Source organism: Achromobacter agilis, assembly GCF_900496965.1.
In the GTDB taxonomy this organism is placed as follows: domain Bacteria; phylum Pseudomonadota; class Gammaproteobacteria; order Burkholderiales; family Burkholderiaceae_B; genus Achromobacter; species Achromobacter agilis.
This window is the reverse complement of sequence record NZ_UFQB01000011.1, coordinates 110,645-167,719: the sequence shown is the minus strand read 5'-3', so window position 1 is coordinate 167,719 and position 57,075 is coordinate 110,645. Positions and strand designations below refer to the sequence as shown.

Sequence of the window (57,075 nt, the reverse complement as noted above, 5' to 3'; positions counted from 1 at the left end):
GAAGCATCGTCTCAGGGGTGTCAGACACAAGAACAGTGGCCACTGCCAGGCGGCCGACGCCGCGATCTCAGGCCAGCGCCGCCCGCTGCGCGCGCACCAGGCCGGCGATGCCGCCTTCGGCCAGTACCAGCATGGTGTCCAGTTCGGCGCGGGTGAAGGTCGCGCCTTCGCCGGTGCCCTGCACTTCGACGAAGGCGCCGCTGCCGGTCATGATGACATTCACGTCCGCATCGCAGGCCGAATCTTCCTGGTAGTCCAGGTCCAGCACCGCGCGGCCGTCCACCAGGCCGACCGACACCGCGGCCACCGCGTCGCGAATCGGGTTGGCGGCCAGGTCGCCGCGCTGCATCAGCAGCGCCACCGCGTCGGCGGCCGCCACCCAGGCGCCGGTGATGCTGGCGCAGCGCGTTCCGCCGTCGGCCTGCAGCACGTCGCAATCCAGGTGCAGGGTGCGTTCACCCAGCGCCTTCATGTCGAACACCGCGCGCAGGCTGCGCCCGATCAGGCGCTGGATTTCCTGCGTGCGGCCGCTTTGCTTGCCGCGCGCGGCCTCGCGGTCGCCGCGCGTGTGCGTGGCCCGCGGCAACATGCCGTATTCAGCGGTTACCCAGCCTTCCCCCTTGCCCTTCAGGAAAGGCGGTACTTTCTCCAGTACGCTCGCCGTGCACAGCACATGGGTGTTGCCGGCCTTCACCAGCACCGAACCTTCGGCGTAGCGCGTGAATCCGCGTTCAAGGCTGAACGGCCGCAATTCGTCGACGGCGCGGCCCGAGGGACGGGCGATAGTGGGGGCGATGGTCATAGGCAGGCTCCAGTCATGGCGTTGATTGGCGGCATTGTACGGGCTGGCGCCGCAGGAAGCTGCCGCTTGGAGTATCCTGCCGCGATATATCCGGTTCGGCGCCCCGCCCCCTCGGCATTCAAGGGACCGCGGCATCGGCGCAACCGGTCTCCGATACAAGCATCACCAGGACACGCACATCATGATTCGCAGCATGACCGCCTTCGGCAACGCTCGGGCAGATCTGGAACAAGGCACGCTGGCGCTCGAATTGCGCAGCGTCAACAGCCGGTTCCTGGACCTGTACTTCCGGCTGCCCGACGAGTTGCGCCACGTGGAAACGCCGCTGCGCGAGCTACTGACCGCCAATCTCGGGCGCGGCAAGGTAGAGATCCGCGTTTCTTATACGCGCAACGCCAGCACCGACCTGTCCAAGTTGGATCCCGCCTGGCTGGAAAGCCTGGCCGAACAGCTGCAGGCCGCCCGCCGCATCGTCCCCGACATCGCTCCGCCGCGCCTGGTCGAACTGTTCAACTGGCCCGGCCAGCGCGCCAATGACGCGCTGGACCCGCAAACGTGGGGCGCGGCATGCATGCAGGCCGCCCAGCAGGCGCTGACGCAATTGCAGGAGGGCCGCGCGCGCGAGGGCGAACGCCTGGCGGGCATGATGCGCGAATGCGCCGACGGCGTGGCGCGCATCGTCGAAACCGTGCAGACCCACCTGCCCCAGTTGCTGGCCGATCACCGCGACAAGCTGGCAGCCAAACTGCGCGAAAGCGTGGAATCCGCCTTCCCCGGCGGCTTCACGCATATTTCCGGCCACGAACTCTCGGAACGCCTGTCCCAGGAAGCCAACCTGTTCGCGCTGCGCATCGACGTGGCGGAAGAACTGTCGCGTTTGCGCTCGCACCTGGAAGAACTGCGCCACCTGCTCACCGACGGCGGCGGCAAGCAGTCCGGCAAGAAGCAGGCCGGCAGCGCGGGCAAGCGCCTGGACTTCCTGTTCCAGGAAATGAACCGCGAGGCCAACACCCTGGGCTCCAAGGCCGGCAGCATGGACGTCACCCGCGCCGCCATGGACCTGAAGCTCCTGATCGAGCAGATGCGCGAGCAGGCGCAGAACATCGAGTGACGAAGCCGGGCAGCCCGCAAGCTTCATAAGAACCGTGCCCTGCCTGGACCGCCACGGCCACCGCGCGCCTGGCTGGGCGCGCCCTCCCCCTTCCGAATCGCATATCCGGCAATGCCTGGATGTCGCGCAGCAAAACACCCACACACACTGTCTGCCCGCCTTGCCGCCAGGCAAGGCATTGGGCGATCGTCTCGCAAGGATGACGAATTCGCCTCGGGCTCCCTGGCCGACCCGTTGTTTCTCAATAGAATCCGCGGATAGCCGGATAGCGGCTTGCCCGACTCGCGCTCGATGGCACGCTGATCCTCATCCTCCGCTTGCTTTTGAGCGCGGAAGAACGCCGAGACCTGATCGACCAAGGCCAATCTGACCAAGGCCGAGCGCAACGAACTGGCTGGCCTGGTCGATATCCTGGTGGCCATCTGGAAAGGACGAGCGAAATCATGAGCACCGCATTCGACGACATCAAGCAAGGCTTGCAAGAAGCGATTGCCCACGCCAAGGGCGATGCTCGCGGCGTGCGCGTGCACCGCCCTCGCGTGGTCGACGTGAAGGCCGTGCGCGCCAAAGTGGGCATGACCCAGGAACAGTTCGCGGCCCGGTTCGGCTTCTCCGCGGCCACCTTGCGGCATTGGGAGCGCGTCGATCGCTCTCCGAGGGGGCCCGCGCTGGTTCTGCTCAATGTGATTGAACGAAACCCCCAGGCCGTCATCGAAGCCCTGGAATGAACCTGGCGTTCGTACTACTTCAGCGCGCTTCCCCCGCCGCGGGCTCGCCCCGCAACGCCGAATCCAGGTACTCGCTGCGCGCCCGCGCATCCGGGAAACGCATGTCGCGGTAGCTCACGAAGCGCGACCCGCGCGTCAGCCGGTAGCCTGCCCAGATCAGCAGGAACAGCGGAATGCCGATATAGGTCGCCACCACGCCGCCCCAATCGATCTTGTCCTGCAGGAACGCCTGGTAGTTCTGGCCCAGGGTGATGACCAGGCACAGCACGAAGGCAAAGATCGGGCCGAACGGGAAGAACGGCGATACATAGGGCAGATCGGCCAGGTTGTGGCCTTGCTTGAGGTAGCCGCGGCGGAACCGGTAATGGCTGATCGCAATACCCAGCCACGCAATGAAACCCGTCATCCCCGACGTATTGAGCAGCCAGATGTAGACCGCGTTGGGACTGAAAATGAAAGTGAAGAAGCACAGCGCCGCCACGGCCGTCGTGGCCAGCAGCGCCCACAGCGGCACCCCGCTGCGCGAGATGCGGCCGAAAATGCGCGGCGCCTTGCCTTCACGCGCAAGGGCGTAGAGCATGCGCGTGGCTGCGTACATGCCCGAGTTGCCCGCCGACAGCACGGACGTCAGCACCACCGCATTCATGACCGAGGCCGCGCCCAGCAAACCGGCACGTTCGAAGATCAGGGCGAACGGGCTGACGCTGATGTCCTCGACCTCATTGCGCAGCAGGTGCGGATCGGTATAGGGAATGAGCAGGCCGATCACGAGGATCGCCATCACATAGAACAGCAGGATGCGCCAGAACACCTGGCGCACCGCGCGCGGCAGGTTGCGGGCCGGGTCCTTGGACTCGCCCGCCGCGATGCCGATCAGCTCCGTGCCCTGGAAGGAAAAGCCCACCACCATCGCCACGCCGATCAACGCGGCGAAGCCGCCGGCGAACGGCGCGTCGCCCACCGTCCAGTTGGCCAGGCCGCCCGTTTCCCCGCCGCGGATGATGCCCAGCAGCATCATCACGCCCATGGCGACAAAGCCCAGGACCGCGACCACCTTGATCAGCGCGAACCAGAATTCGGCCTCGCCGAAGCCGCGCGCCGACATCGCGTTCAACCCGAAGGTCAGCGCCAGGAACAAGGCGCTCCAGTAAAAGCCCGGCACGTCCGGAAACCAGTACGCCATGACCAGCTGCGCGGCCACCAGGTCGACCGCGACGGTCACCGCCCAGTTGTACCAATAATTCCAGCCCAGCGCGAAACCGAACCCGTCTTCGACGTAACGGGCGCCATAGGTGGAAAAGGAGCCCGATACCGGCATGGCCGCGGCGAGTTCGCCCAGGCTGGTCATCAGGAAATAGACCATGATGCCGATCAGCACGTAGCCCAGCAGCGCGCCGCCCGGACCGGCACGGGCGATGGTCGCGCCCGAGGCCACGAACAGCCCGGTGCCGATGGACCCGCCCACCGCGATCATCGTCAGGTGCCGCGCGGACAGCGAGCGGCGCAGCTCGGATGGCCGTTCGACCTGCGCTCCGCGCTTGCCGCTCGCGCGGCGTTCATCGTTTTCCGATGGTGCCAAAATGCATTCCTTCAGGTCATGAAGGCACGGGCGCGACGCGCGCCAGGTGCCTTGGGATTTCCAAGCAACCGGCGAGAATAGCGCAAGAGGCCCCGACAGGCGAAATGGAGCATTAATGGGGGCAGACCAAAGGCCGCCGCGCCGGCCCTGCCCCGGGCCTATTGGAAGGCCGTCTCCATGAAAGTGCGCAGCTTGCGCGAATGCAGCCGTTCCGGCGGCATGCCGCGCAGGCGCTCCAGGGCCCGGATGCCGATCTCCAGATGCTGATTCACCTGGCGGCGGTAGAAGACGCTGGCCATGCCGGGCAGCTTCAGTTCGCCATGCAGCGGTTTGTCGGACACGCACAGCAGCGTGCCGTAGGGCACCCGGAAGCGGAAGCCGTTGGCCGCGATAGTGGCGGACTCCATGTCCAGCGCGATCGCCCGGGATTGCGCAAAGCGCTCCACCAGCTCCAAGTGGTCGCGCAGCTCCCAGTTGCGATTGTCGATGGTGGCGACCGTGCCCGTGCGCATGATGCGTTTCAGGTCCCAGCCCGACAGCCCCGCCACCTCTTCCACGGCCTGCTCCAGCGCCACCTGCACTTCGGCCAGCGCGGGCACGGGCACCCAGGTGGGCAGGTCGTCGTCCAGCACGTGGTCTTCGCGCACGTATCCGTGGGCCAGGACGTAGTCGCCCAGCCGTTGGGAATCGCGCAGGCCGGCACAATGGCCCAGCATCAGCCAGGCATGCGGCCGCAGCACCGCGATGTGGTCGGTAATGGTCTTGGCGTTGGACGGGCCCACCCCGATATTCACCAGCGTGATGCCGGAATGATCGCCGCGCACCAGATGGTAGGCCGGCATCTGCGGCAGGCGGACCGCCTGGTCTTCATCGCCCGGCCCGCTTTCGCCGCGACGCGTGATCCGGTTGCCGGGTTCCACCAGCATTTCGTAGTCTTCGTTGCCGCTGGCCATGAGCGCGCGGGCCCGCGCGCAAAATTCGTCGACGTAGAACTGGTAGTTGGTGAACAGGACGAAGTTCTGGAAGTGCGCCGGAGCGGTCGAGGTGTAGTGCTGCAGCCGGTGCAGCGAATAGTCCACCCGTTGCGCGGTGAAAGGCGCCAGCGGCTTGGGTTCGCCCTCTTTGCCGCGCCAGGAACCGTTGACGATCGCGTCGTCCGTCACCGCCAGGTCCGGCACGTCGAACAGGTCGCGCAAGGGGCGCTTGAGCGCCTCCAGGTGTTCGCCCTCGACGTACGCGCCTTCGGGGAAGGCGAAATGCAGGGGGATCGGCGAATCCGATTCGCCGACCTCAACCGCCACGCGGTGGTTCTGCAGCAATTGGCCCACCTGTTCGATCAGGTAATCGCGAAACAGCGCCGGCTGGGTGACGGTGGTCTGGTAGATGCCGGGTTCGGCCACGTGGCCGTAGGAAAGCCGGGTATCGATCGGGTCGTAGGTTTCCACGACGATGCGGATGGCCGGATAGTAGGCCCGGGCGCGCTCGCGGCCATTGCCGGCGCCCTTCAGGACGTCACGGAAGGCGGCGCGCAGGAAAGCGGTATTGCGTGAGTAGATTTCGATCAGCCGATCCACCGCCGACACGGCGTCCTGGAAAGGCGCGAAGGGCATGGGGTCGGGCCGGTTCATGGAGGACAACGGGTGTACTGCGTTCATCATCGAGCTTTGCTCCGCTTTCTTATGGGTATCTCTGCGGCCGCTCGCGGCTTGCCATGCCGACGGGGCCGATTCCGACGATTATGCCCGACCCGGCAGTAGAAAAAACGTCACATTCCCGCGCCGGCCGGGCACCCGCGCCAGCGGCCTTTTCCCGGGCGTTGGCCCGTAACGTCCGCGGACAAGAATGCTGCATAGCACTACAAATGTAATGAAACTTTATTCCATTACAATGTCATGGCATTCCGGGGCCGTGCGTCCTGGAATCGCCCCCTTTCCGCCGGCTTGCCCCTCCAGGCAAAGCCATGCCGCCCACTCCGATTCCTGAAGTGACGTAATGACGCCGCCCACGCGAAAAGCCCGAATTGCCAATTTCCGCATTCCCGTATTCCTGTCAGCGCCCATCCTGGCCCTGACTCTCTCCTGGATCCCCGACGCCGCGCAGGCGTCCCTGCGCTCCCAAGAAGCCCGTCCGACGCTCAGCGGCTTGCGCCTGGCGCAAGAGCCCACCGTCCCCACCCTGCGCGAACGCGTCGTGCAGGCGGGCCTGGAAGCGATCGGCACGCCCTACAGCTGGGGCGGCGACGACGCCGAAGGCTTCGATTGCAGCGGCCTGGTCCTGTATGTTTTCCGCGAGATCGCCGGACTGGAGCTTCCCCGCACGGCCCGCGCGCAACGCACCGCCGGCGAATCCGTCGGCAACAAGAAAGAACTGCGCCCCGGCGATCTGGTCTTCTTCGCCACCCGCGGCCGCGGCGTTACGTCGCACGTCGGCATCTACATCGGCCAGAACCGATTCGTCCATGCGCCGCGCCGCGGCACCAAGGTCCGCGTGGATGAAATGCAGAATTCCTATTGGTCCAAGCGCTACGTCGGCGCCCGGCGCTACCTGGATACGAAACAGGGCCAGATGCTGGCCGAAGCTTCTCCCCGCTAACCCGGCAGCAATCGGGCGGCGCGCAACGCGCTTCCCAGGGGCGGTACCGCAGCCTGCCGCGACGCGTCGTGATCGACGTGCCGCCGCAGACTGATGGCGTTTTCAGCCCCGCCCGACAAAGGGCATGTTGGTGGCCATGATGGTCATGAACTGCACGTTGGCCTCCAGCGGCAGGCGCGCCATGGCGGCAACCGCCTGCGCCACGTGGGCCACGTCCATGCGCGGCTCGACCTTGGTGCTGCCGTCCGCCTGCAGGATGCCCGCCGCCATGCGCTCGGTCATGTCGGTTGCCGCGTTGCCGATGTCGATCTGGCCGCAGGCGATGTTGTACGGCCGGCAATCCAGCGAGATCGATTTGGTCAGCCCCGTCACCGCGTGCTTGGTGGCGGTATAGGCGATGGAGAACGGCCGCGGCGCATGCGACGAGATCGAGCCGTTGTTGATGATCCGGCCGCCGCGGGGGTTCTGCGCCTTCATGACGCGGATCGCGGCCTGCGCGCACAGGAACATGCCGGTCAGATTGGTGTCGACCACGTCGCGCCAGACCGAGACCGGTAGCTCTTCGATCGGCATCGCCGGCGCGCCGCGCCCCGCGTTGTTGAACAGCACGTCCAGGCGACCGTACTCGCGCTGCGTCGTGTCGAACAGATCGCGCACGGCCTGCTCGTCGGATACGTCCGTGGGTACCACCAGGGCCCGCACGCCATCTTCGCCCGCCGCCGTGCGGGTCGCCTCGAGCGGATCGCGCCGGCGGCCGGCCAGCACGACCCGATAGCCCTGAGCCAGGAATTCCAGCGCCACCGCGCGGCCAATTCCCGTGCCGGCGCCGGTGACCAGCGCAACGCGCGGGGGTTCGATCTCGTTCGTCTGCATCGGATTCTCCTTGTTATCGACCGGCGAAATGCTACCCGAATCGTGTTGCCGATACTGCAAGCGAAGGTACCAGCCGCGACACACTTTCCGTGAGTGGCACGCAAGCAAAAATTTCGCTTTGGTGTTGATCCGTCACAAGTATTTATATAATTTCTGGAAATTAACTTATTACCAAAAATCCAATAAACAACCTGGAGCAGTTTCCATGATCCCACGGTCTCTACCCGGCATGCTCGTCCTGGGCGCGCTGTTCGCCGCCGCGGCCCCCGCCCAGAGCGCGCCCGACGGCAAGCAGATCAGCGCGCAGGGCGCGAACGGCGCGCCCGCCTGTATCACCTGTCATGGCGCCCGTGGCGAAGGCAATCCGGCCGCCGGTTTTCCGCAATTGGCAGGCATGGGCGGGCGATACCTCGAGGAACAGTTGAACGCCATGGCCAACGGGTCGCGCGTCAGCCCCGTGATGGCCGCCACCGCCAAGGCGCTGGACCCGGCGCAACGCCAGGCAGTGGCGCAATACTACGCCGCGCTCCCCTCCACACTGGACACCGACCAGCTTGCCGCCACCGCGATGCATCCGTCCAAGCCGGCCGACACCGGCGCCTGGCTCGCCACCCGCGGCGCCTGGGACAAGAACGTGCCCGCCTGCAACCAGTGCCACGGCCCCGGCGGCATCGGCGTCGGCGAAAACTTCCCCGCCCTGGCCGGACAACCCGCCGCCTATATCGCGGGCCAGTTGCGAGCCTGGCGCCAAGGCCAGCGCCCGCCCGGCCCGTTGGGCCTGATGCCGGCCGTCGCCACCCGCCTCTCCGAAAGCGAAATCGACGCCGTGTCCGCCTACTATGCCGGCCTGCCCACGGCAGCCGCTCAGCTTGCCGCGCAAGCCAACGCCCCCGCGGGAGCCAAACAATGACCGTCATCCGCCTGCGCTTCCTGCTCGCCGCCGCCGGCCTCGCCGTATCCGCGTCCCTGCCCGCCGCCGAACCGCGCCCGGTTTTCACGCCGCCGTCGGCCGCCTCCCTGCCCGACACCGAATTCGGCAAGGCCGTGCGCGAGGGCGAACAGATCTTCCTGCACACACCCCAATTGGCCGGCAAGTTCGTCGGCAACGACCTGAATTGCGCCAGTTGCCACCTGGACGCCGGCCGGCGGCCCGATTCGGCGCCGATGTGGGCGGCCTACGTGCTGTATCCCGCCTATCGCGCCAAGAACGGCCACGTCAACACGCTGGCCGAGCGCCTGCAGGGCTGCTTCCGCTTCAGCATGAACGGCAAGGCGCCGCCCGCCGACGACCCGACGCTCACCGCGTTGCAGACTTATATGTTCTGGCTGGCGAGCAAGGCGCCCACCGGCATCGTGCTGGAGGGCCAGGGCTACCGCAAGCTGCCGCCGCCCGCCCGCAAGGCCGATTACCTGCGCGGCGGCGAGGTCTATGCGCAGTACTGCGCTGTCTGCCACGGCGCCGAAGGCCAGGGCCAGAAGAACGGCAAGCACTGGGTCTTCCCGGCGCTGTGGGGGCCGGATTCCTTCAACTGGGGCGCGGGCATGCACCAGATCGGCAACGCCGCCGGCTTCATCAAGGCCAATATGCCGCTCGGCCAGGCCGGCATGCTGAGCGACCAGGAAGCCTGGGACGTCGCCTACTTCATGAACGCGCACGAGCGCCCGCAGGATCCCCGCTACACCGAATCAGTCGCGGCGACGCGGGCCAAGTACCATGACTCCGACGATTCGCTGTACGGGATCGAGGTCAACGGCCATCTGCTCGGCAGCGACGCGCCCGCGCCCGGCGGCAAGCTCAACGCGGCCGCCGCCCGGACCGGCGGCTGAGCGGCGCAAGACGGACATCGCGCGGCCGGCAAGGGTTTCCTCCTGCCGGGCCGCGCGATTTGCTATCCTTCCAGTCTTAGCACCATCCGATCACAATTCATGCACGCCAATCCCGGAAACGTCTTCATGGTCGTCGCACCCAGCGGCGCCGGCAAGTCCAGCCTCGTCAAGGCCTTGCTGCAGCAAGACCCCTCCATCCTGCTCTCCATTTCCTGCACCACGCGTTCCCCTCGCCCCGGCGAAGAAGACGGCCGCGAATACCGTTTCGTGTCCACGGACGAATTCAAGCGCCTGCGCGAAGAGCAGAACCTGCTGGAATGGGCGGAAGTGCATGGCAATTTCTATGGCACTCCGCGAGACCGCATCGACGAAGCCACGCGCGCCGGGCGCGACGTGCTGCTGGAGATCGACTGGCAGGGCGCGCGCCAGGTCAAGCAGCGTTTCCCGGGCGCGATCGGCGTATTCGTGCTGCCGCCGTCCATCGAAGAACTCGAAAGCCGGCTGAAGGCGCGGGGCCAGGACGAACCGCAGGTCATCGCCCGCCGGCTGATGGCCGCGGGCGGTGAAATCGCCCACGCGCCTGAATGCGAATATGTTATTATTAATCAAGAATTTAGCGTAGCCTTGTCGGAACTGACTCAAATCGTCAGCGCCGCGCGGCTGCGTTTTTCGTCTCAGGCCGCCCGTCACAGCCAGTTGTTCTCGCAACTCGGCATCCCGGCCGAGCACTGAGCCGAACGCGCATTCTCCCTATCCTCCATCAGCACCAGGTGTCCTAATGGCTCGCATTACCGTCGAAGACTGTCTGAATCAAATCCCCAATCGTTTCAAGCTCACGCTGGCCGCCACGTACCGCGCCCGCGAGCTGGCGCAAGGCCATGCCCCGCGCCTGGACAGCAAAGACAAGCCCACGGTCACTGCCCTGCGCGAAATCGCGGGCGGCCTCACCGGCGTGGAAATGCTGCGTAAAGTTCCCACCTGATCATTTCCGGGGGGCGGCAAGCATGGCTTTTCCCGGGCTGAAGTACGCTTCATCTGGTCTGCTTGCCGCGCTGCGCGCCGGCTCCCGCCTGGGGCGCCGCACCGGCAAGAAAGGCAAGAACCTCCCCGCGCCGCCGTCCGTCGCCGCTCAAGAAGCGGCGGACGCAACCGCCTCTCCGGTTGCATCCCTGGCGCCGCTGACCGAAATCATCGGCAGCTATCTCGACAAAAAAGACGTAGAACGCGTGCGCGAAGCCTATCGCTTCGCGGATCAGGCGCACCTGGGCCAATTCCGCGCCAGCGGCTCGCCCTATATTTCGCACCCCATCGCCGTCACCGAGATCTGCGCGGGCTGGAAGCTCGACGTCAACGCCCTGTCCGCCGCCCTGCTGCACGATGTCATGGAAGACCAGGGCATCGCCAAGCACGAGCTGGCCGAGAAGTTCGGCCCTGAAGTCGCCGAGCTGGTCGACGGCCTGTCCAAACTGGACCGCCTGGACTTCGCCACCAAGGCCGAACAGCAGGCCGAGAGCTTCCGCAAAATGCTGCTGGCGATGGCGCGCGACGTGCGCGTCATCCTCATCAAGCTGGCCGACCGCCTGCACAACATGCGCACGCTGGACGCGGTCAACCCGGAAAAGCGCCGGCGCATCGCACGCGAAACGCTGGACATCTACGCCCCCATCGCGCACCGGCTGGGCCTGAACCTGCTGTTCCGCGAGCTCCAGGACCTGTGTTTCGCGGCGATGTACCCGAACCGCTACCAGGTGCTGTACAAGGCCGTGCTGGCCGCGCGCGGCAACCGCCGCGAAGTCATCACCAAGATCGCCGATTCGGTGCGGGCCGCTCTGCCCGCCGCCGGCATCGAGGCCGAGGTCACCGGCCGCGAAAAGACGCTGTTCGGCATCTACCGCAAGATGGTCGACCAGAAGAAGTCGTTCTCCGACGTGCTCGACATCTACGGCTTCCGCGTCATCGTGCACACGCTGCCGGAGTGCTACCTGGCGCTGGGCACGCTGCACCAGCTGTACCGGCCGGTTCCGGGCAAGTTCAAGGACTACATCGCCATTCCCAAGGTGAACGGCTACCAATCCCTGCACACCACCCTGGTCGGCCCTTACGGCACCCCCGTCGAATTCCAGTTCCGCACGCGCGACATGCATCACGTGGCGGAAGAAGGCGTCGCCTCGCACTGGCTCTACAAGGGCGCCGACCTCACCCTCAACGATCTGCAGAAACGCACCCACCAGTGGCTGCAGTCGCTGCTGGACATCCAGAGCCAGACCGGCGATTCCGGCGAGTTCCTGGAACACGTCAAGGTCGATCTCTTCCCTGACGCGGTCTATGTGTTCACGCCGCGCGGCAAGATCATTTCGCTGCCCCGCGGCGCCACGCCGGTGGACTTCGCCTACGCGATCCACACCGATATCGGCAACCAGGCCGTGGCGGCCAAGGTCAATGGCGAGTTCGTGCCCCTGCGCACCGAACTCAACAGCGGCGACACGGTGGAAATCGTCACCTCGCCGGCTTCCCGCCCCAATGCGCAGTGGCTCAACTACGTGCGCACCGGCAGGGCCCGCTCCGAGATCCGCCACTACCTGCGCACCGTCAAGTACGAGGAATCGGTGGCCTTCGGCGAACGCCTGCTGGGCCAGGCGATGCAGGAACTGCGCATGCCGCTGCCCGCCACCGACGATCCGGCCTGGCAGAAGCTGGCGCGCAGCACCGGCGCCAGCTCCCGCGAGGAAATCCTGGCCGATATCGGGCTGGGCAAGCGCCTGGCGGCCGTCGTGGCCCGCCGCTTCGCCCCCGAACACCAATTGGTCGCCACCACCGCCGCGGCCGTGGACGAACTGACCTCGGCGCGCAGCGCCCCCATCCTGATCCAGGGCAACGAAGGCCAGGCCGTGCAACTCGCGCCCTGCTGCGGCCCGCTGCCGGGCGACCCCATCGTCGCGGGCATGCGCATGGGGCACGGGCTGGTGGTGCACACCGCCGACTGCCCCGTGGCCCTGCGCCAGCGCCTGCGCGAACCGGAACGCTGGATCAACGTGGGCTGGGACGCCCATACCGCCAAGCACCTCGCCACCCGCCTGGACATCGTCACGCGTAACGAGCGTGGCGTGCTGGGGCGGCTGGCCGCCGAAGTCACCGCCGCCGACGCCAACATCATGCACGTCACGATGCACGACGACGCGGTCTCGACGGTATCCCTGCACCTGACCATCCAGGTGGACAGCCGCAAGCATCTGGCTCAGGTCATCCGCGCCATCCGCCACGTGCCGCAAGTGCAGAAAATCGTGCGGGTGAAGGGGTAATTTCTATTTGGGTGTCAGACACCCGGAAGCACTGGCGTAAGGTGCCGGTTTTTTCGTAAGGGTGTCGGACACTTGAAAAGCCGCCTCCCGTTTCAGGTGTCTGACACCATCCCCCCTCAAGCCACGTGCTGCAGAAAGTCCTTCAGCCGCTGGCTGGGCGGATTGCTCAGCAGTTCCGCTGGCGGCCCGTCGTGGGCGATCTTACCGGCATCGATGAAAATCAGGCGGCTGCCCACCTTGCGGGCGAATTCCATTTCGTGCGTGACCACCACCATGGTCATGCCCTCTTCCGCCAGATCGCGCATGACCTTGAGCACCTCGTGGCGCAGCTCGGGATCCAGAGCCGACGTGGGCTCGTCGAACAGCATCAGCTTGGGCTTGATCGCCAGCGCCCGGGCAATCGCCACGCGCTGCTGCTGCCCGCCCGAAAGCTCGCCCGGATAGTGGTTCATGCGTTCGGCCAGGCCCACCTTCGCCAGCAGGCTCTCGGCCAGCTCGCGCGCTTCCGCGCGGCTCTGGCCGCGCGTATGCACCGGCCCGAACATGACGTTTTCCAGCGCCGTCATCTGCGGAAACAGATTGAACTGCTGGAACACCATGCCCGCCTCGCGCCGGATCTCGCGCACCTGCGCCGCGCCCCCGTTGACGCTCAGGCCGTCGACCAGCAGGTCGCCGTCGTTGATGGTTTCAAGCACATTGATGCAGCGCAGGAACGTGGACTTGCCGGAGCCGGACGGGCCGACCACCACCACGACCTCGCCCGCGTCGATGTTCAGCGAAATCCCGTCCAGCACGGTGGATTCGCCGAAGCGCTTCGTGACGTTGTGAAATTCAACCATGCTCATAGTATGCGCATCCTTCTTTCCACCAGATGCAGGCCCAGCGCCATCAGGCCCGTCAGGATCAGGTAGACGATGGCCACCGCGGACCAGATCTCGACCGCCCGGAAGTTGCTCGCCATGATTTCCTGGCCCTGCCGGGTCAGTTCGGCCACGCCGATCACGATGAAGAGCGAGGAATCCTTCAAGCTGATGATGCACTGGTTGCCCAGCGGCGGAATCATGCGGCGAAACGCCACCGGCCCGATGATGTGGAAAAGGATCTTGTGGAACGGCAGCCCCATGGCCTGCCCAGCTTCCTTCAGGCCCTTGTGCACCGACAGCAGCGAACCGCGCACGATCTCGGATATGTACGCGCCCGAATTGATGATGAGCGTGGCGATGGCGGCCCATTCCGCATCCACCCGGATGTCCGCCAGCAAAGGCAAGGCGAAGTAGATGAACATCACCTGCACGACGATCGGCGTTCCCCGGATGACGGCGACGTAGACCTGCGCAATGGCCGACAGCACGGGATGCCCGTAGGCCCGCGTCACGCCCGATAGCGCCCCCAGCAGGAAACCGCCGAACAAGCCCCAGAAGGTGATCTTGATGGTCATCAGCGTACCCTCGAGCAGATTGGGTAGCGCGTCCCTGATTACAGCCCAGTCAAACTCCACGATATTCCCCCCAGGATCAGGCGTTGCGGCCAGATACGGCCGGCGCCCGCGGACCGCGGGCGCCCCGAAAGCGATTCAACCCCGGTGGTCAGGGTTTCTTGCCGAACCACTTCATGTAGATGGCATCGTACTGGCCGTTGGCCTTCAGCGTGGCGAGCGCCTTGTTCACCTGGGGAACCAGGTCGCTGCCCTTCGGGAAGGCAATGCCGTAGAAGTCGCCGCTCTTGACCGAGCCGACCACCTTCACGCGGCCCTTGCCGGCCGTGTTGGCGTAATACTGGACATTGGGCGTGTCGTGCACGGCGGCGTCGACGCGGCCCGTGGCCAGTTCGAGGTAGGCGTTGTCGATGTTCGGGAACAGCTTGAGCTTGGCGTCCGGCACCTGGGCTTTCAGGAAGTCCACGGTGGCGGTGCCGGTCTTGACCGCGACGGTCTTGCCGGCCAGGGACTTGGCGTCCTTGATGTCGGTGTTCTTCTCGCCCACCAGGATAGCCAGGCCGCTCTCGTAGTAGGGATCGGAGAAGTCGATGACCTTCTTGCGGTCGTCGCGGATGGTGATGCCGGCCAGCGCCGCATCGATATTCTTGGTCTGCAGGCCGGGAATGATGCCGGCGAAGTCCATCGGCTGCAGCTTGTACTTCAGGTTGAGTTCCTTGGCGATCGCGGCCCAAAGATCCACGTCGAAGCCCGTGTAGGTATTCCCCTGCTTGAATTCGAACGGAACGAAAGCGGTATCGGTGGCCACCACCAATTCCTTGCCTTGGGCATGGGCGCCGGAGGCGGCGCCGAACATGGCCACGGACAGGCCGACCAGCGCGGCGGCGACTTTGCGTTTGATCATGAAACTCTCCTCTTGGGGACCGTCGGCACCCCGGGGTTGTTGTAGGGGCATGATTCCTGGGCTACGCCGGGGTCACCGGAGCAACTTACTGGGGATCTTAACGCATCCGTCCCCACCCGGCAGCGCTTAGAAAAATTACAATCCGCCAGACACCCGGAGAATCCCCATGGCCTACAAGTACGAACGAATCGCCGGAAACCGGCGCCAGGTCGGTCTGGCGCTGGGCAAGCTGGCCCGCCCCATCATGTCCACGTATCTCGAGCAGAGCGGCGCTTGGGAGGCCCTGCGGCCGTGGCGCGGCCATCGCTTTCTGGACGAACTCGCACAGCAGGCACAGGCGGCCGTTCCGGCCATCTGGGAAGAGCTCGAGGGCCTGGCCGAAGGCCTGCGCCTGCCGTTCGAAGACGTGCTGCTCTGGAACTGCCGCGGGGATCTGCTGCACAGCACGGCCGACGGCTGCACCTCCGTCGCGCTGAAGACGCCGGACGGCGTGCGCTGGATCGCCCACAACGAAGATGGCGACCCGTACCTGCGCGGGCGCGGCTGCCTGGTGGACGTGGCGCTCGACGACGCGCCCGGCTACCTTAGTTTCTATTACCCAGGCTCCCTGCCCGGCCACACCTTCGGCGCCAACCGCGCTGGCCTGGTCCAGACCATCAACAACCTGCGCACGCGCCAGCGGCATCCCGGCGTGCCGCGCATGCTCCTCGCGCGCGCCGTACTGGATTGCGCCACGCTGGATGACGCCATCGCGCTGCTGCGCGACCTGCCCCATGCAGGCGGCTTCCACCATCTGCTGGGAGCCGCCGGCGATCCGCGGCTCTTCAGCGTCGAGACCGCACCGGGCGCCATCTCGATCCTCGAAACCGGCACCCGCTACGGGCACGCCAACCATATGGTGCACGCGGAAACCCGCGGGCTGGCCCAGATCGTGACCGATTCGTCGCGGGCCCGCCAGAATCGCATCGAGAGAATTGTGGACGGCTGGTCGGCCGGCACCGGCAGCGCGGACCTGCTGGCCGCGCTGCACGACACCGAAGGCGAACTGCCCATCCTGCGCACCGCCGCGGACGATCCCGACGACGAGAACACCCTCGCCACCGCGATCTTCGAGATCCGCGACGAGGAAGTCACGCTGCGGGTCTACGACCGCAAGGACAAAGCGGAAATCGCGCTGGATATCATGTCCGATCCGGACTGAATACAGGAGGGGTTGCGCGCGGAAGTCCCGGCGCAACCCCTTCCCGCGGTCATGCCTGCCCGTATCCACCGCCTCCCGGCGTTTCGATGACGAACACATCGCCCGGCTTAAGCTGCGCGCTGTCCTGCGGGCCCAGTTCCTCGATGGAACCATCGACGCGCTCGACCGCGTTGCGGCCCATCGCGCCGGGCTGGCCGCCCGCCAGGCCGAACGGCGCATAGCGGCGGTTGTTCGACAGGATGGCCGCCGTCATGTCTTCCAGGAAGCGGATGCGGCGCACGCCGCCTTCGCCGCCAGGATAGCGCCCCGCTCCACCCGAGCCCGCGCGGATCTCGTAGGATTCCAGGCGCACCGGGAAACGGAATTCCAGCACTTCCGGATCCGTCAGGCGCGAGTTGGTCATATGCGCCTGCACGACCGAGGTGCCCGCGAAACCTTCGTCGCGCGGCCCCGCGGCATCGATGCGCACCGGGCCTGCCCCCGTACCGCCCGAGATCGTCTCGTAGTACTGGTGGCGCGCGTTGCCGAACGTGAAGTTGTTCATCGTGCCCTGGCTGGCGGCCAGCACGCCCAGCGCGCCATACAGGGCATTCACGATGCACATCGACGTTTCCACGTTGCCTGCCACCACCGAGGCCGGCGGGTTCGGACGCAGCATCGAACCTTCCGGCAGGATGATGGACAGCGGCACGAGGCAGCCGTCGTTCAGCGGAATGTCGTCGTTGACCAACGTGCGGAACACATACAGCACTGCCGCCACGGCGATCGCGCCGGGTGCGTTGAAGTTGTTGTCCAGCTGCTCCGAGGTGCCGGTGAAGTCCACCACGGCGCTGCGCGCCTCCGTATCCACCCGCACCGCCACGCGGATCACCGCGCCGTTGTCCAGCGGATACTCGTAGCTGCCGTCCTTCAGCACCGAGATCACGCGGCGCACCGCTTCCTCGGCGTTGTCCTGCACGTGTCCCATGTAGGCGCGCACCACGTCCAGGCCGAAGTGGTCGCACATGCGCAGCAGCTCCTGCACGCCCTTTTCGTTGGCGGCGATCTGCGCGTGCATGTCGGCGATGTTCTGGTCCGGATTGCGCGCCGGCCAGCGGCCGGAACCGAGGATGCCGCGCGCGGCCTGTTCTCGGAACTCGCCATTCTTCACGAGCTGGAAGTTGGTGAACAGCACGCCTTCGTCTTCCACCGTCTTGGAATCGGGCGGCATGGAACCGGGCGTGGTGCCGCCGATGTCGGCGTGATGGCCGCGCGATCCCACGTAGAACAGGATCTCGCGTCCGTCGCGGTCGAACACCGGCGTGATGACCGTCACGTCGGGCAGGTGCGTGCCGCCGTGATACGGATCGTTCACGACGTAGGCGTCGCCCGGCTGCATGAGGCCGGCGTTGGCATTCATGACCGTGCGCACCGATTCGCCCATGGAGCCCAGGTGCACCGGCATGTGCGGCGCATTGGCGATCAGGCGGGCCTGGGCATCGAAGATCGCGCAGGAAAAGTCCAGGCGTTCCTTGATGTTGACCGAATAGGCCGTGTTCTGCAGGCGGTAGCCCATCTGCTCGGCAATCGACATAAAGAGGTTGTTGAACACCTCGAGCATGACCGGATCGGCCTGGGTGCCGACGGCGCGGCGCTCCGGGCGCGCTTCGACACGGCGGATCACGAAGTGGTCCTGCTGCGTCAGTTCCGCCTGCCAACCGGCCTCGACGACCGTGGTCTGGTTGGGCTCGGAAATGATGGCGGGACCCGCCACCACGTCTCCGCCCGCCATCTCCTCGCGCACATACAAGGGCGTGTCGCGCCAGGCGCCGCCGCTATACATGCGAACGTTGCGGCTTGCGGCCAGCGCGCCGTCGCGCACGCGGGGCGCGGGGGCTTCGCTCACGCGCTCGCCGCCGCCCGTGGCCTCGACCGAAATGGTCTCCACCACCAGTTCGCGGTTGGGCATGAGGAAGGAATAGCGCTGGCGGTAAGCCGCCTCGAAATCCTTGCGCACCTGTTCCAGATCCGCGTAGGCCACTTCCAGGGCCGTGTCCGTGCCACGGTACTTCAGGTGCAGCCGGCGCTGGACGCCGATATCGCTTTCGGCCACGTGCTGGCGGCGCAACTCGCCGACCGCCTGGTCCGCCAATTCGTCCAGTTCGCCCTGGAGCGCCTGCATCAGCTCCGCATCCAGGATCTTCTCGACCGTCTTCTGGCGCATGTCGGTCTGGTCGGCCAGGCCCATGCCGTAGGCCGACAGCACGCCGCCCAGCGGATGCGCGAAGACCGTGGTCATGCCCAGCGCGTCGGCGACCAGGCAGGCGTGCTGGCCGCCCGCGCCGCCGAACACGGTCAACGCGTATTCGGTTACGTCATGGCCGCGCTGCACGGAGATGCGCTTGATGGCCTCGGCCATATTGCCTACCGCGATCTCGAGGAAACCTTCGGCGAGCTGTTCGGGCGTCATGTCGCGGCCGGTGGCGGCGCGCACTTCCGCGGCCATGGCCTCGAAGCGCTCGGCGACCGCGTCGCGGTCCAGCGGTTCGTTGGCGTCCGGCCCGAAAACCCTGGGAAAGAAATCCGGCTGGATCTTGCCGAGCAACACGTTGCAGTCCGTCACGGCCAGCGGGCCGCCCCGGCGGTAGCATGCCGGACCGGGATTGGCGCCCGCCGAATCCGGGCCCACGCGCAACCGCGCGCCGTCGAAATGAAGGATGGAACCGCCGCCTGCGGCGACGGTGTGGATGCTCATCATCGGCGCGCGCATGCGCACGCCGGCCACCTGGGTCTCGAACTCGCGCTCGAATTCGCCCGCGTAATGCGACACGTCGGTGGACGTGCCGCCCATGTCGAAACCGATGACCTTCGGAAAACCGGCGGTTTCGCTGGTGCGCACCATGCCGACGATGCCGCCGGCGGGCCCGGACAGGATGGCGTCCTTGCCGCGGAAACGATGCGCGTCCGTCAGGCCGCCGCTGGATTGCATGAACATCAGGCGGATACCCGGCAGTTCGCCGGCGACCTGGTCCACGTAGCGCTTCAGGATGGGCGACAGATAGGCGTCCACCACCGTGGTGTCGCCGCGCGAAACGAATTTGATCAGCGGACTGACTTCGTGCGACGCCGAGACTTGCGGAAAGCCGATATCGCGCGCGATGCGGGCGGCGCGCGCCTCATGATCCGGCGCATGCCAGGCATGCATGAAGACGATCGCAACGGCCCGGATGCCCGAGTCGTAGGCGGCCTGCATGCCGGCGCGCAGGCCAGCTTCGTCCAGTTCGCGGATCACTTCGCCATCGGCCGCCACGCGCTCATTGGCCTCGAAGACCGATTCGTAGAGCATCTCGGGCAGCACGACGTTGCGGTCGAACAGGCGCGGGCGGTTCTGGTAGGCGATGCGCAGGCCGTCGCGAAAGCCCCGGGTCGTCACCAGCAAGGTGCGCTCGCCCTTGCGCTCCAGCAGTGCGTTGGTGGCCACCGTGGTGCCCATCTTCACGCATTCGACCTGATCGACGGGCACGGGCTGCCCGGGCGCAATACCCAGCAGCTTGCGGATACCGGCGACGGCGGCGTCGCGGTACTGCTCGGGGTTTTCGGACAGCATCTTCGCCGTGGTGGTGGTGCCATCGGGGCGGCGCGCCACGATGTCGGTGAAGGTGCCCCCACGATCAATCCAGAATTGCCACTTCATAGGTATCCTCGAAAACAAGAGGCCGCCGCGGCACGTCCGGCCCCGGTCGGGTTGCAGATGACGGGGCCAAGCCCCGAATGTTGGTGAATAGGGATCAGAGCGAGGTGGCCGCCCGGGCCGCCTGGTCATACAGGCCAGACAGCGCGCGCAGCGTATGCGCCAATGGGCGGCTGAACTCCAGCCCGCCTCCGCCCGGCACGTCCAGGCCCGAGGTCAGGCATTGTTCGCGGATCTCGGCGTAGCGCTTGAGAATGGCGGCGCCTTCTTCCGTCACGCTGTAGAAGACCTCCTTGCTGCTGCGCTCGCCTTTGACCACGCCGATCCGCTCCAGCTTCTTGAGCGCGTAGCTGACGATGTGGGTGTCTTCGACATTCAGCGTGAAGCAGATATCGGCCAGCTTCTTGGACCGCTGCCGGTGGTAGACATGATGGAACACCATCACGTCGGTCGGCGTCAGATCGGGCAGACCCGCCGCGGCCATGCAACGCACGGTCCAACGGTCGAAGGCATGGCCGGCGATCATGAGCCCGAATTCCACCTCGGACAGGTCAGGCGCGCTGCCGCCGGCGAGGTGGGCCGAGGACGCGATCAAAGCGGATGTCATAGGAGACGCGAGCCGAGTTTATCTGTGCAAAATACTAATAATTTATCTATATTTCATCAATAAAAAATTAGCGTAGCGCAGCAGAACCCCCTGATTTCGAGGGAATACCCCTAGACGCTTTTCCCGCCCCGCGGCGCTTAAGGCGCGGACCAGCCCATGGGCAGGTTGGCCCGGATGAGCGATCCGGCGATGGAAATCCGGGCCGCGATGTCGGGCATCGGGTCGCCCGGCCCGAACCAGCGCGCATCGGCGATCTCGTCTTCCTGGACGCGGATGTCCCCCGAGACGTAGTCCGCCGTAAACGCAACCATCAGCGAATGCGGGAACGGCCAGGACTGGCTGCCGAAATACTGGAGATTGCCGACCTTCAGGCCGACCTCTTCGTAGACCTCGCGATGAATGGTCTGCTCGATGCTCTCGCCCGGCTCGACGAAGCCCGCGAGCGCCGTGTAGCGCGCCGTAGCCGTCGTGGTGTGCCGCGCCAGCAGGATGCTGTCGCCCTTGCGGATCAACACCATCATGGCCGGCGAAATGCGGGGATAGGCCGAGAAACCGCAGGACGGGCAACGCAGGCAGAACTCCGTGGGCAGCCGCTCGGCTGGCGTGCCGCAGACGCCGCAGAAACGGTGCGTGCGCGCCCATTCCGAGATCTGGTAGGCGCGGCCGGCCAGCGCCATGCGCTCGTCGTCCAGCACGCCGAACAGCGAACGCAGCTTCCGGAACACGTAGCCTTGCGGCGCGTCGACGCCGGGCTCGACATGCACGGTGCGATGGGGAGAATCGGGCAGCACCCAGATAGGCTGCAGGATCTCTGCCCGCACCCCGATGCGTTCGCACAACGCGGCATCCGGCAGCACGCTGGAGACCTCTTCAACCAACAACTCGTCACGACGGAAAACGAAATTCACGCAAGCCTCGGCATATGCATTCGATAGCGCAATCTTAGAAGAAAAATCGCCTTCCGGACGCACGCAGGCCGGCCTTGTGCAAAGATTGAACCCTCAAGCATCAACACCCACCAGCCTCTTAGGAATAACCCGTAAAGTCGCGATTTCACGCGCCCCTCTGCCGCACGGCAACATAGAATGGCACGGCTTTTCAGCTGCGCGTCATTACCGCAGCGTTTCTCTTTCGCAATGCCTATCGGGCACGACCCGGCTTCACCATTCGCAAAGAAGGACCACCCATGCACAAGAAAATCTCCCTGTTGGCTGGCAGCATCGTCCTGGCGTTCAGCGCTGGCGCGCAGGCCCAGACGAAATGGGACCTGCCCAGCGCCTACCCGGCCAGCAACTTCCACGTCGAAAACCTGACCACCTTCATCAAAGACGTGGACACGCTGTCGGAAGGCAAGCTGAAGATCACGCTGCACAATAATGCATCGCTGTACAAGGCGCCCGAAATCAAGCGCGCGGTGCAAGGCAACCAGGCCCAGATCGGCGAAATCCTGCTGACCAACTTCGCCAACGAAGACCCGATCTACGAACTGGACGGCCTGCCCTTCCTGGCCACCGGCTACGAAGCGTCGTTCAAGCTCTACCAGGCGCAAAAGCCCTTCCTGGAAAAGAAGCTGAACGCGCACGGCATGACGCTGCTGTACGCCGTGGCTTGGCCGCCGCAGGGCATTTTCGCCAACCGCGACATCAAGAAGGTCGCGGACATGAAGGGCCTGAAGTGGCGCGCATACAGCCCGGTGACGGCCAAGATCGCCGAACTGGTCGGCGCGCAGCCGGTCACGGTGCAGCAGGCCGAACTGGCCCAGGCCATGGCCACGGGCGTGATCGATTCCTACATGTCCTCGGCATCCACGGGCTACGACACCAAGACCTACGAGTACATCAAGAAGTTCTACGACACGCAGGCCTGGCTGCCGAAGAACGCCATCATCGTCAACAAGAAGGCGTTCGACGCGCTGGATCCGGCCACGCAGGCGGCCTTGAAGAAGGCGGGCGCTCAGGCCGAGGAACGCGGCTGGAAGCTGTCCGAGGAAAAGAACAAGTGGTACCAGCAAGAGCTGGCCAAGAACGGCATGGAAACCATCCAGCCCACCGTCGAGCTGAAGGAAGGCCTGTCGGTGATCGGCAAGCGCATGCTGGAAGACTGGCTGAAGAAGGCCGGCGCGGACGGCCAGGCCATGATCGACGCCTACAAGAAGCAGTGATTCTCCCATGCGCCGCTTTCTAGATGGTCTTTACGGCGCGGCCGGCCTGCTGGCCGGCCTGTGCACGATCGGCGTACTGGTGTCGGTGCTGGCCGCGATCATCGCGCGCCAGCTCAACATGAACATCCCCGGCACGGACGCCTATGCTGGGTATTTCATGGCCGCCGCCGGCTTTCTCGCCCTTTCCAGCACTTTCAAGCACGGCGAGCACATCCGCGTGACGCTGCTACTCAATTCGCTGAATCCCGCCGCCAGCCGCCGGCTGGACATCTTCGCCCTGTCGGTCGGCTGCCTGTTGGCTGCCGCGTTTGCGTTCTTCAGCATCAAGCTGACCTACGACTCCTGGCAGTTCAACGACATCTCCACGGCCAACGACGCCACCCCGCTCTGGATTCCGCAGATCACCATGGCGGTGGGCACGGTGCTGTTCCTGGTCGCCCTGATCGACGAACTGGTCCGACGCTCACGCGGCCTGGCCGCCGCAACTTCGCAGCAAACCCATGAATGAACTACTCGTCATAACCCTATTGGTCGTCTCGATCTTCGCGTTGCTGGGCTGCGGGGTCTGGGTCGGCCTGACCCTGGCGGGAACGGCGTGGATCGGCATGGAGATATTCTCCAGCCGCCCGGCGGGCGACGCTATGGCCGTCACCATCTGGGGCGCGTCCTCCAGCTGGACGCTCACCGCCCTGCCGCTCTTCCTGTGGATGGGCGAAATCCTGTTCCGCACGCGCCTGTCCGAAGACTTGTTCAAGGGGCTGGCCCCCTGGCTCAACCGCCTGCCCGGCCGCCTGCTGCACACCAACGTGATCGGCTGCGCCATCTTCGCCGCGGTCTCGGGCTCGTCCGCGGCGACCTGCGCCACGGTGGGCAAGATGACCATCCCCGAGCTGAAGCGCCGCGGCTATCCCGAGGAGAAGATCCTCGGCACGCTGTCGGGCGCCGGCACGCTGGGCCTGCTCATACCGCCCTCGATCATCATGATCGTGTACGGGGTGGCGGCGGACGTATCCATCGCCAAGCTGTTCATCGCCGGCATCCTGCCCGGACTGCTACTGGCGGTGCTGTTCATGGGCTATATCGCCTGGTGGGCGATCCGCAATCCGCGGGACGTACCCGCGGCCGATCCGGGCCTGTCGTTCATGGAAAAGCTGTCGCGCTCGCGGCACTTGATCCCGGTGATGCTGCTGATCGGAGCCGTGCTGGGCTCCATCTACACCGGCATCGCCACCGCGACGGAAGCCGCGGCGGTCGGCGTGGTGGGCGCCCTGATCCTGTCGGCGCTGCAAGGCTCGCTCAACCGGTCCACCTTCATGCAATCGCTGCTGGGCGCCACCCGGCTGTACTGCATGATCGCGCTGATCCTGGCGGGCGCGCAGTTCCTGACCCTGGCGATGGGCTACATCGGCCTGCCGCGCGCGCTAGCCGAATGGATCGGCAGCCTGGGCCTGTCCCAGTTCGGGCTGATCCTGGCGCTGATGGTGTTCTTCATCGTCCTGGGCTGCTTCCTGGACGGCATCTCCATCGTGGTGCTGACGATGGGAGTGCTGCTGCCGACGGTGCAGGCGGCCGGCATCGACTTGATCTGGTTCGGCATTTTCATCGTGTTCGTTGTGGAAATGGCACAGATCACGCCGCCCGTAGGGTTCAATCTGTTCGTTCTTTCCGGCATGAGCGGCCGGGAATTGCCCTACATTGCGCGCGCCTCGCTGCCGATGTTTTTCCTGATGACCGTGGCCGTGCTGCTGCTCTATTTCGTGCCGGGCATCGCGACCTGGCTGCCGCTGCACATGACCCTGTAGGCCCGCCACGCGGCAAGCAAAAGCCCCGTTCCTGGAACGGGGTTTTTTATTGGGCGGCGCGGCTCCTTCCACCCGTCGCCTGTTTCGGCGCTCTGTAAACCCGGGAAAACGCCGACCGAATCCCCCCCCTGTTCCGCTTCCAACTTTTTTAGAATCCCCAGGCGCCCATGCGCCCTATCGGCATGGCGCGCATGTGCAACCGAGGCTGCCGCCCGGACCCGCGCTCATCCGAAGCGTCGGAGCGGCCGCCCACCGCCTGGCAACCCGCCATGCGCAACAAGCCGGGCCACAAGCCTGGCGCAACTAAAACAGCTACACCTGGAGGAGCCCGCATGAAACGCATGACCTTATCCCTTGCCCTCGCCGGCCTTGGCCTGGCGGCCGGCACGGCCTCGGCCGAAACCAGCGTCACCCTGTACGGCATCGCCGACGTCAGCATCCGCTACCTGAGCACCAGTTCGGGCGCGGTCGGCGAAGACGGCAGCCGCGTGTCTATGGAGAACGGCGCCATTTCCAACAGCCGCTGGGGCCTGCGGGGCTCGGAAGACCTGGGCGGCGGCAACCGCGCCTTCTTCCGCCTGGAAAACGGCATCAACCTGCAGAATGGCAGGGGTTCGGACACCACCAAGGCATTCAGCCGCCTGGCCTACGTGGGCCTGGATGGCGGCCAGATCGGTACCTTGACGCTGGGCCTGCAGAACACCCCGATGTTCGACCTGCTGGCCGACTACTTCGATCCGCTGACCGTGGGCAACTACGATCAGAACGCCTGGCTGCCCGCCGCGATGTCCCGGGTGCGCACGAACAACATGACCAAGTACGCCAATACGTTCGGCGATCTGTCCGTCGTGCTGTCATGGGCCAACGGCGAAGACTGGGACGACCACAAGGCCGGCCAGCAATACGGCGCCAGCCTGCGCTACACCATCGGCCAGCTGGGCCTGGGCGCGGCCTACCAGCAGACTTACGACGGCACGGACTCCGACCTGCGCCAGCGCGTCTGGAACCTGAACGCCTCCTATCAGTTCGACGGCGCCAAGGTATTCGCCGGCTACTACAACGGCCGCGACGAAACCGGCTGGGTGAACGGCGTCATGGGCGGAACCACCACCGCCAGCCTGGACCGCAAGGACAACGGCTATTTCGCCGGCGTGACGTGGCAGGCCACGCCGCGCTGGGCCATCACCGGCGCCGCCTACTACGACCAGAGCAAGAACGTCGTGGAGGAAGGCGACAAAGGCAAGCGCTACGCGCTCGTCGCCGTGGCCGAGTACGCGCTGTCCAAGCGCTCGCAACTGTACGGCACCGTCGACTGGAACAAGGTCAGCGACGCCGCCAGCGGCGAAATCGCCGGCAAGAGCAACCAGCTAGGCGCGGCGGTGGGGTTCAGGCATATTTTCTAACCGCCTTTTCTATACTCCGTGTGTCAGACACCCTTACCTATACCCCGTGTGTCTGACACCCTTACGAGACACCCGTCCCATTGGCAGACCCCATCCTGGGTGTCTGACACCGGCTGACTTTGAATGCCGTCCATTCAGATACAGCCGGTGTCAGACACCCGGGAACGCCTGCTTCAGCTTTACCGGCGTTTCGTAAGGGTGTCAGACACTCGGAGTATCGGGCTTCGGTGTCAGACACTCGGAGTATCGGGCTTCGGTGTCGGACACTCGGAGTATTTACATTCCCAAATAAGCCTTCCTCACCTCATCCGAGGCCGCTAACTCGGCGGCTTCGCCCGACAAGGCCACGCGGCCGCTTTGCATCACGTAGGCGCGCGCTGCGACTTCCAGCGCCTGGGCCATGTTCTGCTCCACCAGCAGCACCGACAGCCCATCATCGCGGTTCAAGGCCGCCAGCGCGTCGAATACCTGTTCCACCAGCAAGGGCGACAGGCCCAGGCTGGGCTCGTCGATCAGGAGCAGGCGTGGGCCGCTCATCAGCGCCCGGCCGATGGCCAGCATCTGGCGCTCGCCTCCGGACATCGTGCCCGCCATCTGCTCGCGCCGCTCCTTCAAGCGCGGAAACAGCGCATAGACGCGGTCCAGCCGCTCGCGGTAGACCCGTTCATCGCGCACGGTGTAGGCGCCCAGGCGCAGGTTCTGCTCCACCGGCTGGCGCGCAAACACGCGGGCGCCTTCCGGAATCATGGAGATGCCCTGCGTCACCAGCTTGTCCGGCGACGTGCCGGTAATGTCCCGCCCTTCGAAGATCACGCGGCCTTCCTTGGGCTTGACCGAGCCCACGACGGCCATCAAGGTGCTGGACTTGCCCGCGCCATTGGCGCCCAGCAAGGCGGCGATCTCGCCCGGCCGGACTTCCAGCGACAGGCCGCGCACCGCCTGCACGCCGCCGTAGGCCACGCTCAGGTTCTCGACTTTCAGCATCGCATCAGGCACGGTGCTTTCTCCCCAGATAGGCTTCGATGACGGCGGGATCGCGTACGATCTCCTGCGGCGCGCCCTCGGCGATCGTCTGCCCGAAGTTCAGCACCAGCACCCGCTGCGCCAGGCGCATGACCACCTCCAGCACGTGCTCCACAATGATGAGCGTGACGCCCGCGGCATGAATGCCGCGCAGGATCTCGGCCAGCGCGATGGCCTCGGCCGGATTGAGGCCGCCGGCCACTTCGTCCAGCAGCAGCATGCGCGGCTCCGTGGCCAGCGCGCGCGCGAGTTCGACCTGCTTCTGCCCGGCCACGTTGAGCTCGGCCGCGCGCACGCCGGCGCGGTCGGCCAGCCCCACCAGTTCCAGCACCCGGGCGGATTCCCGGCGGGCATCGGGCAGCCGCGGATGGCGCAGCAGCGCGCCGACCATGGCGTTCTCCAGCACCGTCATCTGCCCGAAACTGCGGGGAATCTGATAGGTGCGGACCAGGCCCATCGCCGCCACCTGTTCCGGCCGCCTGCCGATCATCGATTGGCCGTCGAAGGTCACCGTGCCGGAGGTGGGCTCGTGATGGCCCACCAGGCCATTGAACAAGGTGCTCTTGCCCGCGCCATTGGGGCCGATGATGGCAACGATTTCGCCGGCGTCGACGGACAGCGAAATGTCCTTGTTCGCCACCAGGCCGCCGAATCGCTTGGTCAGGTTCTTAACGTCCAGCAGAGCCACGGCGCCTCCTCAATGTAACCAGTCCGCCCGGCAGGAACAGCGTGACCAGCAGAATGGCCAGGCCGAAAACCAGCAGGTCCAGCCCCATGCCCGAACTGCCCCACAGCACGCGCGTGCCTTCGGACAGCGGCAGCAGCACCGCCGCCCCCAGCCAGGGCCCTACCAGCGTGCCCACGCCGCCCAGGATGGTCACCAGCACGACCTGCACGGACATCGTCAGATTGAACATGGACTCCGGATCGATGAACCCGACGTACATGGCGAAGAAGCCGCCCCAAACGCCGGTCATGCCGGCGGAAATCACGAAGGCCAGCATCTTGTAGCGGTCTGCCGGCACGCCCAGGCTGCGCGAAGCAGCCTCGTCGCCGTTGATCGCGCGCCAGTAGAACCCGGTTTTGGAATGCACCAGGAAGAACGTGGCGCAGAAGGTCAGGAACGCCAGCCCCACGGCGATCAGGTAGTACGGCACCTTGCTGCGGAACAAGAGCATCCAGGCGGCGTCCCCGATGGGCGCCTCCAGACCCACCGCGCCGCCCGCCCATTCCCAGTTGATCAGCAGCAGCAGGCCGATCTGCAGCAGCGCGATCGTGGCCATCGCGAAGTAATGGCCGGACAGCCGCAGCGTGGGCCCGCCCACCAGCCAGGCCAGCGCCGCGCTGATCAGTCCGCCCAGCGGAATGCCCACCAGCGGCGTGAGCTTCAGGTGATGCAGCAGCAACAAGGTGGTATAGCCCCCCACTCCCACGAACACGCTGTGGCCGAAGGAAATCCGCCCCAGGAAGCCGCCGACGAGGTTCCAGCACGCGCCCAGCGCGCCGAACATGATCGCCAGCAGCAGCACCTGCAGGGTGAAAGCGTCCGTCACTGCCAGCGGCACCAGCGCCAGCGCGATGGCGGCCACGGCCGCCGCCGCGACCGGCCACTTCGGCACGCCCGAGGACGCGGTATCGATTTTCTGTGTCGTCTGCATCTGTCACCACCGTCCGAACAGGCCGCGCGGCCGATACCAGAGAACCAGGATGAACAGGATGTACACGCTCACGGTCTTCATCGCCGGCGCAACGAAGTAGCCGGTCATGGCCTCGATGATGCCGATCAGGATCCCCGCGATAAACGCGCCCGGCAGCGAGCCGAAGCCGCCCATGCACACCGCGACGAACGCCAGCAGGCCGAATACCGTGCCCACCGACGGGAAGACGTAGAAGAAAGTGGTCAGCAAGGCGCCGGCCAGGCCAACCGCCGCGCTGCCCAGCATCCAGACCTGGGCGTTGACGCGGTCCGGGGAAATGCCCACCAGCGCGGCCACCTGGCGGTCTTCCGCCACCGCCTGCAGGGCATGGCCCCAGCGGGTGCGGTACACCAGCACGAACAGCGCCGCGACGACCACCAGCGCGATCAGGCCGGTGACCACCTGCGGCCGTCCCAGCGAGATGCCCGCCACCGTGACGCTGCCGGACACGAGCGTGTCGGGCAGGCTGCGGTAGTCGGGGCTGAAGGCGATGAAGGCAATCTGGCGCAACACCAGCCCCAGCCCGAAGGTGGCCAGGATGACCGCCATCGCGGGCCCCTTCTGCAGACGCCGGATGATCAGCGCGTAGGTCAGGAATCCGACGAAGGCGAGCACGACGGCCACCAGCGGCGCCGACAGCGTCGGGTCGATGTGGCCAAGGGTATAGAGCCAATAGGCGGCATACATGCCCAGCATCAGGAATTCGCCGTGGGCGAAATTGATGACGTCGGTAATGCCCCAGATCAGCGCCAGCCCCACCGCCACCGCGGCATAGATCAGGCCGTTGAACAGGCCTGCCGAGAGAGCTTCGAACATGGAGTGCTCCTGCGGGGGCCCCCTCGGCCCGCCGCGTCAGGCTGAGGGTTACTTCCAGGCGAACGGCAGCGTGGGCAGGCTCTTGTCCGTGCGGAATTTTTCCGGCCATACCGTCTGGTAGGACGCCCCCTTCAGCTCCAGGATCAGGCCCGCGCCCTTGGTGTTCTGGCCCTTGGCGTCGAACTGCACGCCGGCCCAGGGCATGGCGACCTGCGCTTCGCCCAGGTCGGTCGCAGCAAGCGCCTTGCGGATGGCTTCCGGCTCGGTCGTACCGGCCCGGTTGATCGCGTCCGCCAGCACCAGCACGCCTTGCATCGAGCGCGCGTTGTTGCCGTTCAGGTCCTTGCCCGTCTTGGCCTTGTACATATCGTTGATCTTCTTCAGGCCGGCCTTCGAGGCCGCGACGTCATTGCCCCACACGTCGCGCGTGAGCACGCCCTGCACCTGCGGCCCGACTTCCTGCACGAAGCGAGAATCGATGAAGCCCGCGTCGTTGGCCAGCAGCACCGGCGGCGCGTACTTGCTTTCGCGCATGGTGCGCACGAACAACATGGCGTCGGAGGTGTAGCTGGCGAAGATGGCCACGTCGGGCTTCGCCGCGGCCAGCTTCTGCACTTCCGCCGTCACCGAGGCCGAACCCGCGCTGTAGGCGATGTTGGCGACCAGCTGGCGCTTGTACTGCTTGGCGAACTTGTCGACCGCCTTGTAGGTGTTCACGCCGAAGTCGGTGTTCTCGTACACCACGGCGATCTTGGCCGTCGGCACCGCCTTCACGCCGTCCAGGAACTGCATCATGTTCTCGACGAAGGTATCGTCGTTGGGCGAGGTGCGGAAGAACCACTTGTAGCCGCGCTCGGTCAGGTCGGGGCTGCTGGATTCGCCGTTCACGTAGGGGATGCCGCGCTGCTCGGCGATGCGGCTGGCCGTCTTGGTCACGGCCGACTGGTAAGCGCCGGTCAGGGCCACCACCTTCTCCTGGTCGATCAGGCGCTGAGCGTCGGCCAGGCCCACTTCGGGCTTGCCCTGGGAATCGCCGAACACCACCTCTATCTTCGCGCCGCCCAGCTTGGCCAGCCCGCTGCCAGCGGCCAGCGGGATGCCCTCCAGTTCGGGGTGCGGATTGTTGATGATGTCGACCGCCAGTTCGATGGCCGCCTTGATTTCCGAGCCGGTCGACGCAAGCGCGCCGGACAGCGGATAGATGGCGCCGATACGCACGGCCTTTTCCTGCGCTTGGGCGGGCACGGCGGCCAACAACGCCAGACTCGCGGCGACACCCGCAATGAGCTTCATCTTCATTACTAGACTCCTGGATTGATCCGGCTAGGTGAGAAAACAAATGCAAACGCACGGGCCGCGGCGCGCCAGGCAGGCACGCGCGGACTCGTATCGGCCCGGCCCCCTCCGGTCGGGAGCAGCCAGGCCCTGAACTGTTGTCGCCATTTCCCCTTGTCCTTTAATGGATCGTTTTGGTGGCACAACCGGTACTGCTGGAACTGCCTGTTCCCGCCGCCGGCCGCGCTTGACGCGCGGTATGGCGGCGGCGCGGTCAGAACACCGCCATCCTGCTATTGACGAGATCCGTGACCAGCATGTGGCCCGGGGCGTGGGTAATGCAGAATTCCGGACGCACCGACGCGACCACGGACTGGGGCGTCACGCCGCAAGCCCAAAACACCGGCATCTCGCCTGCCCGTATCTCCACGGGATCACCATAGTCCGGGCGGCCGATGTCGGCAATCCCGATCAACGAGGGGTCGCCGATGTGCACCGGCGCGCCGTGGACCGAGGGAAAGCGCGAAGTGACCTGGATCGCGCGGATGGCGTCGGCCGCCTTCAAGGGACGCATCGAAACGACCAGCGGGCCGCTGAAGGCGCCCGCGGCGTGGGTCGGGATGCTGGTGCGGTACATCGGCACGTTGCAGCCCTGCTCGATATGGCGCACGGGCAAGCCGTTGTCGAGCATGGCCTCTTCGAACGAGAACGAGCATCCGATCAGGAACGACACCAGGTCATCGCGCCAGATGTCGCGCACGTCGGTGGGTTCGGCCACGAGTTCGCCGTTCTTCCAGACGCGGTAGCGCGGGATGTCGGTGCGGATGTCGATGTCGTGGCCCAGTTCCGGCAGCGCGGGATCGCCCGGCTCGGACATGGCCAGCAGCGGACAGGGCTTGGGATTGCGCTGGCAGAAATGCAGGAAATCTGCCGCCAGCGCGCGCGGCAGGATCGCCAGGTTGGCCTGGACGTGGCCGGGCGCCAGGTTCGCGGTGGGGCCGGTCAGCTTGCCGCTGCGCGCATCCAGCCGCGCCTGCCGGGCCAACTCCACGCTGCCGCGCGCCCCAGGATTGGAAACCATGACTACCCCTTTTGATGACGATGTCGATACGGGGCATTGCACAGGAACCGCGGCCAACCGTCCAATCACAAGTTGCGATAAACCCCGATCAAAATTCCTTATCAGGGTTATGCCGGATGGCGCAGCGCCTCTTCGCGGGCAATCTGCTGCGCGGCCTCGGCCACGGCGCGCGGAATCTGGCTGTCCGGCCCCTGCATCCAGCAGGCCGTGTAATGCAGCGGCGGCAAGGCCGGCGCCTTGACGTCGAGGATGCGCAGTTCGCCCCGCGCCAGCTCTTTCTGGAGAATCACCGGCGCGATGACGGCCGTGCCGATGCCGTCCTGCGCCATCCGCACGATCACGCTCAGCGCGGAGCTGCCGTACATCCGCGGGGCTTCGACGCCGGCCTGCTGCAGCAGCTGGCGCACGGCGCGGTGCGGGTCGGTGGTGGAGGAATACGTGATGACGGGCCATTCGGCCAGCCGTTTCAGGGCAATGGGCTGGCGCCCTACCTTGAGCTTGGGGCTCGCCACCCAGTGCAGCGGGTAGTTGCACAGATAGAGGTTTTCGATGCGCGGCTCTTCCATGGGCCCAAGCAGGAACGCCAGGTCGATCTGGCGCGACGCCAGCTGCGTCTTGAGCATCGTGGTCGTGTCCACCTGGATCTCGACCATCAACGCCGGATAGGCGTCGTGCAGGTACTCCATCAGGGTGGGCAGCCAGGTGTGGACGATGGTTTCGGACACCCCGAGCCTGAGCGTGCCGCTCATGACGCTCTTGGCGCGCGCCGCCTCCTGCATGTCGCGCCGCATCTGCAGCATGCGCTCGGCATGCGACAGCAGCTCTCGCCCCTTGCCTGTCAGCTTGATGCCGCGGGTATCGCGATCGAACAGCCGGACGCCCAGGTCGGATTCCAGCGAGGCGATGCGCTGGGAAATCGCGGGCTGGGTGGCGCTGAGTTTTTCAGCCGCCGCGCGGAAGCCGCCCAGCGTCGCCACCCAGAAGAACGTCTCGATATTACGCAGATCGATCATGGCACCGCGTCCGGCTATGGAGCCGTCATCTTAGCGCCTGCCGGCCGTCAATGGCCCGCGAGCAGTTCCTCGACCGACAGGCCGATCGCCAGGATACGGCGGTCTGCGCCGTTGCTGCCGGCGATCATGAAACCGACCGGTGCCGTGCCCGCCGCCTGGCAAGGCAGCGACAATGCGCAGCCATCCAGGAAATTGATCAGCGTGGGGTTGCGCAGGATCAGTCCGTTGGCGGCGTAGTAGGCATCGTCCGACGCCTGCAGATCGGCCACCGCCGGCGCCACGATGGGCGTGGTCGGCATGATCAGCGCGTCGTAGCCGGCAATGCGGCGGTCCACTGCGGCGACCCACGCCTCGCGGGCATCGAGCAGGTCCAGGTAATCGGCCGCGCTCATGTCCTTGCCCCGCATGATGCGCGAGACTACCCGCGGATCGTAACGCTTGCCGGCGCGCGCGATCAGATCGCGGTGCCAGGCCCAGGCCTCGGCGGCGGTGAAGCCGCCCTTGGCGTTGATGGCCGACAGCTCGGCGAATTCAGGGATGGAGATCTCGTCGACCAGCGCGCCCGCGTCCTTCAGCCGGGCGACCGCGGCCGCGAAGCTCTCGGCCACATGCTTGTCCATCGCGTCCAGCGCCAGCGTGGCCGGGATGGCCAGGCGCAGGCCGCGCAACGGCATCGGCTCCGGGGCCGGGCCGCCGTCGCCCGACAGGATGGAGTCCAGCTCGGCGCAGCAGCGCACGCTAGCGGCGATCGGGCCGATGGAATCCAGGTTGGCCGACAGCGGCAGCACGCCGGCCATGGAAACGCGCCAGGCGCTGGGCTTGAAGCCGGTCAGCCCGCAAAGCGCGGCCGGAATGCGCACCGACCCGCCCGTGTCCGAACCGATGGCCGCGGCCGACATGCCGTCGGCGACGGAAACCGCGGCACCCGAGGACGAACCGCCGGGAATGCGCCCGGTGGCGCGGTCGTAGGGATTCAGGGGCGTGCCGTAATGGGGGTTGATGCCCAGGCCGGAATAGGCGAATTCCGTCATGTTGGTGCGGCCGATGATGACCGCGCCCGCGGCGACCAGGCGCTGCACGACTTCCGCGTCGGCGTCGGCCGCCGGCTCGCCTTCGCGCGCCACCGAGCCCGCCATCGTGGTTTCGCCCTCGATGTCGAACAGGTCCTTGATGCTGATGGGCAGGCCATCCACGGCCGAACGGACGATGCCCGCCGCGCGCAGCGTGTCGGACGCGCGGGCCTGCGCCAGCGCCGACTCGGCGTACAGGCGGGTGAAGACGCGGGCGCCCTCGCCCGCCTCGTCCTGGGCGCGTGCCAGGGCGGCTTCCGTCAGTTCCACGGAGCTCACGCGGCCCTCACGCAGGGCCAGATTCAGATCATTCAGGGTCGAAACCATAGTCATCCTAGTGCCGTCGGGCGGCATAAGTGCGAATCGGCGCGTCCGGCTTGGACGCGCCTGGCGATCAGCGCCGGGGGCCGGGCTCAGGCCACCACGGGAAGCGTCTCGACATGATAGCGGTGACGCAGGCTGCGCTGGCGGCGCGGATCGTGCAACTCCATCGTGAAGTCGGCAGACGGGCGGATTCCGCCGATCGCGCCGACCGTGCCGCAGGTCATGCCGGCGCCTTCGGGCAGCACGGCCGTGCCGCCGGTGTAGCCGGCGATCAGGTCCTGCGGCGTGCGCAGGGAGGCAAGCGGGCCTTCCTGGTACAGGACTTCCACGCCGTTCTCGACGATGTACGAGCGGATGACCAGTTCGTCCCAGTAGTCCGCCACGTCGGCCAGCCGCCAGGCGCTCGTTGCCACAGGCTTCACGCAAACCTGCTTGGACATCGCCACGCTGTAGGTTTCGAGCTTGCGATCGGTATGGTCCGAGGCAATGCTGACGTACATCTCACCATCGACCGAGAACACGAAGGTCTCGACTTCGCCCGAGGACTCCTCGCCCAGCGCCTGCACGGTCTCGTCCTGGGTCAGCTGGTTGTCGGCGATGCGGTAGTACAGCGGCACGCTGCTGGGACGCGGCACCCCGATGGCGGCCAGCTCTTCGATATGGTGCTCGATGGCGGCCATGTCGCGGCCGGCCCAGCCGGCAACGATCACGGTGTTGAAGTCGACTTCGACCTGACGGGGCTGGGAGTCTTCGATCTGGAATACGGCTTTCATATCTGTCCTGCGGAAACTAGGAGGTAAAGGACGCGGCGGCTCGCCGCGCCCGGGATGTGCATGAATGAATGGGCGTCAGCCGAACACGCGCGGCAGCCACAGCGCCAGGTCCGGCCAGAACGCCAGCAGCGCCAGCATCACGAACATGGCCGCGACGAACGGCAGGCTGCCCACGATCACGGCGTTCATGGACCCGCTCTTGCGCAGGCTCTGCACGACGAACAGGTTCAGCCCGACGGGCGGCGTGATCAGCGCGGCTTCGACCAGGATGATGATCACGATGCCCAGCCAGATGGGATCGAAACCCAGTCCGATCATGATGGGCGCCACGATGGGGATCGTCGTGATCATCATCGACAGCGTTTCCATGAAGCAGCCGAGCACCAGGTAGAACACCACCAGGATCAGCAGCATCCATCCGGGCGACAGGCCCAGCCCCGAGATCGATTGCGTCAGCGCGTCGGTCAGCCCGGTGGCGGACATCACGAAGTTCAGGAAGCTGGCCGCGATGACGATCAGCATGATCATCGCCGTGGACCGCATGGTGCCTTCCATGACCTCGCGCAGCATCGTCCACGTCAGGCGGCGGAACCACGCGGCCAGGACCAGCGCGCCCAGCACGCCCAGCGCGGCCGCCTCGGTCGGCGTCGCCAGGCCGGCGTAGATGGAGCCCACCACCAGGAAGAAGATGCCCATGGGCGGCGCCAGGTGCACCAGGCTGGTCAGCCGCTGGCCCCACGACGCCTGGATCTTCTTGCCGCCCCAGGACGGCTTGGCCACGCAGGCGATCACGACGGTCAGCATGAACAGCGCCGCCATCGCGAAACCCGGGATGATGCCGGCCAGGTACAGCTTGGGCACGGACGAGTTCGTCAGTACGCCGTAGATGACCAGGTTGATGGACGGCGGGATCAGGATGCCGAGGGTGCCTCCGGCCGCCAGGCTGCCCAGGAAGAGCGGCTCGTTGTAGCCGTACTTGCGGATCTGCGGAATGGCGACGGTGCCCACGGTCGCGGCGGTCGCCACGCTGGAGCCGGACGTCGCCGAAAACAGCGTCGAGGCGCCGATATTGGCGTGCATCAACCCGCCCGGCAGCCACGACAGCCACAAGCTCATCGCGCTGTACATGCGCTCGGCGAAGCCGGCGCGCAGCAGCACTTCTCCCAGCATGATGAACAGCGGGATCGCCACCAGCAGGAATTCGTTGTTGGTGCTCCAGGAAATCTCGCCGATCGCCCGCGACAGGGGCAGCATGGAGAACAGCGGGTCCAGGATCAGCCCCAGCACGCCCAGTGCCGCGCCCACCGGGATCGACAGGCCGATCAGTACCAGGAGCAGGATCAATGCGGTGGAAATCATGCGGCGTCTCCCCTTACCATGCGCTCGCCGGCGGCGGCTTCTTCGTCGGCCTCTTCCTGCGCCGAACGCACGCCGCAGATGTTCTTGACCAGTTCAAGGTCGCCCGTGACCAATGCCGCCGACGCGCGTGCCAGCATCAGGGCCACGGTGACGCACATCCAGGCCAGGCCCAGCACCCAGAGGCCCTGCGGAATCCACAGCGGCGTCGCCAGCGGCGTATTGGCCGTCGATTTCTGCATCCAGGAGGCCTGCACGACCTCGTAGGCGTAATAGGTCAGGTACACCATGAAAATGGCCATGGCCACCAAGGAGATCCAGTCCAGCACGGCGGCCACGCGCACCGGCATGTGCTGATAGAGCACGTCCACGCGCACGTTGGCGCGCTGCAGCGTGGCGAAGGCCAGCGCCCAGGAAGTGCTGATGGCGAAGGCGTAGCTCGACAGTTCGTCGGCGCCGCCCGTGGTGAACCCCAGGAATTTGCGGGCCAGCACGTCGAACGAGATCAGCAGGACGCTGGCCACCGTCAGCGCGCCGCCGGCCCAGACGGCCACGCGGGAAAAGCTCTCGGCGCGCCGCAAGATGCCGCCAAGCAGGCGGAAATGTTCGGATTGAGTCATGAAAAAACCTTTGCAGGGCAGGCTCATCGCCTCCCCGCCTATGTAATCAGCGCATCCCAGCGGGAGTAGTCAGCGCATCCCAGCGGGATGCCGCGGATCCGGCTCCGCCGGTCCGCAGGCATGCCCCCTGGGGGAAGCGCGAAGCGCTTCGGGGGCGAACTACTTCTTGGCCGTCACACCCAGCGTCTTGCCGATCGTGGCGTTGAAGTCGCTCACGCACTGGGCGGAGCAACGGGCGGCCCACTTCGGCAGCACGGCTTCCTGCGTGACCTTCTTGAGCAGTTCGCGGTCGGCGTCCGAGGGCTGGACCAGGACCATCTTGCCCTTGACGGGGTACGGGCACGCGGCGGCGCCCGTGTTGCAGTCATAGCCTTCCTGGGTCTGGCGCGCGGCGGCGTCCCAGATGTTGTCGACCAGCGTCTTCACGTTGGTCTGCAGGAACGCGCGCACGCTGGGATCCAGCTTGTCCCAGGCCTTCTGGTTCACGGCGTGGATCTGCTGGTTCCAGTTGATCGGCAGCGCGACCAGGTGCGTGGAAACCTCGTACCACTTGGCCGAGTAGCCCGACAGCGAACCCGTGATGGCGCAATCGACCACCTTGTTCTGCAGGGCCGGCACGACTTCGCCGAACGCCATGGTCACGCTGGAACCGCCCAGCGCCTCGACGAACTCGGCGGTGGTGCGGCTGCTGGTACGCACCTTCTTGCCCTTGATGTCGGCCAGGCCCTTGATCTCGGCGTTGCAGAACAGCACCTGGGCGGGATAGGTGGAGATACCCAGCAGCTTGACGTTGCTGCCTTCGCCGTACAGCTTGGCGTAGACCGGCTCGAAGGCGTCGGTCACGGCGCGCGCCGTCTTGGCATCGGGCGCCAGGCCAGCCAGGTCGATCGCTTCGTTGATGGGGTTGTCGCTGGCGAAATAAGCCAGCGTGGCGGTGCCGAACTCGACCACGCCCTGCGACATCAGGCGCAGCAGTTCGGGACCCTTCAGGCCCATTTCATTGAAGCCCTTGATCGTGGCCGTGACCTGGCCCTTGGAGAGCTCGGGGATCGTCTTGGTCCAGAACGGCTTTTCGTAGTCGTTATAGGCGGTCAGGTTGCTCAAGCCTCCCACGACCTTCAACTGGGTCTTGGGCAGGTCCTGCGCCTGGGCGGCGCCGGCCAGCAGGCTGGCGGCGACGGCGGCGAAAACTAGAGACTTCTTCATGGACAAAACTCCTAGCTGGCGGGATGGTATGCCGCGCGCGGGATCCCGTTATCCTCGTCGCGCGCGGATGGCTTATCGGGAAGTCAGGAGCCCGGCGGCGATCGTTGTTGACGCGCCGCCATTGCATCGTCCGGGCCCTGGGGCGTCCAATCGTATGTTGCGATACGGGGGTATAAATATTTCTTGGGTCTCGCCGGCCCGGCGCGTGTCGTTTTCGCCAAACGACGCGGCGGCGCGGCTTTGCGGGCAACTGTGCGGCCCGCCGCAGGGCTCCCGGATCTCCGGAAATAAAAAAAGGGACACTGTCTGCTGGGGAAAACACCTAGGAGCATATCCCCCCGGCGAAGCGCGTTCGGCCACCTCAGGGCGTGCCGTCCCCAGCCTGGGCGGCCACCTTCTGCGCCATTTGCGCAATCAGGCGCACGGCGTGGCTGTCGGGCCCCTGCACCCAGGTCGCCGTGAAACTCAGCTCCGGCAACGGGTCCGCCTCTACCCTCAGGATGCGCAGTTCGCCCCGCGCCAGCTCCTTGCCCAGGAACACGGGCGCGATGACGCTGGTGCCAATCCCGTCCTGGGTCATGCGCACCACCATCGACATCGACGCGCTGCCGTACATACGCGGCGCGCTCACCCCGGCCCGGGTCAGCATGTCGCGCACGACGCGGTAAGGCGCGCTGTTGGACGGATACGTGATGATGGGCAGCTTGCCGATCCGCTCCAGGGTAAGCGGCTCAGGTCCCAGGTCCAGCACCGGGCTGGCTACCCAGGCAAGCGGATAGGTGCACAGGGGCAGGTTCTCGACCCGGGCCTCCAGCACCGGACCCATCAGGAAGGCCAGATCGATCTGGCGCGACATCAGGTGCGAGCGCAGCACGTGGGTGGTGTCCACTTCGATCTCCAGCACCAGCGCCGGATACGTCGTGTGGATCAGTTCGATCAGCGTGGGCAGCCAGGTCTGCACGATGGTCTCGGCCACGCCGATGCGCACAGTGCCTGTCATGACGTTCTGTTCGCGCGCGGCCTCGAACATGTCGCGCCGCACCTGCAGCATGCGCTCGGCGTGCGACAGCAGTTCGTGCCCTTTGCCGGTCAGCTTGACCCCGCGCGCGTCGCGCTCGAAGAGGCGCACGCCCAGATCGGCCTCGAGCGAGGCGATGCGCTGCGATACCGCGGGCTGCGTGGTGTTGAGCTTTTCCGACGCGGCGCGGAAGCTGCCCAGCGTGGCGACCCAGAAAAAAGTTTCGATGTTGCGTAATTCGATCATGGCCCTGTTCCCCCGGCGCGATGAGCGTATCATGTCAGCCGCCCGCCGGTACCCAGGAACAGGGCCCCAAAATAAGGAGTTTTCCGATGACCCCGGCCGATAACGGTCGTCCGCGCTTTGGCGCGCCCGCCGCACGCGGCCCGATGCTCGGGGTGCTGCTGCTGGTGCTCTCGATGTGGACCCTGTCCTGTCTGGATGCCAGCGGCAAATGGGTCATGAGTGCGGGCGTACCGCTCCTGGTGCTGTCGTGGTTCCGTTACGCGGTGCATCTGCTGCTGGTGCTGGCCTTGGTGCTTCCCATGCGCGGGCTGCGCATATTGCGCAGCAACAAGCCGCGCGAACAGATCATCCGCGGCGGCTCGATGTTCCTGGCCACGCTGATGTTCTTCACGACCCTGAGCTACATTCCGCAGGCCGAAGCCACCGCCATCAATTTCCTGGCGCCGCTCCTGGTGCTGTCCGCCGCGCCCTGGATCCTGAAGGAACCCGCGCGCCTGTCTCGCTTCATCGCCGCCGGGGTCGCCTTCATCGGGGTCGTCATCGTGATCCGGCCGGGCGGCGGCCTGCATCCCGTCGGCACGATCTTCGGCCTGATCACCGCCTGTTGCTTCGCCGTGCAGTTCATCGCCACGCGCCGCGTCGCCGGCGACGATCCATTCACCTCGCTGATCTGGAGCGGCGCGGTGGGCACCGCCTTACTGACGCTTACCCTGCCCTTCATCCTGCCGCCCGCCCTGCCCGTGCTGCAGGCGCTGTCGCCGCTGGACTGGGCGCTGCTGATTTCCACCGGCATCACGGGCGGCCTGGGCCATCTGTTCCAGATTGCGGCCTATCGCCGGGCCCCCGCCTCCACGCTGGCTCCCTTCATCTACTTGCAGATCATCAGCGCCACCTCGGTCGGCTGGCTGGTCTGGGGCCATTTCCCCGACGCGCTGACCTGGCTCGGCATCGCCATCATCTGCGCCAGCGGCATCTGCATCGGCGCGGTGGAATGGCGCCGCAGCCGCGCCCCGGCGGCGCCCCTGGCGGACGCGGGCGCCCGTTGACCGGACCAGAGGCGCCCCCGGGCGCCTCCCGTACAATGCGGGTCGCTCCCGCGCTTTGCGGCAAGCGCCCCTCCCCGGCATCCCCCGAATCGAGGCCCTCATGATCATCAAGCCCCGTGTGCGCGGCTTCATCTGCGTCACCACCCACCCCGTCGGCTGCGCCGCCAACGTCAAGAATCAGATCGACTACGTCAAGGCGCAAGGGCCGATAGCCGGCGGGCCCAAGCGCGTCCTGGTGCTCGGCGCTTCCACCGGCTACGGCCTTGCGGCGCGCATCAGCGCCGCGTTCGCCTGTGGCGCGCAGACCCTGGGCGTGTTCTTCGAACGCGCCCCCGAGGGCGGCAAGCCGGGCACGGCGGGCTGGTACAACACCGCCGCCTTCCACGAGCAGGCGCAGGCTGAAGGTCTGTACGCCACGAGCATTAATGGCGACGCCTTCTCGGACGAGATCAAGCAGAAAACCATCGAGGCCATCAAACGCGACCTGGGCCAGGTCGACCAGGTGGTCTACAGCCTGGCCGCGCCGCGCCGCACGCATCCGAAGACCGGGGAAATCTTCAACTCCACGCTCAAGCCGATCGGCGGCGCGGTCAGCCTGCGCGGCCTGGATACCGACCGCGAAGTCGTCAAGGAATCCGTGCTGGAACCCGCCACGCAGGCCGAGATCGACGCCACCGTCGCGGTCATGGGCGGCGAGGATTGGCAAATGTGGATCGACGCGCTGCTGGAGGCCGGCGTGCTGGCCGAAGGCGCCACCACCACGGCGTTCACCTACCTGGGCGAGAAGATCACCCACGACATCTACTGGAACGGCTCGATCGGCGCGGCCAAGAAGGACCTGGACCAGAAGGTGCTGGACATCCGCGCCAAGCTCGCCGCCCGCGGCGGCGACGCCCGCGTGTCCGTGCTGAAGGCCGTGGTGACGCAAGCCAGTTCGGCGATCCCGATGATGCCGCTGTACCTGTCGCTGCTTTTCAAGGTCATGAAAGAGCAAGGCACGCACGAAGGCTGTATCGAACAGGTTTACGGCCTGTACCGCGACAGCCTTTGCGGCCCGGCGCCGATCCTGGACGAGGAAGGCCGCCTGCGCGCGGACCGCAAGGAGCTCGACCCCGAGGTGCAGGCCCGCGTACAGGCGCTGTGGGGCCAGGTCTCGAGCGAAAACGTCTACCAGCTGACCGACTTCGCCGGCTACAAGCAGGAGTTCCTGCGCCTGTTCGGTTTCGACATCGACGGCGTGGACTACGAGGCCGACGTCGACCCCTCGGTGGAAATCCGCGGCCTGGTCTAGGGCCGCGTTACGCCAGCAGTTCCAGCAGCCGGTCCAAGCCCCCTTCGTCGATCGCCACATTCACTTCCTGGCGCACGGCCGGCTTGGCCCGGTAGCCCACCGACAGGCCGGCGGCGCGCATCATCGGCAGATCGTTGGCGCCGTCGCCCACGGCGATGGCGCGCTCCGGCCCCACTCCCAGGGCCGCGCACACTTCCAGCAGCTTGCGGCGCTTTTCCTCGCCGTCGCAGATGTCGCCCCACGGCTGCGGCAGCAACCGGCCCGTCAGCCGGCCGTCGCGCACCTCCAATACGTTGGCGCGCACGTCGTCCAGGCCCAGCCGCACCCGCAGGCGGTCCGTGAAGCAGGTGAACCCGCCCGTCACCAGCAGGCAAGTTAGGCCGGCGGCCTTGCAGGCCGCGATCAGCGTCTCGGCGCCGGGATTGATGCGCAGCCGTTCCTGGTAGACCTCGTCCAGCGCGGCCTCCGGCATCCCGGCCAGGAGCGCCACCCGTTCCCGCAGGCTCTGCTTGTAGTCCACGATTTCGCCGCGCATGGCGGCCTCGGTCAGCGCCGCCACTTCGGCCTTCTTGCCCATCAGGTCCGCCATCTCGTCCAGCGTCTCGATCGAGATCAGCGTGGAGTCCATATCGAATGCGATGAGCTTGTAGCCGGACAGCGCGAGCGGCGGCTCGATGCCGCGCCAGTGCAGGCCGGGGGTCGTCGTGGGCAACAGCATGGGAAGGTCCTTGTCTATCCGGGTTGGGAAAGGTCGCGCCCTTGGGCGCAGAGCCAGTCTATGAACAATTGCGCCGAAGCCGCGGCCGGGCCGTCCGGCCGGTACAGCGCGTGGATGCCGGCGTTGGGCAGCTGTGGCTCCGCGAACAGCGGGCGCAGCCGGTCGGCGCGGATGTCGTCGTCCAGCAGGCACCAAGGGGCCAGCGCAATGCCCAGGTCGTTCATGGCGGCCTGCATGCACAGGAATTGATGGTCAAAGACCGGGCCGGGCAGCTGCGCCGGCACGTCCACTTTAGCCAGCGCGAACCAGCGCGGCCAGTGGTCCATGCCGCCGGATATCTTCAGCAGCGGATGCCCCAGGCAGTCGGCGGGCGCGGCCAGCCGGTTGCGCTCGATGAAGCGCGGCGATGCCACCGGCACGTGGAAGTCATCCAGGCAATGCACGCAGGCAAGCTCCGAATGCGCCATGTAGCCGTGGCGGATCAGCACGTCGCTGCCGGCGTCGCCGCCCCGGTCCAGGAACGGCCGGCCCTGCGTGGTCAGTTGCACGTCGATGCCCGGATGCCGCTCCTGGAAGGCCGACAGGCGCGGGATCAGCCATTTCATGGTCAGGGACGGCGTGGCGCACACGCGCAGCACGCCGCCGTACGCGGGCGATTTCAGCTTGGAGGTGGCCGCCGCGATGCGTTCCAGGCTGGCCTGGACCTCGGGGAAATACGCCTGTGCGCAAGGCAGCAGCGCGACGCCGCGCGCCTCGCGCGCGAACAGGGGCTGCCCCACATACTCTTCGAGGATGCGGATCTGCTGGCTGACCGCGCTGTGCGTGATGCTCAGTTCGTCGGCGGCCGCGGTGAAACTGCGCAGGCGCGCCGCGGCTTCGAACACACGCAAGGCCTTCAGCGGCGGCAGGCTGGGCCCCGCCATCTCAGTTGAAGGCCGCCCGGGCGCCAGCCTGGCGCCACGCTGTGCTGCTCTTTCCCACGTTTACCCTTGTCGTCTATTTATTGTCGGCGCGCCGCCCGGAAGCCGCGCGCCATATCCAGCCGCATTCTAGGGGATCGGCGGCCCGCCGACCTCTTAGAAAATCTAACGCCATGCCTTAAAAAACACTGCTGGTCGCCGGGCGGGCCCGTTCCTATGATGCCGACAACATCAGGCAGGAACCCAACATGGCATCAATCACGGTAGACGGGATCGTCAAGACCTTCGGCGGCCAGCAAGTGCTGCGCAATCTTTCCCTGCACATTCCGGACGGCGCGTTCTATACGCTGCTGGGCCCCAGCGGCTGCGGCAAGACCACGTTGCTGCGCTGCATTGCAGGTTTCTACGCGCCCGATGGCGGCCGCCTGCTATTCGACCAGGACGACGTGACCCACGTGTCCGCGCACCGCCGCGATATCGGCATGGTGTTCCAGGACTACGCCCTCTTCCCCGACAAGAGCGCCTTCGACAACGTGGCCTATGGCCTGCGCGCCCGCGGCGTGGCGCGGGCCGAGATCACGCGGCGCGCCAACGAGGCGCTGGACAAGGTGGGCCTGCTGGCGCTGGCCGACCGCTACCCCGCGCAGATGAGCGGTGGACAGCGCCAGCGCGTGGCCCTGGCGCGCGCGCTGGTGATCCGTCCGCGCGTGCTGCTGATGGACGAGCCCCTGTCCAACCTCGACGCCAAAATGCGCCTGCAGATGCGCGACGTGATCCTGGACCTGGTCCGCGAAGCCGGCATCACCACGGTATTCGTCACGCACGACCAGGAAGAAGCGCTGGCGATGTCGGACCGCATCGCCATCATGGACCACGGCAATATCGCCCAGCTGGGCACGCCCGAGGAACTCTATGGCACGCCGGTCAATGCCTACGTGGCGGACTTTATCGGGTCGGCCAACGTGATCCCCGTTCCGGCCCGCAACGGCCAGGCGGGCGCACCGGCGGGCCACGTCCGCTATGAACTCTGCGGCCTGGGTTTCGACGGCATGCAAGGCAGCGCGCAACTGGACCAGAACGGCGTGCTGATTGCGCGGCCGGAAGAGCTCGCCCTGATGGCGCCCACGCCCTACGTGCCCAATACGCTGCCGGGCAAGGTGCTGCGGCGGCAGTACCTGGGCTTCAAGACCGCCTACCGGATCGCCCTCTCGAACGGCGCCGAAATCCGCGTCGAGCTGCATGCCGGCAACATGGTGGCGCAGTTCCAGCCGGGCGAGGCCGTGCAGGTCCTGATCCCCGCCGACAGCCGCGTCGTCAACGCCTGAGGACGCGCACGCCATGAAAATCCAATGGTGGCCCTGGGGCGTCCTGACCGCGATCAGCCTGGCCCTGCTGCTGTTCTTCGTGCTCTATCCCCTGGGTGTCCTGTTCGGCAACAGCATCACGGGGCAGGACGGCGGTTTCTCGCTGGAAGGGTTCCGCGCCCTGCTGGCCGACTCGCAATACGTGGAGGCGTTCGGCAACACGCTGATCCTGGGCCTGGCCGTCACTACCTGCACGGTGCTGGTGGGCGTGCCATTCGCCTACATGGTGGCGCGCTACGACTTCCCGCTGAAGAACCTGGTGGCCATCCTGCCGGTGCTGACCATCGTGATTCCCGAGATCATCGTGGGCCAGTCCTGGCTGCTGATCCTGGGCAACAACGGCATCCTGACGAACCTGCTGGGCGATGCCGGCATCTCGCTGCCGTCGTTCTACGGCTGGACGGGCATGGTGTTCTCCATGACGCTGGTCTACTACACCTACATCTACCTGGGCGTGCTGGCCGCCCTGCGCGGCTTCGACGGGCAGCTCGAGGAAGCGGGCCTGAGCCTGGGAACGCCCCCCTTCCTGACCAAGCTGCGCGTCCTGGTGCCGGTACTGCTGCCCGCGGTGCTCGTCAACGCCCTGGTCGTCTTCACGCTGGTGGTGGGCAATTTCGCGCTGGCGATGCTGCTGGGCAGCCGCGTGCCGCTGTTGTCGGTCATGACGTACAACACCTTCGTCAGCGAGATGGGCGGCAGCCCGACGCTGCAGAGCGCGATGTCCGTGGTGTCCATCGCCATCGTCGCCATCGTGCTGTTCTTCCAGAAGCGCGTGGTCGAACGCAAGGTCTACACAATGACGCAGGGCCGCGCGCCCGCCGCCACGCGCGTGCGGTCCTGGACCGCGCTGCTCTACACCAGCGGCGTCGGCCTGGTGATCGCCATTTCCCTGCTGCCGCTCATCGTCGTCTTCATCGCGGCGTTCACCAAGACCAGCGGGCCGGTCATGCAATGGGGCCAATGGTCCCTGGCGAGCATGCAGCGCGCGGTGCACGGGGCGCCGGAGCCCATCCTGAATTCGCTGAAGTTCGCGTCGCTGGCCACTGTACTGGGCGTTGCCTTCGCGGTACTGGCCAGCTACCTGACCATCAAGAAGCGCAGCGCCTCAACGCAGGTGCTGGACTACATCGTGGTGCTGCCCCTGACGATCTCCGGCACGGTGCTGGGCATCGCCCTGGTGCAGACCTTCAATACCGGCTGGCTGGTGCTGGCGGGCACGTCCGGCATCATGGTCCTGTGCTACACGGTGCGGCGCCTGCCCTTCGCAGTGCGCAACGCCTCGTCGATGCTGTTCAACATTCCCGAGTCGATCGAGGAAGCCTCGATCAGCCTGGGCGTATCCCCGCTCATGACCTTCTTCAAGGTGGTCCTGCCCGCCATGAAGGCATCGATCATCTCGGCCGCCATCCTGATGTGGCTGACGACGATCTCCGAGCTGTCGGCCTCCATCGTCGCCTACAGCGGCGGCCTGGAGACGATGCCCATCGCCATCTTCCGACAGGTGGACGGCGGCAGGCTGGGCATGGCGTCGGCCTACGGCGCGGCGCTGGTCACGGTGATCGTGCTGCCCATCATCGTGTCGGTCAAGGCGTTCCGCATCAAGCTGTTCTCCGGCAAATAACCCACTCGCACAGAGGCTACCCATGCAACTCAAGCACCTCCTTCAGTACAGTGTCCTGGCCGCGGCCCTGGCAACGGGCGTCGCCCACGCCCAGAACGTCGTGCTCTATTCGTCCAACAACACGGAGACGATCGAAACCGCGCTGGAAGCAGTGAAGAAGCATGCGCCCAAGCTGAACGTCCAGCCCGTCACGGGCGGCACCGGCACGATGATGAAGCGCATCGAGGCCGAATCGCAGAACCCGCGCGGCGACCTGTTCTGGAGCGGCGGCTTCGGCACGCTGGGCGCCTACCGCCAGCACCTGCAGCCCTACCGCCCCGCCGACCTGGACAAGATCCCGGCCGAGTTCCGCGGCCCGGACGACCTGTGGGTAGGCACGAACGTGCACGTCATGGTGATGATGGTCAACGAACGCCAGCTCAAGGGCCTGCCCGCCCCCGCTACGTGGTCCGACCTGATGCAACCGCAATGGAAGAACAAGTTCGCGATCACCGATCCGTCCAAGAGCGGCACGGCCTACATGCTGGTATACGGCCTGTACAAGCAGTTCGGCCAGGCCGGCCTGGACAAGATCGCGGCGAACGCCGTCGTCACCGCCTCGTCCGGCACCACCTACAAGGGCGTGGCGGCGGGCGAGTACGCCGTGGGCATGACGCTGGAATACGCCGCGCAGGAATACGTGGCGGGCGGCCAGAAGGAAATCAAGCTGGTGTATCCGTCCGAGGGCAGCTATCTGGCGCCCGAAGGCATGTTCATCATCAAGGGCGCGAAGAACCAGGACGCCGCCCGCGCGCTCTACGACGGCCTGCTGAGCAAGGAGTCGCAGGAGGCCCAGCTGGTGAAGAATTTCCGCCGCCCGACGCGCACGGATGTGGCGGTGGCCAGCCTGACCACCCTGCCCGACCTGAAGACCATCAAGATCTTCCCCGTCAGCCAGGAAGCCGCGGCCAACGAGTACGAAGCGGTGGTGGCGGCCTGGAATCAGGCGGTCGCCAAGGCAAAATAGGGGTTGCCCCCCACGCCGCGCCCGCTGCGCGGGCTTGCTGCCCGCGAGCGGGGCTGGCCCGCCTTGGGGCGGGCCGGCTATGTGGAGGCCCCCACGCTGCGCATGCTACGCATGCTTGCTGCCCCCCACGGGGGCTGGCCCGCCTTGGGGCGGCCCGGCGGCGGGCCGGCCATTCTTGCGGGGGTTATTCCAAATGGGTTTGGGCGCCGTTGACCATCCGGCCGGCGGCGAGCACCAGTTGGCGCCCGCAACGGGCGGCCAGCTGGGGATCGTGGGTCACGAGGACCAGCGTCGTGCCGTGCTCGCGGTGCAGATCGAACATCAGGTCGATGACGGTCACGCCCGTGGCCGCGTCCAGGCTGCCGGTGGGCTCGTCGGCGAACAGCAGGTCCGGCTGCACCACGAAGGCGCGCGCGAGCGACACGCGCTGTTGCTCCCCGCCCGACAGGGTGCGCGGATAATGATGCAGGCGGGCGCCCAGCCCCACGCGCTCCAGCATGGCCTGTGCCGCCTCGCGCGCCGATTGGCCGGCGAGTTCCAGCGGCAGCATCACGTTTTCCAGCGCAGTCAGGTTAGGCAATAGCTGAAAGGACTGGAACACGAATCCCACATGGTTGGCGCGCAGGCGCGCGCGGCCGTCCTCGTCCAGCGAGAACAGGTCCTGCCCGGCCAGGCGCACACTGCCCGTGCTGGGAACATCCAGCCCCGCCAGCAGTCCCAGCAAGGTGGACTTGCCCGAACCGGAGCTGCCGGTGATGGCCACCGCGCTGCCGGCCTCGACCGTAAAATCAATCCCTTCCAGGATAGACAGCGTCCCGCCGGCATCGGCCACCCGCTTGCCCAGCCCTTTCACCTCGATCGAATTCTTGCTATCCATGCGCCTATTTTCCCGTCTGCTTCTCGTATCCGCCCTGGCGGCCGCCATCGTGGCGCCCGCCCACGCTCAGACCGCCGCGGCGGCCCAGGGTTCCGCGCCGCGCACCGTGCTGGTCCTGGGCGACAGCCTGTCCGCCGAATATGGCATCAAGCGCGGCACCGGCTGGGTGCCGCTGCTATCGGCCCGCGTGTCCGAACAATACCCCAACTATCGCGTCGTCAATGCCAGCATCAGCGGCGACACGACCAGCGGCGGCGTCGCCCGCCTGCCCGCGCTGCTGCGTCAGCACGCGCCGGCCATAGTGGTGTTGGAGCTGGGCTCGAACGACGCACTGCGCGGGCTGTCGCTCAGCATGACGGAGCAAAACCTGCGCACCATGGCGCAGGCCGCCCGCAAGGCCGATGCCACGGTCCTGATCGTGGGCATGCAGATCCCGCCCAACTACGGCCGGGACTACACCCAGCGCTTCGCGCAGGTGTTCCCCACGGTCGCCAAAGACGAAAACGCCCGGCTCGTGCCCTTCCTGATGGAAGGTATCGCAACGAACCGGGCGATGTTCCAGGCCGACGGCATCCATCCGAATGAGGATGCCCAGCCCAAATTGCTGGACAACGTGTGGCCGACGCTACGGCCACTGCTGGACTAGGGCCCGGCGGGCGCCCAAGGGCGCCCCGCGGGCCCTGAGGATCAGCCGGCGGCCGGCTGATCGCCGCGAATGACCTCGGCGGCGGCAGGCAGCACCTGCACTTTGTACTCTTCGCGCAGCATGCGGATCATCGCTTCGTTCTCGGCCTGTCCCCAGGCGCCCGACAACTGCTGCGCCAGGCGTTCCTTGTCGGCCGGATCGACCTTGCCGGCCTCGACCTTCTCCAGGCGCACCAGCGTGTAATCAGCGCCCGACTGCACGCCCGTATAGGCGGGCAGCGTGCCGGCCGGCAGGCGCATCACGGCGTCCAGCACCGGGCGCGGCAGTTCGTTGGGATCCTGGCGCGACACGGTCAGCGGCGCGGCGAAACCTTCCGGCGCGGCAGCCGGGTTGGCCTTGTCCGCGGCCAGCGCGGCCTCGCCGGCCTGCTTGGCGGCTTCCGCCGAGCGCTCGTCCTGCAGCCTGGCGCGGATCGACTCGGTGACCTTGTCCAGGGGCGGCACGTGCGCCGGCTCGACAGCGGCGACGCGCACGGCCAGCATGGTGTCGGGCGACAGTTCGATCACGCCGGAATTCAGCTTTTCGCGCAGCACGTCGGGCGAGAACAGCACCTGGCGCACGCGGGGGTTGTCCAGCAGCGCGGCGTCGGGGCTGTCGGCGGCCGAGCCCGGGCCGGCCTTGTCGGCGGGCAGCAGGCCTTCGCGGGTCACGCCGGACGCGGTGCGCAGCTTCAGGCCGACCGCGTCGGCCGCGGGCTGCAGGCTGTCGCGCTGGTCATAGACCTGCTTGTTCAGCGTGCTGGCCATTTCCGAGAAACGCACGGCGGCGATCTGCTTACGGACTTCGCCGGTGATCTGGTCCTTGACCTCGGCCAGCGGCTTGACGGCGGCGGGCTGGATCTCGGTAACTTTGACGATGTGCAGGCCGGACGGGCTTTCGATCACGCCCGACACCTGGTCCTTGGCCTGGCCGAAAATGGCCTTCTCCAGCGGACCGGACAGCATGCCGGGAGCCAGCCAGCCCAGGTCGCCGCCATTGGCGGCCGAACCGGCATCCTGCGAATTCTTGCGCGCCAGCTCGGCGAACTGCGCCGGATCGGCGGCGGCCTGCCGGGCCAGGTCTTCGGCCTTGACGCGGGCGGCCTTGCGAGCCTCTTCCGAGGCGCCGGGAGCCAGCTCGATCATGATGTGGCTGGCACGGCGGCGCTCGGGCTGGCCGAAGCGGTTCTTGTTCTGCTCGTAATAGGCGGCGAGGTCCTCGTCCTTGACCTGCACGCCCTGCGTGGCGGCGGCTTCATCCAGCACGACGTACTGAACCTGCACCTGCTCGGGGACCTGCAGCTGCTGCTTGTTGGCGTCGTACCAGGACTGGATGTCGGCCGGGGTGACGGTGACCTGCGAGCGGTAGTCCGCGGCAGCGAAGCGGCGCAGCTGGACCGTGCGCATCTGGGTCAGCGCGGTTTCGAGCGAGGCGACGACCTCTGCCGGCGCGCGGGCCGACTGCCCGACGGGCTCCAGCACGCGGGCCACTGCCAGATCGCGGCGCAGGCCGGCTTCGAACGACGTGGGCGACATGCCCTGCGCGGCCAGCACCTGGCGATAGCGTTCGGGCGAGAAGCGGCCATTGTCCTGGACTTCCGGAATCGCGGCGATGGTATTGCGCAGCGTTTCATCGGACACCGAGAAGCGGTTGTCGATGGCGACGTTGGCCAGCAGGCGTTGGTTGATCAGCTGGTTCAGCAGGCCTTCGCGCAGCGCCGGCGTGTCGATCACGGCCGGGTCGAACTGCGCGCCCAGCCGTTGGCGGAACTGCTCGAGCTGGTTGCGGTGCGCCTGATCAAATTCGGCGCGCGAAACCGGCTGCCCGGCGACCGTGGCCAGTTCCGGCTCGGCTCGCATGAAGCTGTCATAGCCTTGAATCCCGACGAGGAAGAAGGACGGCACGATCAGAAGCAGCAGAATGAGCTGCATCCAGCGCCGATGGCTGCGAATAAATTCGAACATGGAATCCCTGTTGCCGCGCCCCAGGGGTATCCGCCCGGAGCCGCACGAAAACGCATAAAAAAAGGCGAACCCGATTCGCCCTATTCCCATACCGGTCATTACCGGGTCAGCGGGCGGATTTTAGCATTTCTCATTCGTCCGGGAGCTCCCGCGGCGCTTCGGGGCCGCAGACCGGGGATGACGCCCCGCGCGGGCCCGCCATCCCCGGCGGGACGGAGCCGCGGCGGCACGGAATTCAGGCGCCGTCAACCCGGGGAATCACCATTTCCGGCGCCCGGCGCGCCCCGTATCGTCGTTGATCAGGGTTTGCCCGATACCGCCCTGCCCAAGGGCCCCATCCAAGCACGCAAAGAGGTCTCCGCCGATGCCCTTCCCCTCCCCCCGCCTGCAGGTCCTCCGAGCCGGTATCGCGCTTGCCTTCCTGGGCGGCGCCCATGCCGCGCTGGCCGCGCCGGTCGCCGCCATCCATGACGCCGCCCAGGCGCAGCAGCAAGGCATGCTGGACACCATGCGCGACCTGGTAGGCATCGAGTCCGGCAGCAAGGACGTCGAAGGCGTGGAACGCATCGCCGGACTGATCCGCGACCGCCTCAAGGCGCTGGGCGGCGCTGCCGAGATCATCCCGGCCACCGACGTTTTCAGGCTGGACGATACGCCCGAGAAGGTCGGGCCCATGGTCCATGCCGAGTTCAAGGGCAAGGGCGACAAAAAGATCATGCTGATCGCCCATATGGATACCGTCTACCGCAACGGCATGCTGAAGGACCAGCCCTTCCGCGTCGACGGCGACAAGGCCTACGGGCTGGGCATCGCCGACGACAAGCACGGCGTCGCGATGATTCTCCATACGATCGCCCTGCTGCAGAAAGTGGGCTTCGCCGATTACGGCACCCTCACCGTGCTGATCAACGGCGACGAGGAGATCAGCTCGCCCGGCGCGCGCAGCACCATTACCCGGCTGGGCGCGGACCAGGATGCCGTCTTCTCGTTCGAGGGCGGCGGCGCCCAAGCCCGCCTGACGCTCGCCACCAGCGGCATCGGCGCGGCCTACCTGACCGTGCAGGGCAAGACCTCCCATGCGGGCGCCCGCCCCGAAGGCGGCGTCAACGCGCTTTACGAGCTGGCGCACCAATTGCTGCAGCTGGACAAGCTGTCCAAGCCGGAAGCCGGGTTGAAGCTGAACTGGACCGTGGCCCAGGCCGGCACCAACCGCAACGTCATTCCGGGCCTGGCCACCGCGCAGGCCGATGCCCGCGCGCTGCGCGTGTCCGACTTCGACGCGCTGTCGCGCAGCCTGGAAGAAGGCATCCAGAAGAAACTGCTGCCCGAATCCAAAGTCAGCGTGAAATTCGAGATCCGCCGTCCGCCGCTGGAAGCCACGCCCGCCTCCCGCGCGCTGGCCCAGCACGGGGTGCAGATCTACCAGGAGCTCGATCTGCCCCTGAAAGTCGTGGATCGCGCCAGCGGCGGCGGCACCGATGCCGCCTTCGCCTCCCTGAAAGCGCGCGGCCCCGTGATCGAAGGCATGGGCCTGAGCGGCTTCGGCGCCCATTCGAACGACGCCGAGTACGTCCAGATCAACAGCATCGTGCCGCGCCTGTACCTGGCGGCGCGGATGATCATGGACGTGTCGCAGGGCAAGGCCCCCATGAAGTAGGAGTATCCTTGCAACCCTGTCCAAAAGAACCTGATTGCAACACCCACATGAGCGCAACACTCCCCTCCTGGCCTTACCCCCGTTACATCGCCCATCGCGGCGGCGGCCGGCTGGCACCGGAGAACACGCTGGCCGCCATGCGCGTCGGCGCCGAGCACGGTTTCACGATGTTCGAGTACGACGTCAAACTGAGCAGCGACAATGTGCTGGTGCTGATGCACGACGACAACGTGGACCGCACCTCCAACGGCAAGGGCCCAGCCGCATCCAAGACCTACTCGGAACTGGCGCAGCTGGACTTCGGCAGTTGGCATTCGGCCGCCTATGCCGGAGAACCGCTGCCCACGTTCGCCGCCGTCGCCCGCTATACGGTCGCCAACGGCATCGCCAGCAACGTCGAGATCAAGCCCTGCCCCGGCCGGGAAGCCGAAACCGGCCGCGCCACGGCGCTGGCCGCCCGCCAATTCTGGCAAGGCGCCGCTACGCCCCCGCTGCTGTCCTCGTTCGCCGAGGAAGCGCTGCAGGCCGCGCGGGAAGCCGCGCCCGAGTTGCCCCGCGCCCTGCTGGTGGAGAAAGTTCCCGCCGACTGGCGCGAGCGGCTGGCCAAGTACGAGTGCGTAGCGCTGAACATCAATCAGAAGGACGCCACCCGCGAACTGATCGACGCCGTGCATGCCGCCGGCTACCGGATCGCGGCCTGGACCGTCAACGACCCGGAACGCGCGCGCCTGCTGCTCGACTGGGGCATTGACGGCATTTTCACCGACGAGCTGGCCGCCATCCGGCCGGCCGCCTGAGGCAGAGCGCCCGTGTTCAGTTACCGTCACGCCTTCCACGCCGGCAACCACGCCGACGTGCTCAAGCACGCCATCCTGGTCCACACGCTGGATTACTTCAACAAAAAGGACGCCCCCTATTGGGTCGTCGACACCCACGCGGGCGCCGGGCTCTACAGCCTGGACAGCGACTGGGCATCCAAGACCTCGGAATTCGCGGATGGCATCGGCCGCCTCTGGGAAGCCGAAGACCTGCCGCCGCTGCTGGCGGAGTACGTGGCCCGCATCCGTGGCTACAACACCAACGGCCGCCTGAAGCGCTACCCCGGTTCGCCCTGGCTGGCGCTGGACGCCATGCGTCCTTCGGACCGTCTGCGCCTGTTCGAAATGCACCCCACCGAGATCGACACGCTGGTCTCCAACCTGGAACACCAGGGCCGCGCCGCGCTGCGGCAGACCACGATCTACGGCGACGACGGCTTCGAGGGCGTCAAGGCGCTGCTGCCGCCGCCTACGCGCCGCGGCATGGTGCTGATCGACCCCTCCTACGAAGACAAGAACGACTACCGCCGCACGCTCATCACCGTCAAGGAATGCATCAAGCGTTTCGCCACCGGCACCATCGCCGTCTGGTATCCGCTGGTGCAGCGCCGCGAGGCCAGCGAAATGGCGCGCCATTTCGAGAACCTCAAGGTCAAGAGCTGGCTGCACGCCACCCTCACGGTCAAGAAGGCAACCATCGACGGCTACGGCCTGCATGGCAGCGGCATGTTCCTGATCAATCCGCCCTGGACGCTGCACGATGCCTTGAAGCCCGCCATGCCTTATCTGGCGCGCACGCTCGGGCAAGACGAGCGGGCGGGGTTCACGCTGCAATACCGCGAGAACCCCTTCCCCGTTCCCAAGAAGCAATCGGACGAATAAGTCTTGCCGGCGGCAAGTGTCTGACACCCTTACGGCATCCGTACTTCTCGTGTCTGACACCCTTACGGCATGCCGCTACAGGCGGAGACGGACTTGTCGGCTGTCAGACACTGGCTCGCGGGTGTCAGACACCCGCGCGGCGCCGGGGCAACATGACGTACTTCTCGTAGGGGTGTCAGACACTGAGTCAGGCCCCCGCCGGATACAAGTGTCTGACACCCTTACGGCATGCCGCTACAGGCGGAGACGGTCTAGCCGGGTGTCAGACACTGGCTCGCGGGTGTCAGACACCCGCGCGGCGCCGGGGCAACATGACGTACTTCTCGTAGGGGTGTCAGACACTGAGTCTGGCTCCCCGCCGGATACAAGTGTCTGACACCCTTACGGCATGCCGCCACAGGCGGAGACGGTCTAGCCGGGTGTCAGACACTGGCTCGCGGGTGTCAGACACCCGCGCGGCGCCGGGGCAACATGATGTGCTTCTCGTAGGGGTGTCAGACACTGAGTCTGGCTCCCCGCCGGATACAAGTGTCTGACACCCTTACGGTATGCCGCTACAGGCGGAGACGATCTAGCCGGGTGTCAGACACTGGCTCGCAGGTGCAGACACCCGCGCGGCGCCGGGGCAACATGATGTGCCTCTCGTAGGGGTGTCAGGCACTGAGTCTGGCTCCCCGCCGGATCACACCAGTTCGCTTTCAGGCTCTTCGCGACGCAGCGCCTCTTGCGCCCTGGCCAGCCTGGCCGCGGCGTCGCGCAGCGCGGTGCGCAGGCCCTCTTCGATCACGGGGTGATAGAACGGCATTTCCAGCATGCGCGCCACGGTCAGCTCCTGCTGTACCGCCCACGCCAGCAGGTGGCCGATGTGCTCGGCGCTCGGGCCGACCATTTCCGCGCCCAGGAAGCGCCCCGTCTCGATGTCCGCGTAAACATGCAGCATGCCGCGGTTCTTCAGCATGACCCGCGAACGCCCCTGGTCGCTGAAATCCACCTCTCCGGTCACGAAGGTGCCCGGGATCAGCCGTCCGTGGCCGGCGCCGGCCAGCGCGATCTGCGGGTCCGAGAACACCACGGCCAGGGGCGCACGGCGCAGGCCCCGGCGCACTTCCGGATAGCGAGCCGCGTTCTCGCCGGCGATGCGGCCTTCGTCGGCCGCCTCGTGCAGCAGCGGCGCGTCCGCATTGGCGTCACCCGCGATGAAGATCGGCGAATCGCCGGCCTGCATGGTTTCGCGGTCGAACACGGGCACACCCTGCGCGTTCAGCGCCAGCGAGGTGTTCTCCAGCCCCAGCCCGTCCACGTTGGCGCGGCGGCCCGTGGCGACCAGCGCGTAATCGAAGCGCTCGGTGCGTTCGCTGTTATCCAGCGTCACGTAGCGCACTTCCACTTCGTCGCCCACGCGGGCGGTTTCCAGCACACGGGCATCCGGGTCCAGATAGAACTCGCGCTGGAATATTTTGCGCGCGGTCTGGCGGACCTGCGGATCGCTGATGCCGCCCAGGCTGCCGCTGACGCCGAACACGCGCACGTCCACGCCCAGCCGCGCCAGCGCCTGGCCCAGCTCCAGGCCGATGACGCCGGGGCCGAACACCGCCACGCGGCGCGGCAGGTCATTCCATTCGAACACATCGTCGTTCACCACCAGCCGGTCGCCCAGCGCGCGGAACGGCGGCGGCACCGAGGGACGCGACCCCGTCGCGATGACAATACGCGCGGCATGCACCTCGGTATGCTCGTCGACGCGCAGCACCGTGTCGGACACGAAGCGGGCATGGCCGCGCAGCTTGTCCTCGGCCGGAATGTTCTCGACACCCTCCAGCACGAAGCCCACGAAACGGTCGCGCTCCCGCTTGACCCGGTCCATGACCTCGACGCCGTCCACGGTGATGTCTCCGCCGACATGCACGCCGAACGCGTCCGTATGCGCGGCGCCATGGGCAGCCTCGGCAGCGGCGATCAGCAGTTTGGACGGCATGCAGCCCACGCGGGCGCAAGTCGTGCCATAAGGGCCGCCTTCGATCATCAGCGCGCGCTTGCCCGCGGCCTTCGCGGCGCGATAGGCGGCCAGGCCGGCGGTGCCGGCGCCGATGATGGCGATATCGGTGTGCAGAGTCTTCATGTCTTGGTATCTCCCGGTGTGGCGTGGAGCAGGATTGGCAAGGCGCATTCCGCCTTGTTGCGCACCCTCCGGACGAACGCCGTCCCGCGGCGCCTTCAGGGGCCGCGCAAAGATGCGGAACAAGGGAAACTCGCGGGGTTGCCCGCGCCGGACCGCCTGAGCGGCCCGGCCGGCAGGCAGGGGCTGGCGCCCCTGCCCTGTCAGGCGCTTAGGCGAAGTGCGCCTTCAGATCTTCCAGGCCGCCGATCAGCGAGCCGTTGATGAACACCTGCGGGGCGGTGCCCTTGCCGGACACGGCGCCGATCACGCGGCCGCGGACCTTGTTTTCCAGCGGGATCTCGATCGGGGCATAGCCCTTGCCTTCCAGCAGCGCCTTGGCTTCGACGCAGAACGGGCAGCCCGGTTTGGAGAACACGACGACCTGGTCAGGCTTCTTCGCCGACGGGGCGAAGTAGGCCAGCATGGTGTCGGCGTCCGACACTTCGAACGGATCGCCTTCCTTTTCCGGCTCGATGAACATCTTCTGGACGACGCCGTCCTTGACCAGCATCGAATAGCGCCAGCTGCGCTTGCCGAAGCCCAGGTCGCGCTTGTC

51 protein-coding genes (1 of these 51 running past the window's edge) are annotated in these 57,075 nt (G+C 66.5%); 22 read left to right on the top strand and 29 right to left on the bottom strand.

All coding sequences use genetic code 11. The features are described 5' to 3' along the window. Positions 1-67: 67 nt before the first annotated feature. On the bottom strand, positions 68-802 hold the full coding sequence (rph, locus tag AGI3411_RS15180; RefSeq protein WP_129528195.1) for a ribonuclease PH: 735 nt from the start codon (positions 800-802) through the stop codon (positions 68-70). 181 nt (positions 803-983) lie between these two features. Here rph and AGI3411_RS15175 point away from each other — a divergent pair, with 181 nt between their 5' ends. Together AGI3411_RS15175 and nadS are read left to right on the top strand one after the other, a co-directional pair. Further along, positions 984-1,913, top strand: a complete 930-nt coding sequence (locus tag AGI3411_RS15175; protein WP_129528194.1) for a YicC/YloC family endoribonuclease — start codon at positions 984-986, stop codon at positions 1,911-1,913. Between the two features lie 443 nt (positions 1,914-2,356). Continuing rightward, on the top strand, positions 2,357-2,641 hold the full coding sequence (nadS, locus tag AGI3411_RS15170; RefSeq protein WP_129528193.1) for a NadS family protein: 285 nt from the start codon (positions 2,357-2,359) through the stop codon (positions 2,639-2,641). Positions 2,642-2,660: 19 nt separating this feature from the next. On the opposite strand, the gene AGI3411_RS15165 is transcribed toward nadS, so the two are convergent. Continuing rightward, positions 2,661-4,220, bottom strand: a complete 1,560-nt coding sequence (locus AGI3411_RS15165; protein ID WP_129528192.1) for an amino acid permease — start codon at positions 4,218-4,220, stop codon at positions 2,661-2,663. Positions 4,221-4,378: 158 nt separating this feature from the next. Further along, on the bottom strand, positions 4,379-5,878 hold the full coding sequence (locus AGI3411_RS15160) for an AMP nucleosidase (protein WP_425265348.1): 1,500 nt from the start codon (positions 5,876-5,878) through the stop codon (positions 4,379-4,381). Positions 5,879-6,212: 334 nt separating this feature from the next. Here AGI3411_RS15160 and AGI3411_RS15155 point away from each other — a divergent pair, with 334 nt between their 5' ends. Next, the gene (locus tag AGI3411_RS15155) at positions 6,213-6,812 is read left to right on the top strand and encodes a C40 family peptidase (protein WP_129528190.1); all 600 of its coding nucleotides are present in this window, start codon (positions 6,213-6,215) and stop codon (positions 6,810-6,812) included. A 102-nt stretch (positions 6,813-6,914) separates the two neighbouring features. Here AGI3411_RS15155 and AGI3411_RS15150 read toward each other — a convergent pair whose 3' ends face one another. Beyond that, entirely contained in the window at positions 6,915-7,685 is a 771-nt protein-coding gene (locus AGI3411_RS15150) for an SDR family oxidoreductase (RefSeq protein ID WP_129528189.1), read from the bottom strand. Positions 7,686-7,890: 205 nt separating this feature from the next. Between AGI3411_RS15150 and AGI3411_RS15145 the strand changes: the two genes are divergently transcribed. From AGI3411_RS15145 to AGI3411_RS15125, 5 genes are all read left to right on the top strand, one after another. Then, entirely contained in the window at positions 7,891-8,595 is a 705-nt protein-coding gene (locus tag AGI3411_RS15145) for a c-type cytochrome (RefSeq protein WP_129528188.1), read from the top strand. Continuing rightward, on the top strand, positions 8,592-9,512 hold the full coding sequence (locus AGI3411_RS15140) for a c-type cytochrome (RefSeq protein WP_129528187.1): 921 nt from the start codon (positions 8,592-8,594) through the stop codon (positions 9,510-9,512). Before AGI3411_RS15145 ends, AGI3411_RS15140 begins: the two co-directional genes overlap by 4 nt. A gap of 99 nt (positions 9,513-9,611) precedes the next feature. After that, the gene (gene gmk / locus AGI3411_RS15135) at positions 9,612-10,244 is read left to right on the top strand and encodes a guanylate kinase (protein WP_129528186.1); all 633 of its coding nucleotides are present in this window, start codon (positions 9,612-9,614) and stop codon (positions 10,242-10,244) included. A gap of 46 nt (positions 10,245-10,290) precedes the next feature. After that, a complete protein-coding gene (rpoZ, locus tag AGI3411_RS15130) occupies positions 10,291-10,494 on the top strand; it encodes a DNA-directed RNA polymerase subunit omega (RefSeq protein ID WP_006219679.1) in 204 nt (67 codons plus the stop codon). 22 nt (positions 10,495-10,516) lie between these two features. Next, positions 10,517-12,811: a RelA/SpoT family protein gene (locus AGI3411_RS15125; protein WP_129528185.1), complete on the top strand. Its 2,295-nt coding sequence runs from the start codon at positions 10,517-10,519 to the stop codon at positions 12,809-12,811. 116 nt (positions 12,812-12,927) lie between these two features. Here AGI3411_RS15125 and glnQ read toward each other — a convergent pair whose 3' ends face one another. The 3 genes from glnQ to glnH form a co-directional block, all read right to left on the bottom strand. After that, positions 12,928-13,656, bottom strand: a complete 729-nt coding sequence (gene glnQ, locus AGI3411_RS15120) for a glutamine ABC transporter ATP-binding protein GlnQ (protein WP_129528184.1) — start codon at positions 13,654-13,656, stop codon at positions 12,928-12,930. Continuing rightward, complete coding sequence (gene glnP, locus AGI3411_RS15115; protein WP_129528183.1) at positions 13,653-14,309, bottom strand: glutamine ABC transporter permease GlnP; 657 nt, start codon at positions 14,307-14,309, stop codon at positions 13,653-13,655. The genes glnQ and glnP overlap by 4 nt, the downstream gene beginning before the upstream one ends. A gap of 88 nt (positions 14,310-14,397) precedes the next feature. Further along, positions 14,398-15,150, bottom strand: coding sequence for a glutamine ABC transporter substrate-binding protein GlnH (gene glnH / locus AGI3411_RS15110; RefSeq protein ID WP_129528182.1), 753 nt, complete (start codon positions 15,148-15,150; stop codon positions 14,398-14,400). A 166-nt stretch (positions 15,151-15,316) separates the two neighbouring features. Between glnH and AGI3411_RS15105 the strand changes: the two genes are divergently transcribed. Then, positions 15,317-16,351: a C45 family autoproteolytic acyltransferase/hydrolase gene (locus AGI3411_RS15105; protein WP_129528181.1), complete on the top strand. Its 1,035-nt coding sequence runs from the start codon at positions 15,317-15,319 to the stop codon at positions 16,349-16,351. 49 nt (positions 16,352-16,400) lie between these two features. On the opposite strand, the gene AGI3411_RS15100 is transcribed toward AGI3411_RS15105, so the two are convergent. From AGI3411_RS15100 to nudC, 3 genes are all read right to left on the bottom strand, one after another. Beyond that, positions 16,401-20,024 carry a hydantoinase B/oxoprolinase family protein gene (locus AGI3411_RS15100; RefSeq protein ID WP_129528180.1) on the bottom strand — a complete coding sequence of 1,208 codons (3,624 nt, stop codon included), beginning with the start codon at positions 20,022-20,024 and terminating at the stop codon, positions 16,401-16,403. A gap of 94 nt (positions 20,025-20,118) precedes the next feature. Next, positions 20,119-20,628 (bottom strand): winged helix DNA-binding protein, encoded by a 510-nt coding sequence (locus tag AGI3411_RS15095; protein ID WP_129528179.1) that lies wholly within the window; start codon positions 20,626-20,628, stop codon positions 20,119-20,121. A gap of 137 nt (positions 20,629-20,765) precedes the next feature. Then, positions 20,766-21,536, bottom strand: coding sequence for an NAD(+) diphosphatase (gene nudC / locus AGI3411_RS15090; RefSeq protein ID WP_129528178.1), 771 nt, complete (start codon positions 21,534-21,536; stop codon positions 20,766-20,768). A gap of 278 nt (positions 21,537-21,814) precedes the next feature. On the opposite strand from nudC, the gene AGI3411_RS15085 reads away from it, so the two are divergent. From AGI3411_RS15085 to AGI3411_RS15070, 4 genes are all read left to right on the top strand, one after another. Then, positions 21,815-22,789, top strand: coding sequence for a TRAP transporter substrate-binding protein (locus tag AGI3411_RS15085; protein WP_129528177.1), 975 nt, complete (start codon positions 21,815-21,817; stop codon positions 22,787-22,789). Positions 22,790-22,796: 7 nt separating this feature from the next. Next, a complete protein-coding gene (locus AGI3411_RS15080; RefSeq protein WP_043542715.1) occupies positions 22,797-23,297 on the top strand; it encodes a TRAP transporter small permease in 501 nt (166 codons plus the stop codon). After that, on the top strand, positions 23,290-24,591 hold the full coding sequence (locus AGI3411_RS15075) for a TRAP transporter large permease (RefSeq protein ID WP_129528176.1): 1,302 nt from the start codon (positions 23,290-23,292) through the stop codon (positions 24,589-24,591). Before AGI3411_RS15080 ends, AGI3411_RS15075 begins: the two co-directional genes overlap by 8 nt. A 332-nt stretch (positions 24,592-24,923) precedes the next feature. After that, on the top strand, positions 24,924-25,994 hold the full coding sequence (locus AGI3411_RS15070) for a porin (protein ID WP_129528175.1): 1,071 nt from the start codon (positions 24,924-24,926) through the stop codon (positions 25,992-25,994). Positions 25,995-26,270: 276 nt separating this feature from the next. On the opposite strand, the gene AGI3411_RS15065 is transcribed toward AGI3411_RS15070, so the two are convergent. From AGI3411_RS15065 to AGI3411_RS15005, 13 genes are all read right to left on the bottom strand, one after another. Then, positions 26,271-26,978 (bottom strand): ABC transporter ATP-binding protein, encoded by a 708-nt coding sequence (locus tag AGI3411_RS15065; protein WP_129528207.1) that lies wholly within the window; start codon positions 26,976-26,978, stop codon positions 26,271-26,273. 4 nt (positions 26,979-26,982) lie between these two features. Next, the gene (locus tag AGI3411_RS15060; protein WP_129528174.1) at positions 26,983-27,705 is read right to left on the bottom strand and encodes an ABC transporter ATP-binding protein; all 723 of its coding nucleotides are present in this window, start codon (positions 27,703-27,705) and stop codon (positions 26,983-26,985) included. Next, positions 27,686-28,675, bottom strand: a complete 990-nt coding sequence (locus tag AGI3411_RS15055; protein WP_129528173.1) for a branched-chain amino acid ABC transporter permease — start codon at positions 28,673-28,675, stop codon at positions 27,686-27,688. Before AGI3411_RS15055 ends, AGI3411_RS15060 begins: the two co-directional genes overlap by 20 nt. Before the next feature lie 3 nt (positions 28,676-28,678). Beyond that, complete coding sequence (locus AGI3411_RS15050) at positions 28,679-29,530, bottom strand: branched-chain amino acid ABC transporter permease (RefSeq protein WP_129528172.1); 852 nt, start codon at positions 29,528-29,530, stop codon at positions 28,679-28,681. A 48-nt stretch (positions 29,531-29,578) separates the two neighbouring features. After that, complete coding sequence (locus AGI3411_RS15045; RefSeq protein ID WP_129528171.1) at positions 29,579-30,829, bottom strand: ABC transporter substrate-binding protein; 1,251 nt, start codon at positions 30,827-30,829, stop codon at positions 29,579-29,581. Positions 30,830-31,079: 250 nt separating this feature from the next. Beyond that, positions 31,080-31,886 carry a putative hydro-lyase gene (locus AGI3411_RS15040; RefSeq protein ID WP_129528170.1) on the bottom strand — a complete coding sequence of 269 codons (807 nt, stop codon included), beginning with the start codon at positions 31,884-31,886 and terminating at the stop codon, positions 31,080-31,082. 107 nt (positions 31,887-31,993) lie between these two features. Next, complete coding sequence (locus AGI3411_RS15035) at positions 31,994-32,899, bottom strand: LysR family transcriptional regulator (RefSeq protein ID WP_129528169.1); 906 nt, start codon at positions 32,897-32,899, stop codon at positions 31,994-31,996. A gap of 47 nt (positions 32,900-32,946) precedes the next feature. Then, positions 32,947-34,296 (bottom strand): amidase, encoded by a 1,350-nt coding sequence (locus tag AGI3411_RS15030; protein ID WP_129528168.1) that lies wholly within the window; start codon positions 34,294-34,296, stop codon positions 32,947-32,949. A gap of 86 nt (positions 34,297-34,382) precedes the next feature. Continuing rightward, positions 34,383-35,066, bottom strand: coding sequence for a DUF2848 domain-containing protein (locus AGI3411_RS15025; RefSeq protein ID WP_129528167.1), 684 nt, complete (start codon positions 35,064-35,066; stop codon positions 34,383-34,385). Between the two features lie 75 nt (positions 35,067-35,141). Beyond that, complete coding sequence (locus tag AGI3411_RS15020) at positions 35,142-36,425, bottom strand: TRAP transporter large permease (protein ID WP_129528166.1); 1,284 nt, start codon at positions 36,423-36,425, stop codon at positions 35,142-35,144. After that, positions 36,422-37,042 (bottom strand): TRAP transporter small permease subunit, encoded by a 621-nt coding sequence (locus tag AGI3411_RS15015; protein WP_129528165.1) that lies wholly within the window; start codon positions 37,040-37,042, stop codon positions 36,422-36,424. Before AGI3411_RS15015 ends, AGI3411_RS15020 begins: the two co-directional genes overlap by 4 nt. Before the next feature lie 159 nt (positions 37,043-37,201). Beyond that, a complete protein-coding gene (locus tag AGI3411_RS15010; RefSeq protein ID WP_129528164.1) occupies positions 37,202-38,248 on the bottom strand; it encodes a TRAP transporter substrate-binding protein in 1,047 nt (348 codons plus the stop codon). 361 nt (positions 38,249-38,609) lie between these two features. Then, a complete protein-coding gene (locus tag AGI3411_RS15005) occupies positions 38,610-39,512 on the bottom strand; it encodes a LysR family transcriptional regulator (protein WP_129528163.1) in 903 nt (300 codons plus the stop codon). Between the two features lie 86 nt (positions 39,513-39,598). On the opposite strand from AGI3411_RS15005, the gene AGI3411_RS15000 reads away from it, so the two are divergent. Together AGI3411_RS15000 and fabV are read left to right on the top strand one after the other, a co-directional pair. Continuing rightward, entirely contained in the window at positions 39,599-40,558 is a 960-nt protein-coding gene (locus AGI3411_RS15000; RefSeq protein WP_129528162.1) for a DMT family transporter, read from the top strand. Between the two features lie 100 nt (positions 40,559-40,658). Next, a complete protein-coding gene (gene fabV / locus AGI3411_RS14995) occupies positions 40,659-41,849 on the top strand; it encodes an enoyl-ACP reductase FabV (protein ID WP_129528161.1) in 1,191 nt (396 codons plus the stop codon). A gap of 7 nt (positions 41,850-41,856) precedes the next feature. On the opposite strand, the gene serB is transcribed toward fabV, so the two are convergent. Together serB and AGI3411_RS14985 are read right to left on the bottom strand one after the other, a co-directional pair. After that, the gene (serB, locus tag AGI3411_RS14990) at positions 41,857-42,567 is read right to left on the bottom strand and encodes a phosphoserine phosphatase SerB (RefSeq protein ID WP_129528160.1); all 711 of its coding nucleotides are present in this window, start codon (positions 42,565-42,567) and stop codon (positions 41,857-41,859) included. A gap of 14 nt (positions 42,568-42,581) precedes the next feature. Beyond that, on the bottom strand, positions 42,582-43,490 hold the full coding sequence (locus AGI3411_RS14985; RefSeq protein ID WP_129528159.1) for a LysR substrate-binding domain-containing protein: 909 nt from the start codon (positions 43,488-43,490) through the stop codon (positions 42,582-42,584). A gap of 245 nt (positions 43,491-43,735) precedes the next feature. Between AGI3411_RS14985 and AGI3411_RS14980 the strand changes: the two genes are divergently transcribed. From AGI3411_RS14980 to AGI3411_RS14970, 3 genes are read left to right on the top strand one after another with little or no spacing between them, the layout of a single operon-like run. Then, entirely contained in the window at positions 43,736-44,812 is a 1,077-nt protein-coding gene (locus AGI3411_RS14980; protein ID WP_129528158.1) for an ABC transporter ATP-binding protein, read from the top strand. A 13-nt stretch (positions 44,813-44,825) separates the two neighbouring features. Next, the gene (locus tag AGI3411_RS14975) at positions 44,826-46,472 is read left to right on the top strand and encodes an ABC transporter permease (RefSeq protein ID WP_129528157.1); all 1,647 of its coding nucleotides are present in this window, start codon (positions 44,826-44,828) and stop codon (positions 46,470-46,472) included. Between the two features lie 22 nt (positions 46,473-46,494). Next, positions 46,495-47,478 (top strand): ABC transporter substrate-binding protein, encoded by a 984-nt coding sequence (locus tag AGI3411_RS14970; RefSeq protein WP_129528156.1) that lies wholly within the window; start codon positions 46,495-46,497, stop codon positions 47,476-47,478. Between the two features lie 184 nt (positions 47,479-47,662). On the opposite strand, the gene AGI3411_RS14965 is transcribed toward AGI3411_RS14970, so the two are convergent. Next, entirely contained in the window at positions 47,663-48,355 is a 693-nt protein-coding gene (locus AGI3411_RS14965) for an ABC transporter ATP-binding protein (RefSeq protein ID WP_165359182.1), read from the bottom strand. Here AGI3411_RS14965 and AGI3411_RS14960 point away from each other — a divergent pair. After that, positions 48,354-49,001 (top strand): arylesterase, encoded by a 648-nt coding sequence (locus AGI3411_RS14960; protein WP_129528154.1) that lies wholly within the window; start codon positions 48,354-48,356, stop codon positions 48,999-49,001. The genes AGI3411_RS14965 and AGI3411_RS14960 overlap by 2 nt on opposite strands. A gap of 41 nt (positions 49,002-49,042) precedes the next feature. Here the strand turns inward: AGI3411_RS14960 and AGI3411_RS14955 are convergent, their stop codons facing one another. Next, positions 49,043-51,004, bottom strand: a complete 1,962-nt coding sequence (locus AGI3411_RS14955; RefSeq protein ID WP_129528153.1) for a SurA N-terminal domain-containing protein — start codon at positions 51,002-51,004, stop codon at positions 49,043-49,045. Positions 51,005-51,368: 364 nt separating this feature from the next. Here AGI3411_RS14955 and AGI3411_RS14950 point away from each other — a divergent pair, with 364 nt between their 5' ends. From AGI3411_RS14950 to AGI3411_RS14940, 3 genes are read left to right on the top strand one after another with little or no spacing between them, the layout of a single operon-like run. Next, entirely contained in the window at positions 51,369-52,661 is a 1,293-nt protein-coding gene (locus tag AGI3411_RS14950; protein ID WP_129528152.1) for a M20/M25/M40 family metallo-hydrolase, read from the top strand. 47 nt (positions 52,662-52,708) lie between these two features. Further along, positions 52,709-53,458, top strand: a complete 750-nt coding sequence (gene ugpQ, locus AGI3411_RS14945; protein ID WP_129528151.1) for a glycerophosphodiester phosphodiesterase — start codon at positions 52,709-52,711, stop codon at positions 53,456-53,458. Positions 53,459-53,470: 12 nt separating this feature from the next. Further along, positions 53,471-54,361: a 23S rRNA (adenine(2030)-N(6))-methyltransferase RlmJ gene (locus AGI3411_RS14940; RefSeq protein WP_129528150.1), complete on the top strand. Its 891-nt coding sequence runs from the start codon at positions 53,471-53,473 to the stop codon at positions 54,359-54,361. 682 nt (positions 54,362-55,043) lie between these two features. Here AGI3411_RS14940 and AGI3411_RS14935 read toward each other — a convergent pair. After that, the gene (locus AGI3411_RS14935; RefSeq protein ID WP_129528149.1) at positions 55,044-56,480 is read right to left on the bottom strand and encodes a dihydrolipoyl dehydrogenase; all 1,437 of its coding nucleotides are present in this window, start codon (positions 56,478-56,480) and stop codon (positions 55,044-55,046) included. Between the two features lie 208 nt (positions 56,481-56,688). Then, positions 56,689-57,075 carry the 3' portion of a glutathione peroxidase gene (locus tag AGI3411_RS14930; RefSeq protein WP_129528148.1) on the bottom strand. It continues 342 nt past the right edge of the window, so 387 of the gene's 729 nt are visible here — the last part of the coding sequence; the start codon falls outside the window, past its right edge — the gene reads right to left on this strand; it ends in the stop codon at positions 56,689-56,691.

Coding starts and splice junctions, on each gene's coding strand:
- rph (WP_129528195.1), bottom strand. CDS start 802: ATGACCATCGCCCCCACTATCGCCCGTCCCTCGGGCCGCGCCGTCGAC.
- AGI3411_RS15175 (WP_129528194.1), top strand. CDS start 984: ATGATTCGCAGCATGACCGCCTTCGGCAACGCTCGGGCAGATCTGGAA.
- nadS (WP_129528193.1), top strand. CDS start 2,357: ATGAGCACCGCATTCGACGACATCAAGCAAGGCTTGCAAGAAGCGATT.
- AGI3411_RS15160 (WP_425265348.1), bottom strand. CDS start 5,878: ATGATGAACGCAGTACACCCGTTGTCCTCCATGAACCGGCCCGACCCC.
- AGI3411_RS15155 (WP_129528190.1), top strand. CDS start 6,213: ATGACGCCGCCCACGCGAAAAGCCCGAATTGCCAATTTCCGCATTCCC.
- AGI3411_RS15150 (WP_129528189.1), bottom strand. CDS start 7,685: ATGCAGACGAACGAGATCGAACCCCCGCGCGTTGCGCTGGTCACCGGC.
- AGI3411_RS15145 (WP_129528188.1), top strand. CDS start 7,891: ATGATCCCACGGTCTCTACCCGGCATGCTCGTCCTGGGCGCGCTGTTC.
- AGI3411_RS15140 (WP_129528187.1), top strand. CDS start 8,592: ATGACCGTCATCCGCCTGCGCTTCCTGCTCGCCGCCGCCGGCCTCGCC.
- gmk (WP_129528186.1), top strand. CDS start 9,612: ATGCACGCCAATCCCGGAAACGTCTTCATGGTCGTCGCACCCAGCGGC.
- rpoZ (WP_006219679.1), top strand. CDS start 10,291: ATGGCTCGCATTACCGTCGAAGACTGTCTGAATCAAATCCCCAATCGT.
- AGI3411_RS15125 (WP_129528185.1), top strand. CDS start 10,517: ATGGCTTTTCCCGGGCTGAAGTACGCTTCATCTGGTCTGCTTGCCGCG.
- glnQ (WP_129528184.1), bottom strand. CDS start 13,656: ATGAGCATGGTTGAATTTCACAACGTCACGAAGCGCTTCGGCGAATCC.
- glnH (WP_129528182.1), bottom strand. CDS start 15,150: ATGATCAAACGCAAAGTCGCCGCCGCGCTGGTCGGCCTGTCCGTGGCC.
- AGI3411_RS15105 (WP_129528181.1), top strand. CDS start 15,317: ATGGCCTACAAGTACGAACGAATCGCCGGAAACCGGCGCCAGGTCGGT.
- AGI3411_RS15100 (WP_129528180.1), bottom strand. CDS start 20,024: ATGAAGTGGCAATTCTGGATTGATCGTGGGGGCACCTTCACCGACATC.
- AGI3411_RS15095 (WP_129528179.1), bottom strand. CDS start 20,628: ATGACATCCGCTTTGATCGCGTCCTCGGCCCACCTCGCCGGCGGCAGC.
- AGI3411_RS15085 (WP_129528177.1), top strand. CDS start 21,815: ATGCACAAGAAAATCTCCCTGTTGGCTGGCAGCATCGTCCTGGCGTTC.
- AGI3411_RS15080 (WP_043542715.1), top strand. CDS start 22,797: ATGCGCCGCTTTCTAGATGGTCTTTACGGCGCGGCCGGCCTGCTGGCC.
- AGI3411_RS15075 (WP_129528176.1), top strand. CDS start 23,290: ATGAATGAACTACTCGTCATAACCCTATTGGTCGTCTCGATCTTCGCG.
- AGI3411_RS15070 (WP_129528175.1), top strand. CDS start 24,924: ATGAAACGCATGACCTTATCCCTTGCCCTCGCCGGCCTTGGCCTGGCG.
- AGI3411_RS15065 (WP_129528207.1), bottom strand. CDS start 26,978: ATGCTGAAAGTCGAGAACCTGAGCGTGGCCTACGGCGGCGTGCAGGCG.
- AGI3411_RS15055 (WP_129528173.1), bottom strand. CDS start 28,675: ATGCAGACGACACAGAAAATCGATACCGCGTCCTCGGGCGTGCCGAAG.
- AGI3411_RS15050 (WP_129528172.1), bottom strand. CDS start 29,530: ATGTTCGAAGCTCTCTCGGCAGGCCTGTTCAACGGCCTGATCTATGCC.
- AGI3411_RS15045 (WP_129528171.1), bottom strand. CDS start 30,829: ATGAAGATGAAGCTCATTGCGGGTGTCGCCGCGAGTCTGGCGTTGTTG.
- AGI3411_RS15040 (WP_129528170.1), bottom strand. CDS start 31,886: ATGGTTTCCAATCCTGGGGCGCGCGGCAGCGTGGAGTTGGCCCGGCAG.
- AGI3411_RS15035 (WP_129528169.1), bottom strand. CDS start 32,899: ATGATCGATCTGCGTAATATCGAGACGTTCTTCTGGGTGGCGACGCTG.
- AGI3411_RS15030 (WP_129528168.1), bottom strand. CDS start 34,296: ATGGTTTCGACCCTGAATGATCTGAATCTGGCCCTGCGTGAGGGCCGC.
- AGI3411_RS15025 (WP_129528167.1), bottom strand. CDS start 35,066: ATGAAAGCCGTATTCCAGATCGAAGACTCCCAGCCCCGTCAGGTCGAA.
- AGI3411_RS15020 (WP_129528166.1), bottom strand. CDS start 36,425: ATGATTTCCACCGCATTGATCCTGCTCCTGGTACTGATCGGCCTGTCG.
- AGI3411_RS15015 (WP_129528165.1), bottom strand. CDS start 37,042: ATGACTCAATCCGAACATTTCCGCCTGCTTGGCGGCATCTTGCGGCGC.
- AGI3411_RS15010 (WP_129528164.1), bottom strand. CDS start 38,248: ATGAAGAAGTCTCTAGTTTTCGCCGCCGTCGCCGCCAGCCTGCTGGCC.
- AGI3411_RS15005 (WP_129528163.1), bottom strand. CDS start 39,512: ATGATCGAATTACGCAACATCGAAACTTTTTTCTGGGTCGCCACGCTG.
- AGI3411_RS15000 (WP_129528162.1), top strand. CDS start 39,599: ATGACCCCGGCCGATAACGGTCGTCCGCGCTTTGGCGCGCCCGCCGCA.
- fabV (WP_129528161.1), top strand. CDS start 40,659: ATGATCATCAAGCCCCGTGTGCGCGGCTTCATCTGCGTCACCACCCAC.
- serB (WP_129528160.1), bottom strand. CDS start 42,567: ATGCTGTTGCCCACGACGACCCCCGGCCTGCACTGGCGCGGCATCGAG.
- AGI3411_RS14985 (WP_129528159.1), bottom strand. CDS start 43,490: ATGGCGGGGCCCAGCCTGCCGCCGCTGAAGGCCTTGCGTGTGTTCGAA.
- AGI3411_RS14980 (WP_129528158.1), top strand. CDS start 43,736: ATGGCATCAATCACGGTAGACGGGATCGTCAAGACCTTCGGCGGCCAG.
- AGI3411_RS14975 (WP_129528157.1), top strand. CDS start 44,826: ATGAAAATCCAATGGTGGCCCTGGGGCGTCCTGACCGCGATCAGCCTG.
- AGI3411_RS14970 (WP_129528156.1), top strand. CDS start 46,495: ATGCAACTCAAGCACCTCCTTCAGTACAGTGTCCTGGCCGCGGCCCTG.
- AGI3411_RS14960 (WP_129528154.1), top strand. CDS start 48,354: ATGCGCCTATTTTCCCGTCTGCTTCTCGTATCCGCCCTGGCGGCCGCC.
- AGI3411_RS14965 (WP_165359182.1), bottom strand. CDS start 48,355: ATGGATAGCAAGAATTCGATCGAGGTGAAAGGGCTGGGCAAGCGGGTG.
- AGI3411_RS14955 (WP_129528153.1), bottom strand. CDS start 51,004: ATGTTCGAATTTATTCGCAGCCATCGGCGCTGGATGCAGCTCATTCTG.
- AGI3411_RS14950 (WP_129528152.1), top strand. CDS start 51,369: ATGCCCTTCCCCTCCCCCCGCCTGCAGGTCCTCCGAGCCGGTATCGCG.
- ugpQ (WP_129528151.1), top strand. CDS start 52,709: ATGAGCGCAACACTCCCCTCCTGGCCTTACCCCCGTTACATCGCCCAT.
- AGI3411_RS14935 (WP_129528149.1), bottom strand. CDS start 56,480: ATGAAGACTCTGCACACCGATATCGCCATCATCGGCGCCGGCACCGCC.